The 57,076-nt window shown below is 70.8% G+C and carries 51 protein-coding genes (2 of these 51 cut by a window edge); 28 read left to right on the plus strand and 23 right to left on the minus strand.

All coding sequences use genetic code 11. The annotated features are described in order from the left end of the window. From AB0L00_RS23260 to AB0L00_RS23290, 7 genes are all read right to left on the minus strand, one after another. Positions 1–273, minus strand: the 5' portion of a protein-coding gene (locus tag AB0L00_RS23260; RefSeq protein WP_364437731.1) for a 2-hydroxyacid dehydrogenase. Its footprint begins 741 nt before the window's first position; only the first 273 of its 1,014 coding nucleotides appear in the window; its start codon is at positions 271–273; the stop codon falls past the left edge of the window. Further along, positions 270–902 carry a histidine phosphatase family protein gene (locus tag AB0L00_RS23265; protein ID WP_364437734.1) on the minus strand — a complete coding sequence of 211 codons (633 nt, stop codon included), beginning with the start codon at positions 900–902 and terminating at the stop codon, positions 270–272. The genes AB0L00_RS23260 and AB0L00_RS23265 overlap by 4 nt, the downstream gene beginning before the upstream one ends. After that, positions 899–2,401, minus strand: a complete 1,503-nt coding sequence (locus tag AB0L00_RS23270; protein ID WP_364437736.1) for an FGGY family carbohydrate kinase — start codon at positions 2,399–2,401, stop codon at positions 899–901. Before AB0L00_RS23270 ends, AB0L00_RS23265 begins: the two co-directional genes overlap by 4 nt. Further along, positions 2,398–3,888: an FGGY-family carbohydrate kinase gene (locus AB0L00_RS23275; protein ID WP_364437739.1), complete on the minus strand. Its 1,491-nt coding sequence runs from the start codon at positions 3,886–3,888 to the stop codon at positions 2,398–2,400. Before AB0L00_RS23275 ends, AB0L00_RS23270 begins: the two co-directional genes overlap by 4 nt. Before the next feature lie 30 nt (positions 3,889–3,918). Next, entirely contained in the window at positions 3,919–5,154 is a 1,236-nt protein-coding gene (locus AB0L00_RS23280) for a sugar ABC transporter permease (protein WP_364437741.1), read from the minus strand. Beyond that, positions 5,147–5,968 (minus strand): ATP-binding cassette domain-containing protein, encoded by an 822-nt coding sequence (locus AB0L00_RS23285; RefSeq protein ID WP_364437744.1) that lies wholly within the window; start codon positions 5,966–5,968, stop codon positions 5,147–5,149. The genes AB0L00_RS23280 and AB0L00_RS23285 overlap by 8 nt, the downstream gene beginning before the upstream one ends. Before the next feature lie 67 nt (positions 5,969–6,035). Next, positions 6,036–7,112: a substrate-binding domain-containing protein gene (locus AB0L00_RS23290; protein ID WP_364437747.1), complete on the minus strand. Its 1,077-nt coding sequence runs from the start codon at positions 7,110–7,112 to the stop codon at positions 6,036–6,038. Positions 7,113–7,390: 278 nt separating this feature from the next. Here AB0L00_RS23290 and AB0L00_RS23295 point away from each other — a divergent pair, with 278 nt between their 5' ends. Together AB0L00_RS23295 and AB0L00_RS23300 are read left to right on the plus strand one after the other, a co-directional pair. Further along, positions 7,391–8,212 (plus strand): DeoR/GlpR family DNA-binding transcription regulator, encoded by an 822-nt coding sequence (locus AB0L00_RS23295; RefSeq protein ID WP_364437750.1) that lies wholly within the window; start codon positions 7,391–7,393, stop codon positions 8,210–8,212. 128 nt (positions 8,213–8,340) lie between these two features. Next, positions 8,341–8,538, plus strand: a complete 198-nt coding sequence (locus AB0L00_RS23300) for a hypothetical protein (protein WP_364437752.1) — start codon at positions 8,341–8,343, stop codon at positions 8,536–8,538. 9 nt (positions 8,539–8,547) lie between these two features. Here the strand turns inward: AB0L00_RS23300 and AB0L00_RS23305 are convergent, their stop codons facing one another. Then, positions 8,548–9,210 (minus strand): hypothetical protein, encoded by a 663-nt coding sequence (locus AB0L00_RS23305; RefSeq protein WP_364437755.1) that lies wholly within the window; start codon positions 9,208–9,210, stop codon positions 8,548–8,550. An 81-nt stretch (positions 9,211–9,291) separates the two neighbouring features. After that, on the minus strand, positions 9,292–10,500 hold the full coding sequence (locus AB0L00_RS23310) for a sialidase family protein (RefSeq protein WP_364437757.1): 1,209 nt from the start codon (positions 10,498–10,500) through the stop codon (positions 9,292–9,294). A 258-nt stretch (positions 10,501–10,758) separates the two neighbouring features. On the opposite strand from AB0L00_RS23310, the gene AB0L00_RS23315 reads away from it, so the two are divergent. Further along, on the plus strand, positions 10,759–15,000 hold the full coding sequence (locus AB0L00_RS23315; protein ID WP_364437759.1) for an FtsK/SpoIIIE domain-containing protein: 4,242 nt from the start codon (positions 10,759–10,761) through the stop codon (positions 14,998–15,000). A 22-nt stretch (positions 15,001–15,022) separates the two neighbouring features. Here AB0L00_RS23315 and AB0L00_RS23320 read toward each other — a convergent pair whose 3' ends face one another. After that, complete coding sequence (locus tag AB0L00_RS23320) at positions 15,023–15,697, minus strand: helix-turn-helix transcriptional regulator (protein ID WP_364437762.1); 675 nt, start codon at positions 15,695–15,697, stop codon at positions 15,023–15,025. A 313-nt stretch (positions 15,698–16,010) separates the two neighbouring features. On the opposite strand from AB0L00_RS23320, the gene AB0L00_RS23325 reads away from it, so the two are divergent. From AB0L00_RS23325 to AB0L00_RS23335, 3 genes are all read left to right on the plus strand, one after another. After that, positions 16,011–17,987, plus strand: a complete 1,977-nt coding sequence (locus AB0L00_RS23325) for a hypothetical protein (RefSeq protein ID WP_364437765.1) — start codon at positions 16,011–16,013, stop codon at positions 17,985–17,987. A gap of 55 nt (positions 17,988–18,042) precedes the next feature. Then, positions 18,043–18,333: a hypothetical protein gene (locus tag AB0L00_RS23330; RefSeq protein ID WP_364437768.1), complete on the plus strand. Its 291-nt coding sequence runs from the start codon at positions 18,043–18,045 to the stop codon at positions 18,331–18,333. A gap of 69 nt (positions 18,334–18,402) precedes the next feature. Beyond that, entirely contained in the window at positions 18,403–20,007 is a 1,605-nt protein-coding gene (locus AB0L00_RS23335; RefSeq protein WP_364437771.1) for a serine/threonine-protein kinase, read from the plus strand. Between the two features lie 18 nt (positions 20,008–20,025). On the opposite strand, the gene AB0L00_RS23340 is transcribed toward AB0L00_RS23335, so the two are convergent. From AB0L00_RS23340 to AB0L00_RS23355, 4 genes are read right to left on the minus strand one after another with little or no spacing between them, the layout of a single operon-like run. Then, positions 20,026–21,471 (minus strand): DUF3488 and transglutaminase-like domain-containing protein, encoded by a 1,446-nt coding sequence (locus AB0L00_RS23340; RefSeq protein ID WP_364437773.1) that lies wholly within the window; start codon positions 21,469–21,471, stop codon positions 20,026–20,028. Next, positions 21,359–22,204 (minus strand): hypothetical protein, encoded by an 846-nt coding sequence (locus tag AB0L00_RS23345; RefSeq protein ID WP_364437776.1) that lies wholly within the window; start codon positions 22,202–22,204, stop codon positions 21,359–21,361. Before AB0L00_RS23345 ends, AB0L00_RS23340 begins: the two co-directional genes overlap by 113 nt. Next, positions 22,201–23,376 carry a DUF58 domain-containing protein gene (locus AB0L00_RS23350; RefSeq protein WP_364437779.1) on the minus strand — a complete coding sequence of 392 codons (1,176 nt, stop codon included), beginning with the start codon at positions 23,374–23,376 and terminating at the stop codon, positions 22,201–22,203. Before AB0L00_RS23350 ends, AB0L00_RS23345 begins: the two co-directional genes overlap by 4 nt. Further along, complete coding sequence (locus AB0L00_RS23355) at positions 23,364–25,406, minus strand: hypothetical protein (protein WP_364437781.1); 2,043 nt, start codon at positions 25,404–25,406, stop codon at positions 23,364–23,366. The genes AB0L00_RS23350 and AB0L00_RS23355 overlap by 13 nt, the downstream gene beginning before the upstream one ends. 364 nt (positions 25,407–25,770) lie before the next feature. Between AB0L00_RS23355 and AB0L00_RS23360 the strand changes: the two genes are divergently transcribed. Continuing rightward, positions 25,771–27,057, plus strand: coding sequence for a hydroxyacid-oxoacid transhydrogenase (locus AB0L00_RS23360; protein ID WP_364437784.1), 1,287 nt, complete (start codon positions 25,771–25,773; stop codon positions 27,055–27,057). On the opposite strand, the gene AB0L00_RS23365 is transcribed toward AB0L00_RS23360, so the two are convergent. Beyond that, positions 27,032–28,222 (minus strand): FAD-dependent monooxygenase, encoded by a 1,191-nt coding sequence (locus AB0L00_RS23365; protein WP_364437787.1) that lies wholly within the window; start codon positions 28,220–28,222, stop codon positions 27,032–27,034. The genes AB0L00_RS23360 and AB0L00_RS23365 overlap by 26 nt on opposite strands. A gap of 77 nt (positions 28,223–28,299) precedes the next feature. Here AB0L00_RS23365 and AB0L00_RS23370 point away from each other — a divergent pair, with 77 nt between their 5' ends. The 5 genes from AB0L00_RS23370 to AB0L00_RS23390 all read left to right on the plus strand — a co-directional run bounded on the left by AB0L00_RS23370 (position 28,300) and on the right by AB0L00_RS23390 (position 32,441). Then, complete coding sequence (locus AB0L00_RS23370) at positions 28,300–28,896, plus strand: TetR/AcrR family transcriptional regulator (protein ID WP_364437790.1); 597 nt, start codon at positions 28,300–28,302, stop codon at positions 28,894–28,896. A gap of 201 nt (positions 28,897–29,097) precedes the next feature. Beyond that, entirely contained in the window at positions 29,098–30,216 is a 1,119-nt protein-coding gene (locus AB0L00_RS23375; RefSeq protein ID WP_364437793.1) for a cytochrome P450, read from the plus strand. Positions 30,217–30,226: 10 nt separating this feature from the next. After that, complete coding sequence (locus AB0L00_RS23380) at positions 30,227–30,913, plus strand: TetR/AcrR family transcriptional regulator (protein ID WP_364437796.1); 687 nt, start codon at positions 30,227–30,229, stop codon at positions 30,911–30,913. Next, positions 30,897–31,097 (plus strand): ferredoxin, encoded by a 201-nt coding sequence (locus tag AB0L00_RS23385; protein WP_364437798.1) that lies wholly within the window; start codon positions 30,897–30,899, stop codon positions 31,095–31,097. Before AB0L00_RS23380 ends, AB0L00_RS23385 begins: the two co-directional genes overlap by 17 nt. Before the next feature lie 114 nt (positions 31,098–31,211). Then, the gene (locus tag AB0L00_RS23390; protein WP_364437801.1) at positions 31,212–32,441 is read left to right on the plus strand and encodes a cytochrome P450; all 1,230 of its coding nucleotides are present in this window, start codon (positions 31,212–31,214) and stop codon (positions 32,439–32,441) included. Positions 32,442–32,481: 40 nt separating this feature from the next. Here the strand turns inward: AB0L00_RS23390 and AB0L00_RS23395 are convergent, their stop codons facing one another. Beyond that, positions 32,482–32,640, minus strand: coding sequence for a hypothetical protein (locus AB0L00_RS23395; protein ID WP_364437803.1), 159 nt, complete (start codon positions 32,638–32,640; stop codon positions 32,482–32,484). A 122-nt stretch (positions 32,641–32,762) separates the two neighbouring features. Here AB0L00_RS23395 and AB0L00_RS23400 point away from each other — a divergent pair, with 122 nt between their 5' ends. The 6 genes from AB0L00_RS23400 to AB0L00_RS23425 all read left to right on the plus strand — a co-directional run bounded on the left by AB0L00_RS23400 (position 32,763) and on the right by AB0L00_RS23425 (position 40,543). After that, positions 32,763–34,370, plus strand: a complete 1,608-nt coding sequence (locus tag AB0L00_RS23400) for a TerD family protein (RefSeq protein WP_364437806.1) — start codon at positions 32,763–32,765, stop codon at positions 34,368–34,370. 208 nt (positions 34,371–34,578) lie between these two features. Beyond that, complete coding sequence (locus AB0L00_RS23405) at positions 34,579–34,947, plus strand: PT domain-containing protein (RefSeq protein WP_364437809.1); 369 nt, start codon at positions 34,579–34,581, stop codon at positions 34,945–34,947. Then, entirely contained in the window at positions 34,944–36,569 is a 1,626-nt protein-coding gene (locus AB0L00_RS23410; protein ID WP_364437811.1) for a PrsW family glutamic-type intramembrane protease, read from the plus strand. Before AB0L00_RS23405 ends, AB0L00_RS23410 begins: the two co-directional genes overlap by 4 nt. Then, a complete protein-coding gene (locus AB0L00_RS23415; RefSeq protein ID WP_364437813.1) occupies positions 36,566–37,183 on the plus strand; it encodes a hypothetical protein in 618 nt (205 codons plus the stop codon). The genes AB0L00_RS23410 and AB0L00_RS23415 overlap by 4 nt, the downstream gene beginning before the upstream one ends. Next, positions 37,180–39,291 carry a hypothetical protein gene (locus AB0L00_RS23420; protein ID WP_364437816.1) on the plus strand — a complete coding sequence of 704 codons (2,112 nt, stop codon included), beginning with the start codon at positions 37,180–37,182 and terminating at the stop codon, positions 39,289–39,291. The genes AB0L00_RS23415 and AB0L00_RS23420 overlap by 4 nt, the downstream gene beginning before the upstream one ends. A gap of 382 nt (positions 39,292–39,673) precedes the next feature. Further along, complete coding sequence (locus tag AB0L00_RS23425; RefSeq protein ID WP_364437819.1) at positions 39,674–40,543, plus strand: hypothetical protein; 870 nt, start codon at positions 39,674–39,676, stop codon at positions 40,541–40,543. A gap of 20 nt (positions 40,544–40,563) precedes the next feature. Here AB0L00_RS23425 and AB0L00_RS23430 read toward each other — a convergent pair whose 3' ends face one another. Next, the gene (locus AB0L00_RS23430; RefSeq protein WP_364437821.1) at positions 40,564–41,016 is read right to left on the minus strand and encodes an SRPBCC family protein; all 453 of its coding nucleotides are present in this window, start codon (positions 41,014–41,016) and stop codon (positions 40,564–40,566) included. A 9-nt stretch (positions 41,017–41,025) separates the two neighbouring features. Beyond that, a complete protein-coding gene (locus AB0L00_RS23435; RefSeq protein WP_364437824.1) occupies positions 41,026–41,955 on the minus strand; it encodes an AraC family transcriptional regulator in 930 nt (309 codons plus the stop codon). Positions 41,956–42,220: 265 nt separating this feature from the next. Between AB0L00_RS23435 and AB0L00_RS23440 the strand changes: the two genes are divergently transcribed. From AB0L00_RS23440 to AB0L00_RS23450, 3 genes are read left to right on the plus strand one after another with little or no spacing between them, the layout of a single operon-like run. Beyond that, entirely contained in the window at positions 42,221–42,835 is a 615-nt protein-coding gene (locus tag AB0L00_RS23440; protein WP_364437827.1) for a glyoxalase, read from the plus strand. Positions 42,836–42,885: 50 nt separating this feature from the next. Next, complete coding sequence (locus AB0L00_RS23445; protein ID WP_364437829.1) at positions 42,886–43,350, plus strand: helix-turn-helix transcriptional regulator; 465 nt, start codon at positions 42,886–42,888, stop codon at positions 43,348–43,350. A gap of 5 nt (positions 43,351–43,355) precedes the next feature. Then, on the plus strand, positions 43,356–43,766 hold the full coding sequence (locus tag AB0L00_RS23450) for a VOC family protein (protein ID WP_364437831.1): 411 nt from the start codon (positions 43,356–43,358) through the stop codon (positions 43,764–43,766). Between the two features lie 19 nt (positions 43,767–43,785). On the opposite strand, the gene AB0L00_RS23455 is transcribed toward AB0L00_RS23450, so the two are convergent. After that, complete coding sequence (locus AB0L00_RS23455) at positions 43,786–44,640, minus strand: LysR family transcriptional regulator (protein WP_364437834.1); 855 nt, start codon at positions 44,638–44,640, stop codon at positions 43,786–43,788. Between the two features lie 101 nt (positions 44,641–44,741). Between AB0L00_RS23455 and AB0L00_RS23460 the strand changes: the two genes are divergently transcribed. Beyond that, positions 44,742–45,035 (plus strand): YciI family protein, encoded by a 294-nt coding sequence (locus AB0L00_RS23460; RefSeq protein WP_364437837.1) that lies wholly within the window; start codon positions 44,742–44,744, stop codon positions 45,033–45,035. A 256-nt stretch (positions 45,036–45,291) separates the two neighbouring features. Then, complete coding sequence (locus AB0L00_RS23465) at positions 45,292–45,456, plus strand: hypothetical protein (RefSeq protein WP_364437839.1); 165 nt, start codon at positions 45,292–45,294, stop codon at positions 45,454–45,456. A gap of 135 nt (positions 45,457–45,591) precedes the next feature. On the opposite strand, the gene AB0L00_RS23470 is transcribed toward AB0L00_RS23465, so the two are convergent. Then, positions 45,592–46,149: a hypothetical protein gene (locus tag AB0L00_RS23470; protein ID WP_364437841.1), complete on the minus strand. Its 558-nt coding sequence runs from the start codon at positions 46,147–46,149 to the stop codon at positions 45,592–45,594. A 160-nt stretch (positions 46,150–46,309) separates the two neighbouring features. Between AB0L00_RS23470 and AB0L00_RS23475 the strand changes: the two genes are divergently transcribed. Together AB0L00_RS23475 and AB0L00_RS23480 are read left to right on the plus strand one after the other, a co-directional pair. Further along, positions 46,310–47,290: a pyridoxal-phosphate dependent enzyme gene (locus AB0L00_RS23475; RefSeq protein ID WP_364437912.1), complete on the plus strand. Its 981-nt coding sequence runs from the start codon at positions 46,310–46,312 to the stop codon at positions 47,288–47,290. A gap of 91 nt (positions 47,291–47,381) precedes the next feature. Beyond that, positions 47,382–47,954, plus strand: coding sequence for a nitroreductase family protein (locus AB0L00_RS23480; protein ID WP_364437844.1), 573 nt, complete (start codon positions 47,382–47,384; stop codon positions 47,952–47,954). Between the two features lie 154 nt (positions 47,955–48,108). Here AB0L00_RS23480 and AB0L00_RS23485 read toward each other — a convergent pair whose 3' ends face one another. The 3 genes from AB0L00_RS23485 to AB0L00_RS23495 all read right to left on the minus strand — a co-directional run bounded on the left by AB0L00_RS23485 (position 48,109) and on the right by AB0L00_RS23495 (position 53,787). Beyond that, a complete protein-coding gene (locus AB0L00_RS23485) occupies positions 48,109–50,670 on the minus strand; it encodes a glycosyl hydrolase family 18 protein (RefSeq protein WP_364437846.1) in 2,562 nt (853 codons plus the stop codon). A 38-nt stretch (positions 50,671–50,708) separates the two neighbouring features. Next, entirely contained in the window at positions 50,709–52,277 is a 1,569-nt protein-coding gene (locus AB0L00_RS23490; RefSeq protein WP_364437848.1) for a glycosyl hydrolase family 18 protein, read from the minus strand. A gap of 463 nt (positions 52,278–52,740) precedes the next feature. Then, complete coding sequence (locus AB0L00_RS23495) at positions 52,741–53,787, minus strand: S1 family peptidase (RefSeq protein ID WP_364437851.1); 1,047 nt, start codon at positions 53,785–53,787, stop codon at positions 52,741–52,743. 172 nt (positions 53,788–53,959) lie between these two features. Between AB0L00_RS23495 and AB0L00_RS23500 the strand changes: the two genes are divergently transcribed. From AB0L00_RS23500 to AB0L00_RS23510, 3 genes are all read left to right on the plus strand, one after another. Next, positions 53,960–54,313, plus strand: a complete 354-nt coding sequence (locus AB0L00_RS23500; protein ID WP_364437854.1) for a hypothetical protein — start codon at positions 53,960–53,962, stop codon at positions 54,311–54,313. A 5-nt stretch (positions 54,314–54,318) separates the two neighbouring features. Next, positions 54,319–54,549, plus strand: coding sequence for a hypothetical protein (locus tag AB0L00_RS23505; protein WP_364437857.1), 231 nt, complete (start codon positions 54,319–54,321; stop codon positions 54,547–54,549). Between the two features lie 229 nt (positions 54,550–54,778). Beyond that, positions 54,779–57,076: the 5' portion of a hypothetical protein gene (locus AB0L00_RS23510; protein WP_364437860.1), read on the plus strand. 165 nt of this gene lie beyond the right edge of the window; only the first 2,298 of its 2,463 coding nucleotides appear in the window; its start codon is at positions 54,779–54,781; its stop codon lies off the right edge, out of view.

Consider the following 57,076-nt stretch of genomic DNA (forward strand, 5'->3'; position numbering starts at 1 on the left):
GATCAGCTTCAGGTTCGGGCACGCCTCGATGACCCGGCGGGTCAGCGGTGCCATCTGGGTGAGGCAGATCTCCGCGTCGCCCAGCGCCTCGATCATCTGGTCCTCGGTGCCGGACGCCTCGTCGACCTCGGCGACCCGGCCGAACGGCACCAGTGGCCAGTCCAGCGTGATCTCGGCGAACTCCACTTCACGCGGGGCCTGCGCCCGTACGGCGTCGATGAGGAGTCGGTTGAGGACGAAGTGGTCTCCGGCCGCGAGCAGGCGGGTGGTCATGGGGTCTCCTGGACGGCGTTGATTCTCTCGATGGGGGTGTTGAACTCCAGCAGGGCGGCCTCCTCGCGGGTGAGGCGGATCTCGGTCAGCGCGCAGTTGCGCACCGACGGGAAGATCCGCCGGTAGTCGCGGAGGGGCACCCCGATCAGCTCGCACAGCGCGAGCCGGATCGCGGTGGTGTGCGCGACGACGAGGACCCGGTCGTCGGGGTGCCGGTCCACGAGGTCGTACAGGCAGCCGGTGAACCGGCGGACCGCGTCGGTCGGGTCCTCGCCGCCGGGCAGGTGGTCGGCGACCGGGTCGGCGCGGAACGCCCGCAGCGCCTCGGGAAACTGCTCGTGCATCTCGGCGCGGGTCATCCCCTCGGCGTGCCCGAAGTCCAGTTCGCGCAGCCGCTCGTCGACGTTCAGCGGTACGCCGATGGCCTCGGCGCAGGCGGTGGCGGTCAGCTGGGCCCGGGTGAGGGTGGAGGTCCAGACGGCGGCGAGCCCGGCGGTCCTGGCCCACGCGGCGAGCTGCTGTGCCTGTTCCAGGCCGCGTTCGGTCAGGGCGATGTCACTGATGCCCGCGTAGCGGTTCTCCGCGTGCCACTCGGTCTCTCCGTGGCGGACGAGGACGAAAAGGGTCATCGTGACGTTCCTTCCTGAGTCGGCGCCGCTCGATCGGACGCCGCGCCGGCGCGTGCGTGTGCGGCCGTGGGCGCGGGCAGCCAGCCGCGTCGCTCCAGCTCGCCCACCAGACGCAGGTACCCGTCGTCGAACCGGTCGGCACGCGGGCCCGGGTCGATCGTTTCGCGGACCGCGACCATCTCGGCGGCGACCTCGGCGACGCGGCGGCCCGGTGAGGCCGCCAGGACGGCGGCGCCGAGCGCGGCTTCGGGGTCGGCCGGGAGGATCACCGACCGGCCGAGCACGTCGGCGCGGAGCCGGCACCAGTACGGGCTGCGCGCCGCGCCGCCGGTGAAGGTGATGTCGCCGCCGGTGGGCGCGCCCAGCAGGTCGAGGTGGTCGAAGCAGAGGCGTTCGAGGTAGGCGACGCCCTGCAGGATCGCCGCGTAGTCGTCGGCCTCGTCGCCGGTGCTCCCGAGCAGGAAGCCGCGGGCGTCCGGCGCCGCGAACGGGAACCGCTCCCCCTCGGAGACCAGCGGGTACGCGAGGGCCCGCGAGGGCTCGTGCCGCTCCGCCAGCCGGTCCAGCTCGCGCAGGTCGCGGCCGGCGAAGTCGCGGGCGAGCACGCCGGCGCCGGTGCTCGACGCGCCGCCGGGCAGCCATTCGCCGTCCGGCGCCCGGTGCGAGTACACCGCGCCGTACGGATCGTGGACGAGCTCCTCGGAGACGCCCTTCAGCACGAGCGTCGTCCCCAGTACGGAGTTCCACGAGCCGACGGTCAACCGCCCCGCGCCGAGCTGCGCGGCGCAGCCGTCGGTCATCCCGGCGATGATCGGGGTGCCCCGCGGGATGCCGGTGGCCTCGGTCGCGGCCGCGCACACCGTGCCGATCGGGGTGCCCGGCCGTACGAGCTCCGGGAGCGTGCCGGCGGGTATCCCGAGCGCGTCCATGACCTGCGCCGGCCAGGTCTCCTCGATCAGGTGCGCCCCGGTCTTGAGCGCGTTGCTCAGGTCGGCGGGGACGGCGTGGCCGGCCAGCCGCCGATTGACGAAGTCGACCTGGTGGGCGAGGCGGGCCGGTCCCTCGTGCCGGTCCAGGAGCCACAGCAGCTTCGGCAGCGCCCAGGCGGGCTGCATCCGCCGGTACCCCAGCTCCGCCCACACCGCGGCGCCGGCCTCGTCGGCCCGGCGGGCCTCCTCGGTCGCGCGCGTGTCGTCGTACATGAGACCGGGGGTCAGCGGCGTCCCGTCGTCGCCGGTCAGCAGGATCGTCCCGGAGGTGCCGTCGACGGCGACGGCGCGCACCGCGCCGGGCGGTACGTCCCGCAGCGCCCGCCCGCAGGCCGCCGCGGTGGCCCGCCACCACTCCTCGGGGTCCTGCTCGTGGCGGCCCGCCTCGCGTCGTCCGGTCAGCGGCTCGGCGCCCGCCCCGGCGATCCGGCCGGTAGCCGTCACGGCGACGACTCGTACGCTCTGGGTGCCCAGGTCGACGCCCAGCCAGACCTCGTCGTGGCCGCTCACTCCGCCTCCCCGCGCAGGGTGGCGAGCGTCGGCCAGGCCGCCGCGGTGGCGCCGCGAATCTCGAGGAACGCCTCGTACAGGCCGGCGTAACGCTCGGCGTTCTCCGGGTCCGGCGCGAAGACGTCGCCGGGCCGGATGTAGGCGTCGGCGGCCTCGCGTTCGCCGGCGGCCCGGCCGGTGGCCACGGCGCCGACGATGAACGCGCCGCGCGCGCCCGCCTCGGCGTCCGCGGTCCGGACGACGGGGACGCCGGTCACGTCGGCCAGCATCCGCAGCCAGGCGGTGCTGGCCGATCCGCCGCCGCTGACCCGCAGCTCCACGGGCCGGGCCCCGGAGGCGGTCAGGCAGTCGCGGATCACCAGGCACAGCCCTTCGAGGACGGCGCGGGCCAGGTGCTCCCGGTCATGGTCGATGGACAGCCCGAGGAACGACCCCCGCGCGCGGGTGTCGAGGAACGGCGCCCGCTCCCCCGCCGGTGACAGGTACGGCAGGAAGACCAGGCCGCCCGCGCCCGGCGGGCACTGCTCGGCGAGCAGCGACAGCGCGGCCGGGTCACCGCCGAGGCCCAGCATGCGGCAGGCCCAGTCGATCACCTGGCCACCGGCGAGCGTCGGGAAGGCCCGCAGGTAGCGCTGGTCGAGCGCCACGGTGAGACCGGACGGGGCCGTGTCGAGCAGCGGCTCGTCCATGACGATCTCGGTGCACAGCGTGGTGCCCAGGATGGTGCACGCCTGACCGGCCTCGACCGCGCCGACACCGATCGCGGTGGACGCCACGTCGTACGGGGCGAGGACCACGGGCGTGCCCTCGGGCAGGCCCAGCTCGCGCGCGGCGGACGCGGTCAGGGGCGCGACGCGCCGGCCGTCGCCGCGCAGTTCCGGCAGCAGCGGCCGGGCCCACTCCATCCCGTACAGGGCGAGGAGCTCGTCGGAGTAGTCGCGCTCGCGGATGTCCATGAACGGCGCGGAACCGTCCGACAGGTCCGCGACCGGTTCCCCGGTGAGCCGCAGGAAGATCCAGCCGCCGCATGTCAGCGAGGCGGCCGAGCGGGCGAGCCGGTCCGGGTCGTGCTCGCGCAGCCAGCTGAGGATCGCGTTCGGCAGGCCGGCGAAGGTCAGCGACCCGTTGCGGCGGAACGCCCGCTCCAGGACGCCGTCGCGCGCCCAGCGCTCGACGATCGCCCCGGCCCGGCCGTCGTTCCACAGGATCGCCGGGCCGGTCGGCGCCCCCGAGGCGTCGACCAGCCAGGACCCGTCGCCCTGCGCGGTCAGCGCCAGGTGGCTCACCGGGGTGTCGAGGCGTTCGAGCACCCGCCGCACGCCGCGTACGACGGCCTGCCAGACCTCGGCCGGGTCCTGCTCGGCGTGGCCGGGCGCCGGGTGCCGCACGGTGGTGTTCTGGCGTTCGACCGCCAGCTCGGCGCCGTCGTCGCCGTAGCCGACCGCCTTGATCATCGTGGTGCCCGCGTCGACGCAGACGACCGCCATGGTCACTTCCTTCCTCGTGTCGTCATGTCCTCACGCGCGGCCGTGGGAGGCGCGCGAGCGCCGGGCCGCCGCGTCCAGCGCCACCGCGAGCAGCAGCACGGCCCCGGTGACCATGTACCGGAAGGACGAGTTGAGGTCGAGCAGGGTGAGCCCGCTGGAGATGGACTGGATGACCACGATGCCCAGGAGCGCGGCGAACGCGTTGCCGCGCCCGCCGAACAGGCTGGTGCCGCCGATCACCGCGGCGGCGATGGCGTTGAGGTTGACGTCACCGCCGCCGGTGCTCTGGTTCGCCGCGGCGAGGCGGGCCGCGGCCAGCACGCCGCCGATCGCCGCGAGCGAGGTGCACAGGACGAACACCGAGGTGTAGACGGCCTTGACGTTGATGCCGGCCCGGCGGGCCGCCTCGACGTTGCCGCCCACCGCGTAGATCGACTTGCCGAACCTCGTGCGCGCCAGCATGTAGTGCGTGGCCAGCACCAGCGCCAGGAACAGCACGAACATCCAGCCCACGCCACGGGCGCGGTCGAGGTACCAGACCGCCAGCCCGAGGCCGGCCAGCAGCACGACGCTGCGCAGCACCAGCCCGCGCAGCGACGCCGCGGGCAGCCCGGCGCCGCGCCGTGCCCGCGCCCGCAGGTATCCGGCCGCGAACAGCCAGCCCGCCGCGACGACCGCCAGGGTGTACGACAGCCAGGCGGGCAGGAAGTCGAGCTGGGCGAAGGTGACCAGACCGGAGTCGTACGGCAGGTTGATCGACCCCTTGCTGCCGAGCACCCACAGTTGTACGCCGAGGAAGCCGAGCAGGCCGGCGAGGGTGATGACGAAGCTGGGCACGCCGAGCCGGTTGAACACCAGCGCGTACAGCAGGCCGATGACGGCGGCGGACGCCACCGAGGCCGGTACGGCGAGCCAGGGCGACAGCCCGTGATCGACGAACAGGATGGCGGTGAGGGCCGCCGCCAGCCCGCTCAGCGAGCCGACCGACAGGTCGATCTGGCCGACCAGCAGCATGAGCCCGACGCCGAGCGCGATGACGCCGACCGGCGCGCACTCGAGGGTGAGGTTGACCAGGTTGACGCTGGACAGGAAGACCGAGTTGAGGATCTGCATCACGGTCCAGATCACGACCAGCCCCGCCACGACCGGGATGACGCCGAGGTCGCCGCCGCGGAGGCGCGCGACGACCGCGCGCAGCCCGGTGGGCTCCTCCGGCTCGTACTGCTCCTGCTCGGCGAGCGGCGGCGCGGTGCTCAGGTCACTCATGGTCGGCCCCTTCCTCGACGCCCGCCGACACCGTGCGGCGCGTCCGCCTCGCGCGCCGGGTCACCGCGTTGTCGGCGGCCCCGGTGATCGCGGTGACGATCTGCTCGGTGGTGGCCTCGACCGCGTCGAAGACCCCGTTGTTGCGGCCGAGGCGCAGCACGGCCACCGTGTCGGCGACCGAGAGCACGTCGTCCATGTTGTGGCTGATCATGATCACTCCGTGGCCGCCTTCACGCAGCCGGTCGATCAGGTTGAGGACCTCGGCGGTCTGGGCGACGCCGAGCGCCGCCGTGGGCTCGTCGAGGATGACGATCTTCGGGTCGCCGAGCAGCGAACGCGCGATCGCCACGGTCTGCCGCTGGCCGCCCGACAGTGCGGCGACCGGGACCGACAACTTCGGGATCTTCGCCGACAGCCGGCGGAGCAGCTCCCGCGAGCGGACCTCCATGGCGACGTCGTCCAGGCGCAGCCCGCGCAGCTCCCGGCCGAGGAAGAGGTTCTCGATCACGTTGAGGTTCTCGCAGAGCGCCAGGTCCTGGAAGACGGTGGCGATGCCGAGCTGCTGCGCCGCGGCCGGGCTCGGGATGGTGACCGGGCGCGAGTCGAACGTGATGGTTCCCGCGTCGGGCTGGTGGACCCCCGACAGCGTCTTGACCAGGGTGGACTTTCCGGCACCGTTGTCGCCGACGACCGCGACGACCTCACCGGCCGAGACGTCGAGGTCGACGTCGGTGAGCGCGGCGACGGCACCGAAGGTCTTGCTGATGCCCCGCAGTGACAGCAGCGGGCTCGGTTGGGAAGGCGATGAGGACATGCTGATCCTTCGTCGATACGGCCGAAGCCGCCGGCGCCCGGTCCGGTGAGCCGGGGCCGGCGGACCGCTACTTGATGCCGAGCTTGGTACAGGCCGCCGCGTACGTCGGGGTGCAGACGTCGGAGACCTTGAGAGCACCGCCGGGGCCGAGCAGCACCTTGCCGACGTTCTCCTGGGTCACCACGGTCGGCGTGAACAGCTGGGACGGCGTGTTGAACAGCGTGGTCTGTCCCGCGGGCGGCTTGCCCTGCACGAACTTGTACGCCACGTCCGCCGCGGCCTCCGCCACGATCTTGATCGGCTTGGAGATCGTGTTGTACTGGTCGCCGGCGATGATCCGCTGCGCGGCGGCCAGCTCGGCGTCGTTCCCGGTCACCGGGGGCACGGAGTCGCCCGCCGCCTTGAACGCCGCGATCGCCGCGCCACCGGTGCCGTCGTTGGCCGCGACGACGCCGGCGATCTGCCCGTTGAACTTGCTGATCTGGCCGCTCACCCAGTCCTGCGCCTTGGCCGGCTCCCAGCCGGGCGTGTCGTACTCGGCGAGCAGCTTGAGCCCGCTGCTGTCGACGGCGCTGTGGATGCCCTTCTTGATCAGGCCGGCCGCGGCGTCCGTCGGCGAACCGTTGACCTCGAGGATCCCGCCCTTGGCCTTCTGCTGCTTGAGGTGGTCGACCAGCGACTGGGCGATCAGCGCGCCGATCTTCTGGTTGTCGAACGACACGTAGTAGTCGGCTTTGATCGCCGGGATCGGCCGGTCGTAGGCGATCACCGCGACCTTCTGCGCCTGCGCGGTCCGCACGATCGAGGCGGCCGCCGCGGAGTCCACCGGGTCGATGACGATGGCCTTGACACCCTGGGCCAGCACCGAGCTGGCCTGTTGCTGCTGTTTGGAAGCGTCGGCGCCGGCGTTCTGGTACAGCACCGTGCAGTCCGGGCACAGCTGCTTCATCTTGGCCTTGAACAGCGGCGCGTCGTACAGCTCGTACCGGGTCGAGGCGATGTCCGGCATGAGGAAGGCGATCTTGGCCTTCTTGGCGTCACCGGATCCGCCGGAGCCGCCGGAGCCGTTCTGCGAGCAGGCCGTGGCGGCGGTGAGCGCGGCGACGGCGGCCGTCGCCGCGGCGACCGTTCTGAGACGAAGCATTGTCACGTTCTCCTCCGATGGTTCGGGGGTCGAGGAGGCACGGCGGCCAGCGAGAACCGCCTCTCGAGTGACGAACGAAACACCCGAGAGCAGAACTATGTCAAGCTTCTATGGGTTTTTAACATCGAATCGTGTTATCAGGTGTTACAAAACGCCGACCTCGTATGTCCGGTGACCCCGCCACGGCCACTGGATCCGGCGTTCCTCGCCATCGCGGGGTGTATGTTACGTTCCGCGCGGAACATCACATCCAGCTTCATCCGGGGGAAGGAACGCAGGTGGCAGAGGACGCGACGGGACCGGCCGCAAGCGACGCCGCAGGCGCGCGAGAGCGCCGGGAGAAGATCCGTCAGCGTGTCGTGGACGAAGGGTTCGTGCACGTCAAGAGCCTTGCCGAGACGTTCGACGTGAGCGTGATGACCATCCACCGCGATCTGGACGAACTGCAGAGCAACGGCTGGCTGCGCAAGGTACGCGGTGGCGCCACGGCGCAGCCGTCCGCGATCTACCACGGCGACGTGCGGCACCGCCTGCAGGCGATGGCCGAGGCCAAACGGCAGCTCGCCCAGGCCGCGATCGAGCTGGTCTCCCCCGGCGCCTCGATCATGATCGATGAGAGCACCACCGGCCTGGCCGTCGCGGAGCTGCTGCCGTCACTGGGACCGCTCACCGTGATCACCAACTTCCTGGCCGCGGTGAACCTGCTGGCCGGCAAGCCCGACATCGACCTGATCGCCCTCGGCGGCGCGTACTACCCGGCCTACGACGCCTTCCTCGGCCTGCGCACCAGCGAGACGATCCGGTCGCTGCACGCCGACCTGCTGTTCATGTCGACCACGGCGATCACCAACGGCCACTGCTACCACCAGTCGCAGGAGACGGTCGCGGTGAAGCGGGCGCTGATGGACTCCGCCGACCGTCGCGTCCTGCTCGTCGACCACAGCAAGTTCGCCAAGAACGGCCTGCACCAGCTCGCCGCGCTGACCGCCTTCGACCTCGTCATCGTCGACTCCGAGACGTCGGCCGACCAGGTCGCGGCGCTGCGCACGCGCGGCGTCCCCCTGCACGTCGCCGGCTCCGGCTCGCCGACCCTGCCCTGAGGCCGGTCGCCCCGTACCCGGCCTTCCGCGGGCGAGGTGACACTGCACCGCGGGACTTGCTTAACTATGGGCGATCTTTGGTGACCGTCGTACCTCCGGAGTCGACGGCGAGGTCAGCGGAGGTGGCGATGCGGGTCGGACGGTGGATGGTCGTCGTCTGGCTGGTCATCGGGGGGCTCGCCGCCGGGCAGCGCCACTATTACGCCCACTTCGACGGGAGCTGCACCAAGTTCGCCACGATCGGCCTCACGATGATCTCCGGTCCGCTCAACTACATCGGGCTGAACCCGACCGCGAACTGCAAGGCTCCCCAGCCCAGCAGGTGACGGCCGCCGTCAGCCGCGCTGTTCCCCGGAGGCGCGGGCGGCACGGGAGCGATACACCCGCAGCCTTCGCAGGATCCGCGACATCGCCTCGGCGCGCCGCTGACGGCGGTACTCGACGCGCCCGGCGATCCACAGGAAGAAGGCGGCCAGCGGCAGCTCACCGCAGAACGCCAGGACGAGCGCGAGCGTCAACTCGCCGCGGCTGTCGGCGGTCACCACGTCGAACCACGCGTCGACCAGCAGCAGGGTGCCCGTCATCGCCGCGCTCAGCTCGATGTGCTCCCGGCCCTTCTGCGCCAGCCAGCCGGTGCGCAGGAGCATCGCGCACAGCCCGAGGTCGAAGCCGATCCAGGACGCGTTGTAGTGGGCCGCCTCATGGCTGGTGGGCAGGACGAAACTCAGTCCGGTGATCCACGGCAGCATGGCGACACCGGCGACGATGATCAGCCAGCCGGCCCAGCGCGGCACCACTCGGGCCGGCCGGAGCTCACGCGTAAGCGTCGCCTCGAGCTCTTCGGTGCGGGGCGTCTCGGGAGGCTTGATGGCCTTGGCGGTCTCCGCGGTGTGCGTCAGGGCCAGGTCCGGGCCGTCCGGGGGCGAGGTCGGCGCGTCCGCGACCGGGGCGGGGACGGCCGCCGCCTGGCCTTCGTCGAATCGGGGGTCTTGGGCCATGCCCCCATGATCCGACTCTTCCGGGCCCTGCCGCACCGATACGGGCCGATGCGGCAGGAGTCGCCGGCGGACGATCGGGGCTCAGGACAGGTCGCGCAGGTCGATGCGGCGGAAGGTGATGGTCTCGTTGGCGCCCGCGGTGCCGGTCTCGTAGAGCAGGCCGACCGTGCGGGCGTCGATCTGGACGAGGTCGGAGTAGGACGCCGGCAGCTGCGACAGCGTCAGCGCGGACCGCCAGGTGGCGCCGCCGTCCCGGCTGGCGCGCACCGTCATCACCGCCCGCTTGCTCGGATCGGCCGGGCCGGCGAAGAGCAGCGGCGCCTTGCGCCCGCGCACCTGCAGGACGCTGCCCTCCACGACCGGTCCGGCGAGCGCCGGCTGCGGGCGGAACGGCTGCTGCAGCGTCCGGCCACCGTCCACGCTGTAGGCGTCGGCCCGGTTTCCGGGCGCCGTGCCGTTCTGGTCGCGCGTGTTGAAGTAGACGCGCCCGTCCGGCAGCTCCGTGGCGGTCGTCTCGTTCACGTTCACCTGGCCGTCGGGCACGTCGTCGACGTAGCCGATGTGCCAGGTCCGGCCATTGTCGTCGCTGTAGAGGTCGTGCCCGCCGTAGTACTTGGCCTCCGAACCGAGGTCGGAGGAGCCCGCGGGCGGTGCGATGGAATGGTTCGCCGGGACGACGAGCCGCCCGCGGTGCGGACCGTGGGTCAGCCGCGTCGCGTGGCCGGGCCCCGTCGCGTACCAGCGCCAGTTCGGCGGCTTGGCAGCGGCGGTGATCTCCCGTGGCGCGGACCAGGTCGCGCCGTCGTCGTCGCTGTACTGCACGAACACACGCCGGCCGTCCTCGGGCGGCACCTGTCCGCGCAGAATCTGCGTCTCCGTGGCGCTGCCGGCGTTGTAGGTGGTCAGCAGCACGATGCGGCCGCTCGCCGTGACGACGGGCGCGGGATTGCCGGAGGTGTTCGGGCCGCTGTCCTGGACGACCCGCAGCGGCGACCACGTGCAGCCGCCGTCGGTCGACCGCTTCACGACGGTGTCGATGTTCCCGGCGTCACCGAGCCCGTCCGACCGGCCCTCGGCGAACGCCAGCAGGTCGCCCGACCTGGTCTCGACGACCGCGGGTATGCGGAACGCGCTGTACCCCTCGGTCTTCGCCGTGTACGGCACGGACACCTCGCACCGGCCGGCCGCTGCGGCCTGAGCCGGTGCCACGCCGGCGGCCGTGGCCGCGACCAGCGCGGCGGCACCGGCGGCGAGCGCCGTGCCTCCGCGTTTCTGCAGACGCATGAGCATCCCCAATCCTGGACATAGGACGTCCGATGGTAGGACGTCCCATGTCGCGGAAAGCTAACGGGACCCGCCCAGGTCGTCAAGGGAGGTCTCGGCACGTACCCGAAAGGGGAATACCGGCGCGTGCCTTTCAGCCCTAGGATCTGCCCCGTCCTTCCAGGGAACGATCGGACGAGTCGGCCGGCATGCGTGCGTCGGCACCGATCGTTCAGATCCCCCACCGTGCGCTGAGACCGCACATCGACGGGAGAGCAGCGGCGAATGGTGCAGCTTCGCTACGAGGACGGAGACGGCGCGCGGGAGATCGACGTGGTGATCGAGCGGCCGAACGCGTCGGTGGCGGACCTCGCCCTCGTGCTGGGCGCGCCGTCCCCGAGGCTCTCCATCGACGGCCGGCCGGTTCCCGGGGACGAGAGACTCGGCGAGTCGGGCCTGGTCGGCGGGTCGACCGTGCGACCGGCCGACCACCGGTCGCCATCGGCCGCACCGGCGCTGGTCTGGCTGCGCGTCGTCGGTGGACCGGCCGCGGGCGGCTCGTTCCCGCTCGGCCCCGGGTCCGCGATCATCGGGCGGCGCAGCGACGCCGCCGTGCGGATCGATGATCCGGCCATCTCGCGAGAGCACTGCCGCCTGGACATCAACCCGGCCGGGCTGGTGTCGGTCACCGATCTGGGCTCGCGCAACGGCACGGACGTGAACGGCGAGGCGCTGGTCGGGACGGTCGCTCTCGGCCCCGACGACGTGGTGGCGCTCGGTGGCGCGATCCTGATCCGGGTCGTGCCGGCGACCGCGCTCGGCCCGGTCGTGTCCGTTGACCCGGTACGTGAGGCCTCACCGGCGGGCACGTTGCCGTTCACCCGTGCGCCCCGCGCCGCCGGCACCGTGGACACCGAGCCGATCTCGTTGCCCGTCAAGCCGACGACGAGGTCCGGGGTCACGTTCAGCGTCGCGACGCTGGTCGGCCCGCTGGTCATGGCCGGGGCGTTCGTCGTCATCTCCAAAGACGTCCGGTACGCGGCGATCGCCGCGCTGACACCGTTGATGTTCCTCGCCAACTTCGTGGAGGACCGTACGAAGGGTCGGCGCAGCATGCGCCGCGGAGTCCGCGAGTTCACGGCGCGGCTGGAACGCCTGCGCGAGACGCTGCGCGTGCGCCGCGCGGTGGAGATCGCACATCGGCGCGCCGTGTCGCCCGATCCGGCCGAGGCCCTGTTCCGCGCGCAGGCTCCGAGCGTACGGCTGTGGGAACGCCGCCCGAGCGCCCCGGACTTCGGTGACGTCGCCATCGGTACGGCGACCGTGCCGTGGACGCCGCCGTTGTCGCTCGGCCAGGGCGGGGACGCGGCGCCCGAGGTCGCCGCGGTGCTCCGGCAGATGGCGCGGCTGAGCGACGTCCCCGTGGAGGTCGGCCTGTCCGCCGGAGGTGTCGTCGGCCTGCGCGGCCGGCGAACGTCGACCACGGCCGTGGCGCGCTCCCTCCTGTGCCAGGCGACGGTGTCGGCCGGTCCCGCGGACCTCGTGGTGGCCGTGTTCGCCGACACCGACCGGGTCACGGACTGGGACTGGGCGAAATGGCTGCCGCACACCGTGGACCGGCGCAGCGGCGGCTCGGCGCGGCTGCTCGCGGCGGGCGCGGAGGAGGCCGACAGGCTGGCCGGGTTCCTCCTGTCGGCGGGTGCGGAGGCCGTGGGTCGGGAGGACGCGGCCGAGCACGCCGCGCCGCTGATCCTGGTGGTCGTCGACGGGCGTTCCCTGCTCGAGGGCCGTCCCTGCCCGTTGCGCGAGCTCCTCGCCGGCCGCGGCGGGCCCGTGGCGGGCATCGTCATCACCGACCGGCTTCCGGCGGTCTGCTCCAGCACCTTGGAGATCGCCGAGGACGGCATGGCGGTGCTCGAGCGGTTCACCCTTCGTGACACGGTGACCGGGGTGCTTCCGACGGGCATGCCGGAGCGGTTCGCCCGTGACTGCGCCCGGGCGATGGCCCGGTTCGAGGACCCTGAGCTGCACGCCCGCGGTGCCGGGCTGCCCGACGCGGTGACGCTGCTGCCGCTGCTCGGAATGGAACAGGTCGGCGGTGACGCGGTGGTCGGCCGGTGGCGGGCCGGCGCGGCGGACCTGCGCGCCACCGCCGTGCTGGGGGTCAGTGAGAAGGACGTGTTCGGGATCGACCTGGACGACGACGGTCCGCACGGGCTGATCGCGGGTACCACCGGCTCGGGCAAGAGCGAGCTGCTGCGGACGCTCGTCGCGAGTCTGGCGATGAACAACGATCCCGAACACCTGACCTTCGCGCTGGTCGACTACAAGGGCGGCGGCGCGCTGGACGAATGCGCGCGGCTGCCCCACTCGGTGGGCCTGGTCACCGACCTGGACGAGCAGCTCGGCGCCCGCGCGCTGCGCTGCCTGCAGGCGGAGCTGCGGCACCGCGAACATCTGCTCCGTCAGGCCGGGTTGTCGCACGTACGGGACTACCAGCGGCTGCGCGACACCGAACGGCCCGAGCTGGAGCCGATGCCCCGGCTGGTCGTCGTGATCGACGAGTTCGCCACGCTGGTCAAGGCGCTGCCGGACTTCGTCGACAACCTGGTCGGAATCGCCCAGCTCGGCCGCAGCCTGGGCATGCATCTGATCATGGCGACTCAACGGCCCGCCGGTTCCGTCAACGACGCGATCAAGAACAACGTGAAGCTGCGGATCGCGCTGCGGCTGGAGAGCGCCTCGGACTCCCAGGACGTGATCGACGACGCCGCGGCCGCGGGCATCGGCGGAAGGCAGTGGGGCCGGGCGTTCTACCGCGTCAGCACCCAGGAGGTGCTGCCGGTGCAGACCGCCCTGTCGACGGGCGTCAGCGCGGCCCGCGACGCGGCCGGACCGGTGACCGTCACGCCCTTCCGCTTCGAGCGGGAACACGCCGCGAACCCCGGTGGGCCGGCCCCGGACGGCCCGACCGATCTGCAGCGCCTGGTCGCCGCCGCGAACGAGGCGTTCGCCTCGCTCGGCGCACGCCCGCCGCGGCAGCCCTGGCCGGAGCCGCTGCCCACCGTCGTGGCGGCCGGTGACCTGGCCGACCCGGCGGCGCGGGGGTTGCAGGGCGAGGCCGCCGGCCTACCGGCCCTCGCGCTCGCCGACGATCCCGACCGGCAGACGCAGTACGCGGTGGGGTGGGATCCGGGCGCGGGCAACCTGTTGCTGTACGGCGTGGTCGGCGCGGGCACCACCAGCGCCCTGGCGGCACTGGCTCTGGCGACCGCACGCCGCCACGCGCCGGACGAGCTTCACCTGTACGTCCTGGACATGGACGCGGGAGACCTGTCCCCCCTGGCCGGGCTGCCGCACACCGGCGCGTACGTCGGCGTCGCCGAGCGAGAACGCCGGCTCCGCCTGGTCCGTCTGCTGCGGGACGAGCTCGACCGGCGCAAGGCCTCCGGCGGCGCCGGCCGTCCGACCTGGCTGGTTCTGATCGACAATCTCGGCGCCTTCATCGCCGACCACGACAAGGACCTCACCGGTATGCGCCTGATCGAGGACCTGCAGCGGGTCTACGCGGACGGCCCGGCCGTCGGGATCCTCATCGCGGCGACCGCCGACCGGGCGGGCTCGGTTCCCGGGCCGTGGGCCGCCCTCACGCAGCAGAAGCTGGTGTTCCGCCTCGCCGACGCCGGGGAGTACGGCTACTTCGACGTGCCGCGCGGCGGTGTTCCGGCATTCGTGCCCGGCCGGGCCGTGGTCGCGGCGAGCGGCCAGGTCATCCAGCTCGCCTGGCCGGGAGAGGACCTGACCGCGGCCGTCGCCGAGGTCGGCGCGCTGCGCCCGCACGCACGCCGCGTGGCCCCTCGCGTCGGCGTACTGCCCGCCGGCGTCCAACTGTCCGAGCTGACCGCCGTACCCCGGGTCACGGGCGATCCCTGGTGGCTCCCGCTCGGCGTCGGCGACACGACGTTGGAGCCCGCCGGCCTGACCCTGTACGAAGGCGAGCACGCGCTGATCGCCGGGCCGGCGCGGTCCGGCCGGAGCACCGCGCTGTGCGCGATCGCCGCCGTTCTCACCGGTCGCGCCGGCGCACCGGCCGTGCTCGGGTACGCGCCGCGCCGCTCCCCCCTGCGCGACGCCCCGGGCCTCGCGCGACTCGTCACGGACTACGAAGCGCTGGATCCGGCGCTGGAGGAGCTGAGCGGCCGGCCGCTCGTCGTTCTCGTCGACGACGCCGACTCCGTCGACGACCCGCACGGAGTGCTGAACCGCCTCGTCTCCTCGAACGTCGCGGACATGCACGTGGTGGCGGCCGGCCGCGCCGACGCGTTGCGCCGGGCGTACGGTCACTGGACCCATTCCGTCCGCGACAGCCACTGCGGGGTTCTCCTGATCCCCGACCACGATCTCGACGGTGACCTGCTCGGCGTCGGACTGCCCCGCACCAACCGGATGGCCGCGACGCCGGGCCGCGGCTACCTCGTGTCCGACGGCACCCTCGACGGCGTGCAGGTGGCCCAGGCGTCCAGGTGAGCAGAGCGACGCTTCCAGGTGTTCATCCGCTCACGCGCGGCCCCGCCCCGTACTTGATGGCGAGTTCGGTCCGGTTGGAACAGCCGGTCAGCCTGAGCACCTGGGTCAGGTGCTTCTTCACCGTGTCGACGCCGACGTAGAGGACCTGTGCGATCTCTTTGTTGGACTTCCCCTGGGCCACCAGCTCCGCGACGTCCCGCTGTCGCGGTGACAGGGTGGGCATGATCAGTGGTCCGGTCACCTCGGCCGTGTGGTGCCGGAACAGGTTGGTCAGATGCCGGTGAAGTTCCCGGGCGATCGCGAGGTCGCGCGGCCCGAAGGCGCCGGGCTCCTCGGCCAGCAGCCCGATGCCGGCACAGCCGCCGGCGGCGGTCATTCCGCCGGGCACCAGCGGAATCACGACTTTCGCGTGAATGCGATTACGGAAGAGGAAGGTCTCGAGGTAGCGGCGATGTGACGGGCCCATCGCTCCCGTGAGCTCATCGAGTGACATCGGACGCGGCCGGCTTTGCCGCACCCAGAAGTTGACGTCGACCAGCGGATCGTTGCGATGGAACTCTTCGACGTACGACGGCACCATCCGCGTGGCCCGGCCCGTAGTGACCGGAGCCTGGTCGGCGGTCAGCCCGGCGAAAGTCGGCGCGACGAAGAACGTCGTGGTGCGGTAGCCGAGGCGCCGGGCGAGCGACTCGGTCACGGCCTGCCGGAAATCCACAAGATTCCGCAGCCCTTCACAGTCACCGAGAAAGTCGAGGATTCGTCTCAGGTCGGAGCCGTCCAGCAATGATCCGGGATGACCGAACGACGCCGAAGCCAACGGCTCAGCGGACATACTCCGATTCTCGCATGCCTCCGAGACGAAGCGACTTCCACTTTTGGGCCATGGTCGGCCGGCGGATCGATCCGTAAGCTCCTTGCGACATCCGAGGTCACGCGTCCGATCACCGGCACGCGACAGGCCATCGGGTGATGGAAGAGCCGAAGCCGATGATCGAGCACAGGACGTAAAGGTGCCGCAGGACCCGTCTGCTTGGTATGACTTCACCGCCGCCGAGACCCTGGCGGCCGCCCTCCGAAAGGCGGCCGGCAACGTCACGGGTCTGGCCGGAACACGAGGTGCCAAGCTCATCTCAGAGCTCGGCTGCTGGGTCGGCACAGGGTACGAGCGCTGGAAGGACGACTTCAACAAACAGCAGTCGCAACTGTGCGACGACGCGAATCAACTCAACGCGTACGCCGCTCAGATAGACAATGCCAGCGCGCAGGCACGTGAGGTCAAGAACGGCACTCCCGCGCAGACGACCTCCCCGGGACCACCCGCCGACGCACCGCGCGCGAACAGCCACCCCGGCCAACCGGGCCAGCAGTCGGCCGTCCCCGAGAACCTCTACGCGTACGCCAAGGCGACGACGGACGAGAACGACAAGGTCAAGCCACAGATCAACGGCGCGCTGCTGAACGCCGTCAACGGGTACTTCACGATCCCGGCGGGTGCCTACCATCCGTTGACGGCGACCATTCCCGACCTGTACACCGGCGGCTCATCGCCGTTCATCACGCGGTTGTCCGGGCTGCTCACGACGGTCCGCACGACCGACGCGCACGTGCACGACGTCGGGAAGACCTTCGAGGACGCGAGCACGGGCTCGAACAGCACCTGGCCTCCGGGCGTCCTCGACGAGTTCCACCGGCGAGGCATCGATCCGCGCAGCGTCGCGACCGTGACGCTCGACGACGCGAGTTTCGACAAGGATCTCGCCGCGACGATCTCCGAAGAGGCCGGCACGGATCTGGCAACGAAGTTCAACAAGGAGGGCGCGACCTCCGAGCTACTCGAGGAACTGGCCAAGCACGTCAACGACCCGGCGTTCATGGCGGCCTTCCTGAACGGCCTCGACGAGGTGACCCTGAAGACATTGTTGGTCAAGCCATATCCGAAGGGTACGGCGCCGGGAACGACAGGCTTCAAGTCCTACGAGCAGCAACTGTTGCAGGGCATACTTGCCGCCGTCTCAAGCGGTGACCTAAGCCCTCAAGCGTGCAACTGGATCGTCGACGAGATGGGACTCGTCGACCTCAGCTACTTCAACGAGCATTTCTTCGACGGCCTCCAGAAGGATCCGAAGTCAGCGGTCACCTTCTTCGAGAGTCTCGACTCCGAGCATCTCCAGAAGCTGCTGAACGGCGGCTTCAGCCTCCGCAACTCCAACCGCGACCAGCGCCAGGAGTTGATCTTCGATATCCTGCTCAAGGGGGTCCAGACGCTGCATACCCCTGCCGAGGTCGCCGGCCTGCTGGACAAAGTCGGAACGGCGATGGACGGCGTCACCTCGGATCACCCGCAGGATGTGCAGAAGGCCGTCTCGGACTTCGTCTCGCAGTGCGTAATACAGATCATCACCGCTCCCTCCTCTTCGGCCGACATGGACTATCTCACCCTCTGGGGCGAGGGCTACGGTTCCGAATTCGGTGAGATGCTGCAGCCATTCTTGAAGTGGATGAAGAGCAGCGACCAGAAGATCGCGGACAATCAGGCGCTGGTCCAGAGCATCATCGAGAACATCGTGATCGGCGTTACGACGTCTCTCCTTCCTTCCCCGTCGACGCCGGTTCTGGCCAAGGTCTCCTATGCCGCGATATCGAGCGCCTTGGCAGCGTGGCTCCAGTCGGCCGCCCACCCGAATATTCCCTACGACCAGATTCCGATCATCGGCGGTCTGTTCACGGCGCCGAACGCGAACGCCGATGCCGTCGCTCTCGCCTACGTGGCGGAGCAGACCGCCGAGTTCCAGATGGTCGTCAGCCTCATACAGACCGGCCAAGTCGTCGGACCGAACGGGCCCGTCGACCTTTCGAGCAGCCAGAACATCATCGATGTGCTCAACAATCCGCTCAAGTATCACCTCAACGGACAATCCATCGAGGACGTACTGAACGGGTTCCGGTCGCGATACAAGGACCAAGTGCTCAACACCGTGACCCAATAGGAGATCACCGCTCTCGCGGACTCCCATCTCACCAACCTCACGAAGGGATTCGACAATGGCAGCAGGTACCGGTCGCGTCACCGTCGACGATGTCGCGGTCAACGCGAGCAAGACGCTGCTCAACATCTTGAACAGTCAGCTTCCGAACACCATCACCGCGCTGAACCGGGCGGGGACCGACCTGAGCAACCCGCAGCACTGGGACGGCGGCGACGCCATCAAGTTCCGCGGCGACATCTGGCCCAAGGTCCAGAACGACCTGAAGCAGATCCAGAGCGCGCTGACGGATCTGCAGCAGAGCGTGGACAAGGTGCTTGGCAACATCCTCACCGCCGGTGGCAGCTGACCTCCGTACCGGACCGGGTGCCGGCGACGCCGGGGCGCGCCGGCACCCTCACACGTTCGAAGGCTCCTGATGGCATGGCGAAAGAACCGCGCCGACCGCGGGCTCGGCGAGGACGTCGCGGGCTACCGTGACCTGGCCCCGGTGGGGCACGGTGGGTTCGGTGTGGTCTACCGGGCCTGGCAGGTCACCATGGGACGGCACGTCGCGCTCAAGGTCCTGTCGGTGCCGGCCGTCGACGACCGGATCCAACGCCGGGTCCTGCGCGAGTGCCGGCTCACCGGACTCCTCGCCGGTCACCCGAACGTCGTCACCGTGTACGACGCCGGTACGACCCGGTCCGGCCGTCCGTACATCGCGATGGAGTATTTCGAGAGGGGGTCGCTGAAGCAACGCCTCGACGCCGCCGGCCCGCTGCCGGTGGAGGAGGTGCTGCGGATCGGCGTGAAGATCGCGGGCGCCCTGGCCGCCGCCCACGAGTCCGGCGTACTGCACCGCGACGTCAAGCCGCAGAACATCCTCATCTCCCGCTACGGGGAGCCGGCGCTGGCCGACTTCGGCGTGGCCCGGCTCAGGAGCCGGTTGGACTCCTCCTCCGTGACGGACGCGTTGACGCCGCACCACACGGCCCCCGAAGTGCTGCACGGGGGACAGTCCACCGAATCGTCCGACGTGTACTCACTGGGATCGACCCTCTATGAAGTGCTCGCCGGCCGGCCGGCGTACCGGCGAAGCGGTGACGAGGGCATCGCGCCCGTACTGCTGCGCATGCTGAGTGAGGACCCGCCCGCCATCCCGCGTCCGGACGTTCCGACGGCGGTGCTCGACGCGATCCGCCAGGCGATGGCCAGGCAACCGCCGGACCGCTTTCCCACCTCGTCGGCGTTCGCGGCCGAGCTGCGGCGGATCCAGGCCGACCTGGCGCTGCCGGTCACCGACCTGCCGAATCGCTCCTTCGCGCCGGTGACCGACCCGCCGCGTGGCCCTCTCGGGCCGGTCCCGGACCCGCCTCATCGAACCCTCGACGAGGACGCGTCCGCGACCACCGGTCCGCCGACTCACCCGCGACCGGACCCGCCCGGAGACCGCGGCGGACCGGACACCGGTCCGCCCGGCGAAGTGACGCCGCAGGATCCCGACCTGTCCGAGACGATGCTGCGGCCCGGACGTGGCGCGTCCCGGGACGCCCCGGCCGGACCGAGGCGACGGCGGCGTGGGCGGTGGCTGGTCGCCGGGGCGGCCGCCCTGGCGCTCGGCTGCGCCGGCACGGTCCTGTACGTCGGCGGCCATACCGGCGAGGCACGACCATCGACGCCCGGCCCGTCACCACGGTCGTTGCGGACGGCGCCGTCCGCCAGTGCCCCGGCGGCCGTCGTCCAGGCCGCCCGCCCGACCAGGCTCACGGCGGTCGCCAATGACACCAGCGTGACGCTGCACTGGCGGCTCGGGTCGGCCGACGGGTTCCCGCTGTTCCTCCAGCAGGTGCCGGCCGGGAGCACCGGGCCACGGCCGCTGCGCGCCGGCACGACGACCACGACCGTGGTCCAACTGGATCCGAAGACCGGTTACTGCTTCCGAGTGGGCGCCGTGGTGGTGTTCGGGCAGCCGTCCGTCGTCGCCTGGTCGAAACCGGCCTGTATCCGCGGTGCCATACCGGTTCCCGAACCGACGAGGTGACGAACGGCCCCAAGCCGGTCATCGGCGCAGCACCCGTGGATGCAGGCGCCGGCCGAGCCGGCGGGCGGGACCGAGCGACGAGGCGATCATCTGCGCCACCGCGTCGCAGTGCTCCCATGCCTCGCGGGCCGCGACCTCCTCCGTGGGAGCCGGGCCGAAGCACGCCCGGTTCACGAGCGCGGCCAAGGGCAGCAGGTGCTCGGCGGCGGGCGGCCCGACCAGGTCGGCACCGGACCGCGCCACCTCCTCGGCGGTCAGGTTCGTGGCGTGAGCGAGCCCTACGGCGCCGAGCCGGTGCAACGTCTCCCGCCAGGCACCGACCACGCGTACGGCGGGTCGCGCCGCGCGTCGCCGGCGCCGCGAGCGCCAGTAGGGCGTGATGGTGACGAGCAGCAGGTAGCTCAGAGCGGCCAGGGCCGCGACGACCAGGATGGCTCTCGCGACGGCGGCCCACGGCCGGCCCCTGATGGTCCGTCCGCGCGTGGGGCCCGTGGCCTTCGGGACGGCCGGTGTCGTACGCCTGGGCGGGGCCGGCCGGGCGGCGGCGGCCTTCAGGTCCGCCGCGCGCCGCGCCGCCGACTCCCCCGCGGGCACGGCCGGGGCCCCGGCCTGGCCGGACGCCCGGTCGGGGGTCGGGTAGAACGGCACCCAGCCCAGATCCTTGAAGCCGACCTCCGGCCACACGAGCACGTCGCCCGCCCGCACCTGCCAGGTGCCGCCGCTTCCGGCGCCGGGGCGGAACCCGACGACCACCCGGCTGGGGAGCCCGAGCGTGCGGGCCATCACCGCGAACGCCGCGGCGAACTGCTCGGAGGTGCCCCGATGGCTCGTGGTGAGGAAGAACTCCAGGTTGCGGTAGGCGTGTCCGGGCGTGGCCTCGGCGTCGTAGACCTCGTTCGTACGCAGGTAGTCGGCCAGCCGCAGCGCCTGCTGGAACGGGAAGGTGCTGCCGGCCGTGGCCTGCCGGGCGAGCCGGCCCAGCGACTGCCGCTGCGGGATCGGCCGCCCCCGCGCGTCCCGCTCGGGCAGCGCGAGGTCCGCCGCCGCTCTGTCGTCGGCGACGGCCGCCCCCAGCCGGCGCTGAGCGTACTCCGGCACCTGCGAGACGACCCGGTAGCGAAGGCCCGGGTGCAGCGGCGCCCGCGCGAGGAGCGTGCCACTGGCCGCGTCCGCGTAGACCGCCGGGCCGCCGACCGACGCGGGCCGGTCCGCGGCGGGCAGCCAAAGGCCGCTCAGGCCTCCGATGGTGATGTCCTGGACTACCCGCCGTCGCACCGCCGGGCCGGATACGGGCGGTGGCACGCGGCCGCCGGTGGGGACCATGCGCTGCGACGGCGCCCAGACACGACCGTCATAACGGTCCAGAATCGCCAGCCGCCAGTTCTCCGGACTCGCCGCCCGCACGGTGAACAGCGGCGTCTCGGGGTTCTGCAGCCATGCCGAGACCTCGTCGAGCGGGTTCACGCCCACCCGTTCGTCCGGCGGCGGTACGGAGATGTGGCCGGCGTGGATCGTACGGCGCCCGGTGGGCGACCAGCGGCAGGTTCGGGCCGATCGCACCGGCGAGGAGGGCGAGCCCGACCAGTGCCGGCGCCCCGATGGCGAGGCTCGGCACGCGGGCGGACGCGCGAGCCCAGGCGGCCAGCGCCGCCAGGGCGACCACCCCGGAGGCGACGACGCGGTTGGAACCCGGACCGTCCGCCCCGAGCAGGAGCGCGACCGCGAGCACGCCGAGCGCCGGCACGATCGGGGCGGTCACCAGCCGGGTGCGCAGGGCGGTCTCGGCGGCGGCGAGGGCGCCGAGCCACACCACCGCGGACGCGAGAACGAGCACGTCCGGACGATCGGCCACCGGCAGGAGGGTCGTCAGCGTCACCTTCCACGAGTCGCGCAGCCCGCCGGCCATCTCCCGCAACGTCGCGGCGCTCGGCAGGAACCCGAACGCCGCGTGCGCCCGGAACAGCGTCGCGGACACGACGGGCGGGAAGCACCCCACGGCAAGGAGCAGAGAGGTCCACAAAGGCCAGGGCCGGCGCCGGGCGGCCAGGAGCAGGACGATGACGCTCGGCACCAGCACGGCGACGGCGACGACCGGGAGCAGCGCCCGCCAGCCGAAGACCCGGTGGAAGGCCAGGCCGGCCACGGCGACCGTGAGCGCGGACGGCAGCGCCGAGACGACCTGACGGCGCCGGGTCACCGCGCCGCCTCACGCTGCCAGGCCGCGATCACCGACGCGGCGTCCACCGCGTCCACGCAGGTCGCACCGGGGATGAGGGCGGTGCCCGGCGCGGCACCGAGCCGGACGACCACCGCCCGGTCGAAACGCCCGCGCAGACCGGCCAGCCCGACGAACTCGGCCGGCTCCGGCATACCGGTCACGACGATCAGCACGCCGCCCGCCGGCCCCCCGCGCAGCGCGTCGAGCGCCTCGGGGAGTGCCTCGACGGGGTCCGGCCGTACGAGGGCCAGCGCGTCGAGCAGCGTGGTCACGTCGTTCCGGCCGCCTCGGGTCCGCACCAGGGACCTCGAGCCGGCGAGGATCCGGACCGGGAAGCCGTGGCGGCCCGCGGCGACGGCGACCGACGCGGCCACGTCGACGGCGAGTTCGGCCAGGTCGTCCCCGCCCGAGTACACGTCCGGCCGGACGTCGAGGACGATGGTGGTGTGCGGCAGCCCGGCGTCGACGAACCGGCGGACCATCAGCCGCCCCGTACGCGCGCTGGACCGCCAGTGGACGTGACGCAGATCGTCGCCCCTGGCGTACTCGCGGAGCGCGTGGAACGTGACCGTGCCGCCGACCGCGTTGTCCGCGGTCGGCCCTTCGAGGTGACGGGACCGGCCCGACGGCAGCATGGGCAGCGGAAAGGTCCTCGGGCGAACGAGCAGCGTCCGGCCGTCGCCGTACACCGCGACCCGCCGGACCAGGCCCAGCGGATCGGAGCGGAGAAGCCGCAACGGCCCGACCGTCACCTCACCTCGCCGCCGGGTGGGGATCGCGTAGCTGACCGTCCGCCGTCCGCCGCGCGGCAGGGACGGAACGTCCACCGAGACGGTCCCGGCGCCGCAGACCTCGTCGGCGCGCAGTCCCCCCAGCTCGCGGCGGCCCACGTTGACCAGGGTGACCACGCCCACGGCGGGATCGCCGCGGGCCACCTTGAGCGGTGCGATCTCACGGTCCACCCGGAGCCGTGGCCGCGGTACCCCCCAGACCACGCAGGCGACGAGCAGGACCGCGCCCCCGGCGGCGACGATCCCGAGCTCGGCGTAACCGAGACCGCTCGCACACGCGTACGTGACGACGACGGCGGCCAGCGTGCCCCAGCCCCTCGGTGTCAGCATGACGACGGCCCGGCGGGTCAGCAGTGCCACAGCGGCGGGTCGGAGAACGCGCCGTAGTCACCGGCCGCCGACCGAGGCGTGTGGACGTAGAGGTCGCTGAGGTAGGCCGTCCCGCCGTTCCAGGTGATGCGGTCCCAGATGCGTCCGTGCACCGTCGAGTCGACCGGGTCGGTGACGCTCCCGCCGGTGACCTGGCAGATCACCGGGACGGTGGGCTGCCCGCCGGCCGTGATGGTGCCCACCGACGCCGAGCCCTGGTCGGGAGCGGCGCGGACGTTCAGCGGGAGCTTGGAGTTGTTGTAGACCTGGTACTGGCGAGTCGGATAGGCCAACGTCGTCGTCACCGACGCCGACCTCCCCGCGCCCGCCGCGTTCGAAGCGGTCAGCGTGAAGTCGTAGTCGCCGCCGGACGCGAGCCCGGTGACCGCGCGGGAGGTGCCCGTGAGCCCGCCGGCCGAACCGGAGCGCGCGCCGTTCCACGACAGGTCGTACGCCACGTCGGTGCCGGCCGCGTTGGCCGGCGGCTGCCACGCGAGATCCACCTCGCCTTCCTTCCGGCCGCGGACCGCGAGGCTTCGTGGCGCGCCCGGGGCGACGCACGGCCGTACCGCCTGGCTCGGCCGCGACGACACCCGCCGACCCGCGTACAGCGCCACGACGGTGAACCTGTACTCCGTGGCGCACCGTCCGCCGGTCACGTGGAAGGAGAACGGTCCGCCCGCCGGAGTCCGCGCCGGTTGCGCCGACCCGCCCGCCGGTGAACCGCGCAACTCGTACCCGACAGGGGTGCCGCTGCCGGCCGGGCTGAACGTGACGTCGACGTAGCCCGGTCCGGAGGTCGCCGTGACGGTGCCGGGTGGGCCGGCCGGCGCCTGCGCCGGAGGCGCGGGAGAGGGCGGAGAGACGGTCGGCGGCGCGGTGGCGGGCGGCGACCCGGTGGCGGGCTGGGACGCGGTGGCGGGCGGCGATCCACGACCGGCGGAGGGGCGGTCGGACGGCGCGCCCGGGTCGTACTTGCCGACGTGGTGCACCGCGCCGGACGAGCTCACGCTGACGGCCGTGGCACTGTTCTGGTCGTTGACCCACAGGAGACCGTCCCGTACGAAGGACTCCAGCGGGCCGCGACGGCCGCTGACCGGGATGCGGTCCTCGAACCGGGCCGCCGCCGCGTCGTAGACGATGAGGTCGCCCTTGGCCTGGTCCGGGATGTAGACCTTCTGGCCGAGTGCCTGGGGTACGCCGAGGTCGTCACCGCGGGTGTCGAGTCCCACGGTCGTGAGGGCACCGGTTCCCGTGTCCACCACCACGAGCGAGCCCTGCGAGCGCGCCACCATGGGGACGAGCACGCCATCGGTGTGAGCGGGCGCCAGCAGACCCCCGGGCGTCGTGTCCCGGCTGATCGGGGACGGCAGGTTCACCCGCAGTCCGCCACCGGAGGTCCCGATCACCGTCGTCGTCGCGGTGTGCGCGTCGGTCACCACCGGGACGCCCGCGGCGATGGTGAGCGTGAGCGGATCCTGCGGGTTCCCGGCCTTGGCCGGCGTACCCGGCCGATCACCCCGGATCGGCACGAGTTCTCCCCGCGCCGGAACGGGAACCCACAGGGTCCCCTGCCCGTCGATGGCGGCCTCGCCCAGCGGCGCCGTCAGGGTCAGCGGCCGTCCGATCGTGGACAGCGTCACCGGGTCGATGCGCTGCACGGTGCCCTGGACCGGGTCGACGACGTAGGAGGTCCGCGCGTCGGCCACGACCCGGATGCCCGCCGCTCCGAACGATCGCGACTGCGTGACGCTCAGCTGACCGGGATCGATGCGGCTCACGAGACCGGTGACCTCGTCCACCACGAGCACCGTCGGACCGTCCTGGATGACGCGCATCGGATGGCCGTTCGACGCGGTGAGCCGGACCCGGCCGTCCACCTTTCCGGACAGGCCGTTCGCGTGGACGACCTCGCCCTTTTTCGAACTCCCCAGCCAGGCGCCGACGTCGGACAGGCGTGGCACGGCACCGCGCATTCCGGCGCCCCACGCGATCGACGCCGCCCCAAGGACACCGATCACCGTGACCGCGACATAACCGGTCAGTCGCCCCCCGCGGAGACGCGGCCTCCGGAACACGCGAGAGACGGCATCGCGGCACCGTCGCTCGAACGACCTCGCGGATGCCGCGGCCTCGTCGTCCCGATGCCCGCGATTCCAGAATTCGAGTCGGCGGATCCTTGGCACCGTTGCTCTTTCCTGCTTAGGAACAGGGCGGTGAGAAGCGCTGTCAGTGAGCGCAGCAGGATCCTACGAAGGAGCCTCCGAAAAGTCCCTTCCACTTTGGTGGAAACCTTCCGGACCCGACAGTGGCGGCGGTGCCCCCCGGTAGCGCAGGCCGGCGACGATCGACGAGCTTCTACGCTGGCCGGGAGGAGGCGATTCCATGGCATCCATTCCGAGCAACCCCGAATCGGTGTTCACCTACGGCGCGCCACTGCTGAAGTTCGGCCCCGGCGCGTCCGCCGAGATCGGATTCGATCTGACCCAGTACGGCGCGCGCCGGGTCCTGCTCGTCACCGATCCGGGCGTCGCCGCCACCGGCGCCCCGCAGCGGATCGCCGACCAGATGAAGGCGTACGGGATCGAGGCGCAGGTGTTCGACGGCGTGCGCGTCGAACCCACCGACGCCGGTCTGCGCCAGGCCGTCGAGCGGGCCCGCGACTCCGGCCCCTGGGACGCCTACGTCGCGGTCGGCGGCGGATCCAGCATCGACACCGCGAAGGCGATCAACCTGCTGACGACCAACGAGGGCGAACTGGCGGACTACCTGAACCCGCCGATCGGCGCCGGACGGGCTCCGGCCAGGCCGTTGCTGCCCCTGATCGCCGTGCCCACGACGACCGGTACCGGCGCCGAGAGCACGACGGTCTGCGTGCTCGACGTGCTCGAGCTGAAGGTCAAGACCGGGATCAGCCATCCCCGGCTGCGGCCTGCCCTCGCGGTGGTCGATCCCGATCTGACGACGACCCAGCCGGCGGGCGTCACCGCGTCGGCGGGCATGGACATCGTCTGTCACGCCCTGGAGAGCTACACCGCCAAGCCGTACACCTCCTTCGAGCGGAAGTCCCCCGAGCAGCGGGTGCCGTACTGCGGCGCCAACCCGGTCGCCGACATGTGGTCCGAACGCGCGCTGACCCTGATCGCCCGGTCGTTCCGGACCGCCGTACAGGACGGTGACGACGCCCAGGCCCGGGGCGACATGGCGCTGGCCGCGACGTTCGCCGGGCTCGGGTTCGGCGACGCCGGCGTTCACATCCCGCACGCCGGCGCCTATCCGATCGCCGGGCGGGTCCGGGAGTTCCGGCCCGCCGGTTACCCGGACGGACAGCCGTTGATCCCGCACGGCATGGCGGTGGCGCTGACGGCGCCGGAGGCGTTCCGGTTCACCTTCGAGGCCTGCCCGGAGCGGCACGTACGCGCGGCGGAGCTGCTCGCCCCGGAGATGGAACGGCCCGCCGACGCGGCCGAGCACCTTCCGAGGGCGCTGCTGAGCCTCATGCGGGACATCGGGATGCCCGACGGGATCGGCGGGGCCGGTTACACCGAGGCCGACGTTCCGGCCCTCGTCGAGGGGGCCGCGAAACAGCGCCGCCTGCTGGACATGGCGCCCCGGCCGGTGACGGACGAGGACCTCGCGCAGATCTTCACCCGTTCCCTGACCCTGTGGTGACGTGGGGAGGCTGCCAGCACAGCACCGGGGCGAGGCCGCGGAGCATGGCGGAGGCCGGGATCAGCCGCATCAGGCGGTCGCGCAGCGCCCGGCCGGGCGCCGAGGTGGACTGTGCCAGGACGCCGATGCGGCGGGACCGTTCGGCGATCATCTGGGTGCGCGGCCGGCGATCCCGGTCGTAGGCGGCCAGCGCCGCGGGAACCGTGGGGTGGGCGTCCAGCAGCGCGGCCAGGGTCACGGCGTCTTCCAGAGCCTGGTTGGCTCCTTGGCCCAGGTTCGGGGTCATCGCGTGCGCGGCGTCGCCGAGCAGCGCGACCCGCCCTGTGGCGTAGGACCGCAGCGGCGGCAGTTCGTAGATGTCGTGGCGTGTCACCGCGTCCTCGGCGGCGGCCTCCAGCAGGGCCGGGATCGGGTCGTGCCAGTGTGCGAACCGACGGCGCAGCTCCGCGAGTTCCCCATCGGCGCCGCGCTGCCCGGCGGGAACGCTCGCGACACCGAACAGATAGGTCCGCCCGCCCGGGAGCGGACTGATCCCGACGCGTTCGCCGCGTCCCCAGGTCTCGCCGCCGGCCGACGGCGGGCCGGTCTCCACCACCAGCCGCCACGCGGTGTATCCCGCGTAGCGGGGCGCGGCGGCCTGTGGCCAGATCGACCGCCGCACGGTGCTGTTGATGCCGTCGGCGCCGATCAGCAGGTCGGCGTGGGACACGCCTTGAGTGTGCTCGACCCGCACCCGTGGCCCGTCGGTGTCGACGGCCGTCACCGTGGCTCCGGTGCGCAGGGCGGCCGCGGGGACGGCTCGGCGCAGGGTGTCCAGCAGGTCCGCACGGTGGATCATCACCACGGGCCCGTAGCGACGCTCCAGTTCGGCGGTGTCGGTGCGCGACAGCCAGCGCCCCGAGACATCGCGGATGCCGGCCTGGGTCTCGGGCAGCGCGTACTCGCGCACTGAGGCTCCCACTCCCAGCGCCTCCAGCGCCCGTACGCCGTTGGGCCACAGCGACAGGCCGGCCCCCACCTCACCGAACTCGGCCGCCCGCTCCAGCACCTGCACCCGCCAACCACGCCCGATCAGGGCCAGGGCGGCCGCGAGTCCACCGATTCCGCCACCGGCCACGATCGCGCTGCGCACCGCCGTGCTCGGATCCGGCATCTCGTTCTCCATTCCCTCTCCTCTACATCTGTAGTGGACGACGCACACTCTACACTTGTAGAGACCGATGAACTCAGGCGGAGCGAGACGTGACCGACACCACGACACGACGGCAGCAGATGGCGGACGCGGCGATCACGACCCTGGCCCAGGCAGGTATGCGCGGGCTGACCCATCGCGCGGTGGACCAGACGGCCGACCTTCCGGAGGGGTCCTGTTCGTACTACTTCCGCACGCGTCAGGCGCTGCTGCAGGCGACGGTCGAACGCCTCGTCGAGGTGGACACCGCCGACCTCGCCGCGCGGCCCGCGGTCCTGGGGCAGAGCGCGGTCCCGGCCGAAATCGCCGAAGCCGCCGCCGACGTCGTCCGCCACTGGACGACCTCCGCGGGCGAACGCATGCGGGCCCGCTACGAACTCATGCTGGAGGCCGGACGCCGACCCGAACTCCAGGCCGCCCTGGACCGGGCCCGTGACCATTACCACCGGCTGGCGGAGAACACCCTCGCCGCCGCGGGCGCCACCGATCCGGCGACCCAGGCCCCGTTGTTCATCGCCTGCCTGGACGGACTGGTGTTCCGCCATTTGACCGGCGCGGACCGCCTCCCCGCCTCACCCGAAACGCTGAACCGGACCCTTCTCGACCTGCTCCACGGCTTCACCCGCCGGCCCGGCTCGGCGACGTGACTGCCGGCGCCACCACTACCGAAATTTAAATCAAACGATTGACTTACCGTCTTACGGGGGGTTCACTGGCGACATCAACCGACTCCGACAGAAGGGTTCACTGTGAGTCAGGTCGATGAGCAAAGGCCGAGCTATCCGCTGCCTCGTCCGACGGCCCTGGAGCCCCCGGTGGAATGGGCGACCTTGCGACGGGAGTGCCCGGTGGCGCGCGTCACGATGCCCAGCGGAGACGAGATGTCGCTGCTCACCCGGTACGCGGACGTCAAGCAGGTGCTGTCCGATCCGCGGTTCGGCCGTCGGCTCAACGCGCCCGGCGCCGCCCGGATCACCGACACCGAGTCCGGCGGACTCTTCAACAACGAGATGGCCAACACGCTCCCGCAGGGAGGGCAAGAGCACCTGAGATGGCGGCGGCTGGTGAGCCGGTGGTTCACCGCCAAGCGGATGACGGCGACGCGACCGCGGATCGAGGCCATGGCCGGCCGGCTCGTCGACGCGATGGTGGAGGAGGGACAGCCGGCGGATCTCAAGGCGGGCCTGGCGTTCCCGCTGCCGGTGTGGGTGATCTGCGACCTCCTCGGTGTCCCCGAGTCGGACCGGGACCGATTCGCCCGCTGGTCGGACACCATGCTCAACCTGACCCGCTACACCGACGACCAGATGAGGGTCGCGCAAGCGGAGTTCAACGAGTACATGGCGGGCCACATCACCGCGCGCCGGGCCGAGCCCGGCGATGACCTGCTCAGCCGGCTCATCGTCGCGACCGACGCCGAGGGCCGCGGGCTCACCGAGGCGGAACTGGTGGCCACCGGCCAGGGCCTGCTGGTCGCCGGGCACGAGACCACCGCGAACATGATCGCCAAGATGGTGGCCATGCTGCTCGCCGACCGACGGCGCTGGGAGCGGCTGCTGGCCGACCGGTCCCTGATCCGTACCGCGGTCGAGGAGGCGCTGCGGTTCGACAGCAATCTCGGACTCGGCATGGTCCGCTACATCGACCAGGACGTCGAGATCGGCGACACGCTCGTCACCGACGGCACCACCGTTTTGTGCGACATGGCCGCGGCCAACCGGGATGAGACCGCCTTCGAGCGGGCCGACGAGATGGACCTGGCCCGCAGCCCGAACCCGCACCTGGCCTTCGGCAGCGGGGCGCACTCCTGCCTCGGGCAGGCGCTGGCCCGCACCGAACTGCAGATCGTGCTCGGCGTGCTGCTCGACCGCCTGCCGTCCCTGGACCTCGCCGTCGAGGCCGAGAATCTCCAGCGAATCGAGGGGCTGGTCGTCGGCGGGCTGCGCGGCCTGCCGGTCCGATGGTGAGGAGCCGACCATGGCGGGCGGAACGGTACGGGCCGAACGGGTGCTCGCGACGCGCGAGGCGATCCTGGCCGCGGCGGAGCGGCTGTTCGCCGAGCACGGGCTGATCGCCGTGTCCAACCGCCAGATCAGCGAGGCCGCCGGCCAGGGCAACACGGCCGCGGTCGGCTATCACTTCGGCACCAAGACCGAGCTGATCCGCGCGATCGTCCGCAGGCACACCGACGACATCGAGCGGATCCGCTCCCGGATGGTGGCCGAGGCCGTCGGCTCCACGAACGCACGAGATTGGGTCGATTGCCTGGTACGTCCGAACATCGAACATCTGGCCTCGCTGGGCAGCCCCAGCTGGTTCGCGCGGTTCGGGGCGCAGGTGATGACCGACCCCGAACTGCGCGCCGTCATGGCCGAGGACTCGCTCAGCCGGCCGATGCTGCGCCAGGCCGTGGACGGGCTGAACCGGTGCATTCCCGAACTGCCGCCCGAGGTGCGCGCCGAGCGCGACGAGATGATCCGCCAGCTGCTCGTGCACATGACCGCCGAACGCGAACGCGCACTCGCGGACGGCACGCCCACCGCCCGGTCGAGCTGGCAGGACGCGGCGACCGGGCTGACCGACGCGATCGTCGGGCTGCTGCTCGCCCCGGTCACGCCGGCCCGCGACGACTCGAAGGAGAACGACGATGAGAGTGTCCGTTGACCAGGACAAGTGCTGCAGCGCCGGCAACTGCGTCCTGCTCGCGCCGGAGGTGTTCGACCAGCGGGACGAGGACGGGATCGTCGTCCTGCTCGACGAGCGGCCCGCCGAGCGCATGCACGCCGCGGTCCGTGAGGCCGCCGACATCTGCCCCGCCGGCGCGATCCTGCTGAGCGAGCCGCGATGACCGCGCCGCGATGAGCGATCCGCGATGAGCGATCCGGCTGAGCGAGCCGACTGAGCGAGCCGCGACGACCGGGCCGCGACGACCGAGCGACCAGAGAACCGGAAGGGAGAAGCGATGACCAGCGCATTGCAGCAGTCCGGCCCGGAGTCGGCCGAGATCCCCGAGTACCCGATGGCCCGGGCGGCGGGCTGCCCGTTCGATCCGCCCCCGGACCTGATGGCCCAACAGCGGCGGGGCCCGCTGACCAGGGTCCGGTTGGAGGACGGCAGCACCTCGTGGCTCGTGACCCGCTACGCCGACCAGCGGACGCTGCTGGCCGACCCGCGGATCAGCTCCGACGCCGAACGCCCCGGCTATCCGCGATCGGCGCCGATCCAACCGGGCGGTCCGAAGATCGGCTTCATCCTGATGGACGATCCCGAGCACGCCCGCCTGCGCCGGATGGTGACCGCCCCGTTCGCCATCAAGCGGGTCGAGGCCATGCGTCCGATGGTGCAGAGGATCGTGGACGACCTGATCGACGAGATGCTGGCCGGCCCGAAGCCGGTGGACCTGGTGGAGGCGTTCGCCCTGCCCGTGCCCTCCCTGGTCATCTGCCGGCTGCTCGGCGTACCGTACGCCGACCACGACTTCTTCCAGGCCAACAGCAAGACCATCATCAAGCGGACCGCGACGCCGGAGCATCGAGCGGCGGCGAGCAAGAACCTCCGCGACTACCTGGACCGCCTGGTGGGCGAGAAGATCGACGACCCCGGCGACGACCTGCTGTCCCGGCTGACCGAGCGGATCACGTCCGGCGAGCTGACCCGGCAGGACGCCTCGGCGATCGGCGTGCTCCTGCTGATCGCCGGACACGAGACCACCGCGAACATGATCGCCTTGGGCACCCTCGCGCTGCTGGAGCACCCCGACCAGCTCGCCCTGCTGCGCGACACCGACGACCCGAAGCTCGTCGCCTCGGCGGTCGAGGAACTGCTGCGCTACCTCCACATCACGCACAACGGACGGCGTCGGGTCGCGTTGGAGGACATCGAGATCGCCGGGCAGACCATCCGCGCCGGCGAGGGCGTCATCCTGCCCAACGACATCGGCAACCGCGACCCCGACGTCTTCGAGGACCCCGACCGGCTGGACCTCCGGCGTGGCGCACGCCACCACGTCGCGTTCGGCTTCGGCGTGCACCAGTGCCTCGGCCAGCCGCTGGCCCGGATGGAGCTTCAGGTCGTCTACGGCACCCTCTACAAGCGCATCCCGACTCTCCGGCTCGCCGCCGGCCTGGAGCAGATCCCGTTCAAGCACGACGGATCCGTCTACGGCGTCTACGAACTCCCCGTCTCCTGGTGATCCACGACGCCCCCGCTCACGGCGTCGGGCGGACGGGCCGTCATCGCGGGGCCTGACGCACGACGATGCCGCCGGCGCCCGGGCGGACGCCGAACAGGTCGGTGAGCCGGTCGACGTCGCGCTGTCGCCGGTCCGCCTCGGCGTGGTCGCCGGCGCGGACGAGCCGGACCAGATGGGTGCAGAGGGCCGGCGCGAGCATGCCGACGCCTGGGCGTTCTCGGTTCCGCCGGGGACGCCCAGTGTCTGTTTTGGGGCGGTTCGGCGATCCCCGTCGTTCGGTGGGTCTCTGGGTAACGGGCGTCTCGCCTTCGCGATCGCGTCATGATTCTCATCGCGCTGGTTCGCGGGCAGGCGGGTCAGGAATGTGTGAAACGGGGGGTGGCAGTGCGGGATCGGCTTCTCGGGGGTCGTTACCGGTTGGTGCGGCAGCTCGGTGAGGGCGGCATGGGGCAGGTATGGGAGGCGCAGGACGAAACGCTGGGCCGGCGCGTCGCGGTCAAGGTGATCTCCCTGCTCGCCGGTGGCGGAGGCCGCGGCGACGAGGCACGCGCCAGGTTCCTGCGCGAGGCACGGATCACCGCCCGGCTGCAGCACCCCAACATCGTGACCGTCCACGACCTCGGCGAGACCGGCACCGAGGGCGACAGGGTTCCGTTCCTGGTGATGGAACTGGTCCGAGGCGAAGGCCTGGACGCGATCCGGCGCCGAGGCGCCGTCACCCTGCCGGAGGCCGCCCGCTGGGGCGCGCAGATCTGCGACGCGCTCGCTGACGCGCACAACGCCGGAATCATGCACCGGGACATCAAGCCGTCCAACATCCTCATCACGCCTTCGGGCATCGTGAAGGTCCTCGACTTCGGCGTCGCGCGGGCGGCCGACCCCTACGCGACTGCGGACCGCATCACCCAGACCGGCTTCATCGTGGGCACGCCCCCGTACATGGCCCCCGAACAGGCACGTGGCCTCCCGGAACCGCGCAGCGACCTGTACGCACTCGGCTGCCTGCTCTTCGAGCTGATCACCGGCCGGCTGCCCTTCCAGGCCCCCGACACCGTGGGCTACCTCTCGGCCCACCTCACCCAGGAACCCCCCGCCCCCAGCTCGGTCGCCCCGGACACCCCACCCGCCTGGAACGACCTCGTCCTCACCCTGCTGCACAAGGACCCCACCCAGCGGTACCCGAACGCCACCGACCTCGCCCAGGCACTACGCCGACTCGACCACGCACCCGAGCCCCGACCCCCGGCACACGACGGAACCCGGCCCTTCACAACCCCAGGCACGACGCCGCTCCCACCCGTGGTCTCCGCCCCCGGGCCCAACAGCGTCCCCCCGGCATCCATGACCACCCCGGCACGCCTTGGCGGCACGGTCGACCTGTCCAAGAGACAGGCCATCAGCCTGCAGAAGGGCGACGGGGGCACGCTGACCGCGGTGCGGATGGTGCTCGGCTGGCAGGCGGCTCCTCGCCGCGGGCTGTTCGGTTCCCGCACAGGGGCGATCGACCTCGACGCCTCGGCTGTCCTGTTCGCCGACGAGCAGCCGGTGGACGTCGTCTTCTTCCACCACCTGGTCAGCGACGACGGCTCGGTGCGCCACACGGGCGACGACCTGGTGGGCGGCGACGACGAGGCCATCCTGGTCGACCTACAGCGGGTGCCGGCGCACATCAACCAGATCATCTTCACGGTGAGCTCCTTCACCGGCCAGACCTTCGCCGAGGTACAGAACACGTTCTGTCGGCTGGTGGACGAGACCAACGGCCAGGAGCTGGCGCGCTACACCCTCACCGGCGGCGGGCAGCACACCGGGCAGATCATGGCCAAGGTGCAGCGCGCCGGCTCCGGCTGGCAGATGAAGGCCGTGGGCGAGCCGGCCAACGGCCGCACCTTCCAGGACCTGATGCCGCACATCCTGCCGCACCTGTGAGCAGCTGAACCCGTCGGCCTGGTAGGCGCACTCGCGCCGACCCGGCGAACGGGGGAGGCTCCGGCCGGGGCCTCCGGGGGCATCGTGATCGGGCTGTAGCGGCGGGGCGATGAGGAAGAGGCCGCCGAGTGCTGTCCTTCCGGGTCATAGAGACACTAGTGTCTTTCTAGTATCCGGAAGCGACGATGGGCTCGAGGACATGAATGGCGTGACCGATGCGGCCGAGGCGGGCCCGCGCTCGCAGGTCTTCCTGCTGACCGCCGGCTCGGTGATCGGCGTGATGGTGCTGGGGATGGCCCTGGTGGTCGGGCTGGGCGGGCTCAACGATCCGAGCACACCCAAGATGCCGAAGCTGCCGGCGATACCGACGCTTCCCTCCGGCTACCCCACGACCCTGCCGTCCAACTTCCCTACGAACTTTCCCACGAACTTGCCGACCGGCCTCCCCACGAACTTCCCGACCAACTACCCCACGAACTTGCCGACCAACTTCCCCACGAGCTTCCCGACCGCCGCGTCGGCCAAGATTCCGCACGCCGAGCCGGGCTCGGCCGTGGTCCCCGGCGGTGTCCGGTGATCGCCGCGCCACCCGCGACGGCGCGGGCCCCCAAGGTCGTCCTGCTGGCGCGCATCCGCGACGACGTGCAGGCGCGGGCGAGGGCGCTGCTGGTCGCCCGGCTGATGATCGCCGTGTACCTGCTCGAGCTGCTGCTCAACCTCACGCGGCCGCACGTGATGCCCGGCGAGCCGGCGCTCTCGATCTTCATGGAGATGCCGAAGACCACCGGACGGATACTCAAGGAGAGTCTCAACAACAACGGGCTGTACGACGGTTACAACCGGATGATGGCCACGCCGCGCCTGATCTTCTGGGCCGTGCTCGCGGGCATCGTGATCGGCGTCCTGGTCCAGGTGTTCGGGACGATCACCCGAGCCGAGGGGCGTCGCGCGGTCGCCCTGACCTGGGTGACCCTGACGGCCGTGATCGGCCCGTTCTCCCTGCTCACTTTCTCGACGCTGCTGAGCTACCCGCTGGTCGCGCTGGCCTGCGTGCCCGCCACCGCCGCCGCGCTGACACTGCTGCACTTCTGCCAGCGCTTCGCCAGGCTGCCGTTGTCCACGCTGCTGGCAGCGTTCGGCTGGGGCGCACTGATCGTGTACGGGGCCGGCCGCGTCTACACCGGGCTGGGGATCACGACCGTCTACGGCTACATGTTCAAGGGATACCTCAACGCCGACGGCACCATCGCAGATCAGCGCTCTCTCACCGACCTCAATGCCGTCTGGGGGTCGATCGCGAAGTTCTACCGGATCACGGACCTGATGGCGGTGCACTGGGGTGTGGCGAACGCGCTGGTGGTGGCGGCCGGTGTCGTCCTGGCGCTGCTGCTCCTGCGGCACAGGGTCACCGACGCCCTGACCGGCCTGATCATCGGCGCCGCCATCGGGCTCGGCGACAACTTCGTCGAGAGCACCGTCTTCATCAAGGTCTACGGCTCGTTCGGCTCGTCCCTCGGCTCCACGTTCGGCTTCGAGTTCTGGCTCCGGCAGGTCGTCACGCTCTTCGGCGGGACCGTCGCGTGGGGCGCGCTGCTCGGCGCGGGGTTCGGCCTCGCCGCCCAGATGCGGCGCGGCGGCCTGCCCGGTCCGCCGGCGGCGCGTCGCAGGCTCGTCGTCGCGACGTCCTTCGCGACCGCGATCGGCGGCGCGGCGTCCTACGAGATCCTCGCGTCCTGGCTCTCACATCTGACCGCCGACAGCGTTGACGCCGGAACCACCTTCGACACGCTGGTGGTCTCCCCGGGGCTCTGGCTGCTCCCGCAGTCGCCGTTCATCTTCCTCGCCGTGCTGATGCTGATCGCCGGGCGGCGTGCGCGGGCCTCGGCCGCGTACGCCGCAGTGTCCGCCGAGGCCGCGGCCGGCGGGGCGATCTCCCCGCCGGAGGTGCCCTTCCTGGCTGATCCGGCCCTGCGCTGGTGGGCGGTGGTGAACACCTGGAGGTGGTACGGCCGCGCGGCGGCGGTGGCGCTGCTCCGCCTTCAGTCGGCCCAGCTCGACCTGGCGGGATGGCGGTTCGAACGGCAACAGGCCGATCCAGGCGAGACCCCGGCCGATCGCGAGGAGGGTGATCGTTTGCGCGCGAAGGTGTTGCGACTCAAGGCGGGCGCCGCACCGATCCGGACGGCGGCCGCGTCATGACCTCCCGCCGGCTCGGCCGTACGGCCCTTCTCGTCCTGGCGGCGGCCTTCCTGGCCGCGCTCACGCCGCCGCTGACGGCACGGCCCGCCTCGGCCTGCATCGTCAGCTACGACTACCGTCCGAACATCAAGGTCGACTACAAGAATCCGGGCTCGGGCCTCGGAAAGCCTTGCAGAGACGACACCTCGTACGCCGGCGTCACCTTCGTCGTCGCCCTGGCCATCGCCGCCCTCGGCATCGCCGGAGTGCGCACCGTACGGCGCGGCACGGCGCTCACCGCCACGCCCGCCCCGGACCAGGCCGGCGCCCGGCGCGCGATCCTCACCGGCTACCTCCGAGCCGCCGTCGTCTGGCCGCCCTCGCCGAACCCCGCCGCCCCGCCGTATCCCGGCCCCGGCGGCCCCGGCCCGGCCGGTCAGCACCCCGCCCCTGGCGCCGTGCCCTACTCAGGTCTCGGCGCGCCGTACCGGGGCCCCGACATGCTGCCTCCGGCCGTGCCACCCCCGCCCCCCATGCCCGGCTACGTCAACCCGCCGCCTCCCGGTCCGGGCGGCCGGCACCAGGGCGGCCCTGCCGCACCACCTTCCAACAGCGAACGGACCGAAGACCGATGACCAGCCGCCCCGTTCGATGGCGACACCTCGCCGCGGTCGCGGCGGTCGCCGCCGCCTTCGTCTCGGCAGCGCCCGGGGCGCTCGCGTCATCGGCCACCGCCGGTACGGTCGCGCTGGGGGAGCGTGCCGATCAGGACGCCGGCGAGATCGTGCAGCGGATCGACGCGGACCTCAAGAACAACGATTTCGATGCGGCCGGCAAGGAGATCGCCGCTCTGCGACAGCTGGCGTTCAACGCGCGCACCGCCGTGGAGCACGACCCCTCGGCCACGAACCGGAACGCCGCGAGCGCCCTGCAGAACCTGGCCGACCAGCAAAGCCGCCGGGTGATAGATGCGAAGATCGACAATGCGCTCCAGCAGCCGACCGGTAGCAAGCAACAGGGCGAACGCTACTGGGAAGCCGTCGTCGCGAACTGGATCCGCCCCCAGGTCACCGCGTTCAACGAGAAGTTCCGCGAGTCGCCGCTGGACAGGTATCACCGACAGCAGCAGGGCGACGGAAAGAACCGTGACGCCGAGATCGACATCGAGACCGCGACGGCCGTCATCGAGGTGACCGCCGGCGAGGGCTCCGGCAAATCCACCCAGATCCTGGGCACGGACAAGCGCGAGGGTCTGGTGAGAAACCCGCTGGCCAATCCGAGCGGGAAGCCCGTCATCGTGTTCGCCCCCAAAGGTCTGAAGGACCAACTGGCCGCCAAATTCCAGAAGGCCGGCATCAAGGTCGTCAGTGACCGGCTCGCGCTCCTTGACGAGCTGGCCGCCGTGAACACGGCGGCGGAAGACGCCAAAAAGAAGAAACAGCAAGAGCGCCGCGCCAACCTGGGACTGAAGTGCCCTCCAGGACACGCCGGCATCCTGGACGGTGTAGCGGGCGTGGCACCGGCGGCGGTGTCGGCCGCCGGCCCGTGCGGCGGCAACGACGGACTCTCCAGCGCCCTCGAGTCCAAGGACCTGGGCGGCGTCGACTTCTCCACCCTGCAGATGCAGTACCTGTCCGACCCTGGGTCCGGTGGCGTGAAGTACTCCTTCTCCGCGCGCCCGGCGGCACCCGGCCTCGAACAGAGCCCTCTCACCGGCCTGGACATCGCCGCGACCAGCACCGCGGACCTGCGGACCTGGCTGGTTCTGGACCCGAGCAAGTTCTGGGTCAACCTCAACCCCACGCAGCCGGACAAGATCGTTGACCCCCAGCTCGGCCAGACCAACGCGGGCCGTGCGCTGCTCGAGGCCGACTTCGCGATGAAGCGCACGTCGAGCAGGCTGCTCGACCCGAACACCGCCTTCGGCGCGCGCTATTGGCGGGCCTTCGGGAAGTCCGGCAGCTCCTGCTACACCTCGCGCTTCTGGATCGTCCCGGGCGACGTCCAGGTCCGCGAGGCCGGCTCGTCCCTCTACATCCTCAAGGCGACGCTCGCGGTCAAGGCCCAGTCCATGCACATCGACGGCCTGTCGCGACCCTGCCACTCCAGCCCGGAGAGCGACGCCCGCAACGAACGCCTCGAACAGACGATGGTGGTGCCGAAGGTCGCGGAGGCCCTCAACACCCTGCCGGAGTACGCGCCCATCCGCCGCGCCTTCCTCGCCCGGGTCATCGCGCAGTGGATCCGAAAGCGGCACCAGGAGGGGCATCCCACCTCCTTCGACAAGCTGGTCGACTCCGGGGACCTCGGTCCCGCCAAGCTCCAGGGCGGCTGGCGGCCCAAGCAGGTGTTCGACAGCTACGTCCACTCGATCCAGGACGGCGAGTTCACCTACCACCAGACCGGCAAGGGCGGCTCCATTACGGAGATCAAGCTCGGCGGCGTCGACTTCAAGAACGTCGGCTCCACGGCGATCAGCGCCGCACAGATGGACCGGGAGCATCCCCGGCTGACGCAGACCGTGCGGGCGTCCGGCGCCCGTCCGGCCGCCGCACCGGACGGCACCATCTGGCTGGGTCAGTCGGACCCCGCGCCGGATCCCGGTCCGCTGGCCCGCTTGAGCAACGCGATGCGGTCCCTCGTCAGCAGCCGCACGGCGATCGCGGTCGTCCTGGTCGTCGCGTTGATCGTGGCCACCTTCGGAATCCGTACCGGAGCGGGTCGCAGGCGCCCGCAGGCATGAGCCCGGACCATGCCCGCCGACGCGACCACGCCTACCGGCGGGTGCGACGCCCTCATCGCACCGTGGACGAGCGGCGGGCCGGCCCCTCGTACGGCCCGCTCCGATCGGACAACACGCCAGATCGTTTCCAGGCATCACTACTACCCGTGTAGTAGGTTGTCTGACAGTAGGCGAGCGGATGCGGAGAGGTGCGGTTTCCCGCGCAGTGGTGTGACCACTGACCGGTAGCTCCGGCTCCGGCCACCGCAGTTCGCCGCCTCCTGCGTTCGGAACCGGCCACAGGGGCCTGATCCGGCGCAGATCACGACAACGCCACCGATCGGCAGCCGTTGTCCGGCCAAGCCGTACGCACCTGCCGACCCGTTGAGCTCTGGGGGAACGGATGACGAGGCCGGAGACCTTGATCGAAGCCGGCATCGCCGCTACCGGCCGATACGCGGTGAAGAAATTGCCAGAGGTCACTCTGGCCTTCTGGACAATGAAGATCGCTGCGACGACGCTCGGCGAGACGGCGGGCGACCTGTTTGCCCAGACGCTGAAGCTGGGCTACTTCCTCACGACGACCGCCCTGTTCCTCATCTTCGTCGTCACGCTGATCATCCAGCTCGCTTCAAAGCGGTACAACCCGCTGTTCTACTGGACGGTGATCCTGTCCACGAGCATGGTCGGCACCACGACATCGGACTTCATGAACCGCGACGCAAGCACCAAATACCTTCCCGAAGGAGCAAAATCGCTCGGCTGGGGACCACAAGGTCTCGGCCTGGATTACCCGGTCGGCGCCGCGATTCTGATCTCGATCCTCATCGCCGTCTTCGTGGCCTGGAAATTCACGGGGCTGACCTTTGCGATTCGCGACATCGACACCTTCCGCGGCGAAACGCTGTTCTGGTCGGCGATCCTCGTCTCCAACACGCTCGGCACCTCGATGGGCGACTTCCTGTCGGACAGCTCAGGCCTCGGCTACGGCGGCGCCGCCCTGCTCATCACCGGGCTGCTCGCCGCGCTTCTCGCACTCAGATACGTGCCCGCGGTGCCGAACGTACTGCTGTTCTGGGTCGCCTTCGTCCTGACCCGCCCGTTCGGCGCCACGGCCGGCGATCTCCTCACTAAACCGACGGCGAAAGGCGGCCTCGCCCTCGGCACCGCCGGCTCATCCGCTGTGCTGCTCGCCGTCCTTTTCACCCTCATGGGCTGGGCCCACATCCGGAACAACCGGCGGCCGGTCACGGCGATCACCCAGATCTCCTGAGCCTCTGGACGGGGGTCGGTTCAGGCCGGGTTGCGGTCCGTCGCCGCGCCGGCGTATTCGGCCAGGCCATCGGCCATCCGCTGCATGAAGCGGGTCAGGTACCACCGCCAGAAGGGCCCGGAGAGGCGCAGCTTCGGCTCGAAGGCCGCCGACCAGGTGATGTCGGTGCCACCCCGCGGTGCCTCGGCGAGTTCGACGGTGCCTCGATAAGACCGGAACGGGCCGCTCACGTTCTCGTAGCCGAACCGCCGGTCGGCGACCAGTTCGACGATGCGTTCCCGGGAGACCGCCCGGCCGGTGCGGAAGACCCGGGTGTCGCCGACCTGCTGCGGGCCTTCGGGGTCGCCGCCGCCCTCGATCTGAACGGCGTCGATCGGCGACCACGACGGCCAGGTGGCCCCATGGACGAGCACCGTGAAGACGGCGCCGGGGTTCGCCGGCGAATGCGAGGTCACAGCGTAGGTGTACGGCACGCCTTGACGTTAGGACGGCGCGGCCGGCTCGGGACATGCGCGGGATTGCCCACCTGTCGATGAGATCTTGCGGTACGCCGACGGCCGTACGCCGACGTGCGCCAGGAAGGCCGAGGACAGGCTGCCGGGGCTGGAGAAGCCGCAGCGTTCGGCGATCTGCCCGATGGTGAGATCCGTGCCGGCGAGCAACCGCCGCGCCTGCTCGATCCGCAGCCGGGTGAGAAATCGATGCGGCGTCTCGCCGGTGGCTTCCCGGAACACGCGGATGAAGTGGTACACGCTCAGATGCACTTCGGCGGCGATGTCGGCGAGCGTCAGCGGGTGGGCCAGACGCTCTCGCATGACCGCGATGCCGTTGCGGACGGCCGTGTGCTCGGGACCCGGTACGCGGTGGTCTCTGCCTTGAGTCAGCAGATGTGTCGCGAGGAAGGCCGCGGCCGATTCCGCGTACAGGTCATTCGCGCCCCCGGCGGCCGGCAGCGCGCGTATGACGTGTTCGACGACCGCGTCGCCCGCGCTCAGGACGGCGGACAGCGCTTCGAAGTCCGGTCCCGGACCTCCCAGCTCGGCCGCGGCCCGATCGACGGTCGCCCGCGGAATGTGCACCTGGACGCTGTGCATCGCCGACGCCGCGCGGTAACTGCGAACGGTCGAGTGGCCGGGGACCACGAGTTCCAGGCGGCCGGACGCCCAGCGTCGCCGGCTCGCCTTCCCGCCGTCGCGTATCCGCATCATCGCGTCCCCGCTCGTGCAGAGCACGAGATGCAGATCGGACACCCCGGGCAGTGGAAGGTGCTCCGCCTCCCGCGCGTGGGTGAAGCGCTGGACGAGCAGCGACCGCCAGCCGGCGTCCTGCCAACTGCAATAGGTGCGCCGTACGAACCTTGCCATGTCGAACCCGGCGTACGGCGCCAGATCGAAGTCAGGCGAGTCGAACACCCCCGCGAGTCTACGGTCGGCGCTCGGCGAGCACACCGACCGCCGGGTGGGCGCTCACCGGCGGCTACGACCAGAAGGGGATCACTGCGGCCATCCAGGGCCTCCACGCCCACGCATGACCCAGCCGTACTGCCCGGGCAGGTGGGGTCAGGTCGCGTGACGGAAGGTACGTGATGGCGAAGGCCTCCGGCTGGGGAGCGGAACCGGCCGGACCGGTCAGGAATCAAGAAGCGCGCGTCACGGAGCCGCTCCTAGCCTGATCGTCATGACCTCGATCGAATCCGTCACCCTTGAGGTGACCGACCCCACCGCCGTCAACGGCTTCTACGGCGAAGCCTTCGGTTTGGACACTGAAATACGCCTGCGGGCCTCGGAAGCGGCGACGACCGGCTTCCGTGGGTTCACGCTGTCGCTCACGGTCTCCCAGCCGGCCGACGTCGACGGCCTCATCGGCGCCGCACTCGACGCCGGCGCCTCGGCGCTGAAGCCGGCCACGAAGTCGCTGTGGGGTTACGGCGGCGTCGTACAGGCCCCGGACGGAGCGATCTGGAAGGTCGCGACCTCGGCGAAGAAGGACACCGGCCCGGCCACTCGGCAGATCGACCAGATGGTGCTCCTGCTGGGAGTCGCGGACGTGGCCGCGAGCAAGCGGTTCTACCTCGACCGCGGCCTCACCGTGGCGAAGAGCTTCGGCCGCAAGTACGTCGAGTTCGCCACCGAGTCCAGTCCGGTCAAGCTGGCGCTCTACGGACGCCGAGCCCTTGCCAAGGACGCCGGTGTCTCTCCCGACGGCACCGGATCGCACCGGATCGTGATCGGCGGCGACGCCGGGCCGTTCACCGACCCGGACGGGTTCGCGTGGGAGGCGGCGTCGCTGTGAACCGGCGTCCGACGGAAATGCTCGCGGACATCGATGAAAGGAGTTCTCTCATGTGTCACCCGTCGTGGGGGCGCGCACTCACCGCGGCGCAGCACCTGAACGACCTCGCGCGGCTGCGCCGTGTCCGCGACCGGATCGACCGGGAGTACGCACAGCCACTGGACGTCGAGGCACTCGCCCGTGGCGTGAACATGTCGGCCGGGCACCTCAGCCGCGAGTTCAAGCGCGCTTACGGCGAGCCGCCGTACGCCTATCTCATGACACGGCGTATCGAACGCGCGATGGCACTGCTGCGCCGTGGCGACCTGAGCGTCACCGAGATCTGCTTCGCGGTCGGCTGCTCGTCGCTGGGCACCTTCAGCACCCGCTTCACCGAACTCGTCGGAATGCCACCCAGCGTCTACCGACGCCAGGCCGCGGGCTCGATCGTAGGGATCCCGTCATGCGTGGCCAAACAGGTGACCAGACCGATCAGGCACCGCGAAGCGCGGGCCCCTGAACTGCAGCTAGCGTGAAAGCCATGGACCTCACCATTCACACGACCTTCCTCCCGCACGACGACCCGGACGCCTCGCTGGCCTTCTACCGCGACATTCTCGGCTTCGAGGTCCGCAGCGACGTCGGGAGCGGCAAGATGCGCTGGATCACGGTCGGCCCCGCAGACCAGCCCGGCACTTCCATCCTCCTGGCGCCACCGGCCGCCGACCCCGGCGTCACCGACGACGAGCGCCGCACCATCGCCGAGATGATGGCCAAGGGCACCTACGGCTGGATCCTGCTGGCCACCCACGACCTCGACGGCACCTTCGAGCGGGTGCAGGCGGGCGACGCCGAGGTCGTCCAGGAGCCGATCAAGCAGCCGTACGGGGTACGCGACTGCGCCTTCCGGGATCCCGCGGGCAACCTGGTCCGCATCCAGGAACTGCGCTGAGACGTCGTACTGGAGCGTGTCACACCTGTCGGGACCAGGCGGTGCCGGCGGCCGCGGCCAGGACGAGCCGTTCGTGGGGCGGTTTCGGCCCGACCGGGCGCCAGACGACATCAGGGTCGCCGGCCAGGCTGGTCCGTGTCCGTAGCGCGACGAGGTCGTCGTTGCCGAGGAGGGCGTGGCGGAACAGGGTGTGGCTGCCGTGGTCCTCGGTGCGGGTCTCGGGTGTCCAACCGCGTTCGCGTAGCCGGGCGAGAACGTCGGCCGCGTAGCCGCGGGCGCGCCCGGCGGGGAACCACAGCAGCCGCTGACCCGACAGGTCGGACCAGGTCAGTTCCGTTCGACCGGCGAGTGGGTGGCGCCGGTGCAGCAGGACGCCGAGCGGCTCGTCGCTGATCGTGCTCAGCGTCAGTCCCGTCTCGTCCACGGGCGTACGGAGGATGCCGAACGCGAGCGTGCCGGCCCGCAGTAGGTCGCCTTGACGCTCGGAGTCGACCGGCTCGTAGGCGAGCCGTAGTCGGCGGCCACGCGTCATGATCTCCTCCGCCCGCGCGAGAACCGGCTGGGCCACGCCTCGACACACCCCGACGCGCGCCGTCTCCGGTACGGCGCGCGCGGCTGCGACCGAGGACCGCAGCTCGTCGAAGGCACGGTGTACGCCGTCGAGTAGCAGGCGACCGGCCTCGGTCGGCTCCATTCCTTGACGCGTACGCCGGAACAGCGGCGTGCCGATGCGCCGTTCCAGCAGCCGGATCTGCTGGCTGAGGCTGGGTTGGGCGATGCGCAGGCGCCGCGCGGCCTCGGTGACGGTACCGGCATCCGCGACGACGGCGAAGTAGCGAAGGTGCCGCAGCTCCACGCCCGGAAACTCCTCCATGCACCACCGTTCCCGTCACCTGCTGTTATAGGCGTCATCCTATGGCGACGTCGCTGGATCGGTCTTGGCGCTACGGGCATGGCGTGCGCTTGCCTGGGGTCATGTACGTGATCGTGCTGAACTACCGCGCTCCATTGGAGAAGATCGACGCGCTCAAGGAGGCGCACTACGCCAACCCCGACGGCGTGTTCGCCACGGGTATGGCCCGGCTCGCCGGCCCGCTGCGCCCCCGTACGGGCGGCGTGATCATCGCCGACGGCGACCGGTCTGCGATCGAGGCCGCCGTCGCCTGCGATCCGTTCGTCACCAGTGGCGCCGCCACCGCCGAGATCCTGCGGTTCGACCCCACCTGGACGGCCCCGCGCCTCCCCACGGGCCGAGCACCCGAGGCATGATCGGATGCGTGGAGCGCGACGAAGGGGTCGCGGCGTCGACCTGGCCTACGGACGCAGGCTCCCGCGGTTGCTCCGGGACGCGGGCCTGCGTGACGTGCGGGCCGACGCCTTCTTCCCGTTGACCTCGCCGGCCTGCGGCCTGCACAACCACCTTGCGGAGTACGCCCGGCCACGGAGAGTCCCCCTCAGGCCGTTCCATCCAGGACTGCCCCGGGCGCCTAAAGGCGACCGATCATCGGCAAAGAAGGAGTGGACAATGACGAAGTCCAGCGAAGCGAAGAACACCGGTCGTACGGAGAACACCAGCGGCACGCCGCGGAACACGACCGTCGACCGGAAGCTGGAGGAGCTGGAGCGGACGGGGCGCACCTCCGCCTCGGACGGCGGCGTCTTCCTCATCGACCTGTCGTCGAAGTCCTGACCTCTGACAAGGTCCGGATGACGAAGTGATGTGTCCTGGCGTGGAGTCGGCGGCTGACCTGAGCCGCCGCTCCCGCCAGGACACCTTCTCGTCGATGGCCCCTGCTGAGGCCTGTCCGTGACAGACCCAGGTAAGTCAGCGCTCGTTTCCGACTGCGCGACTGGCGGCACGATTTCTTGCGACGTTCCGTATCTTTTTTGTGCTGCCCATTTCGGCGAGCACGGCGAGTACCGACGGAGATGTCGACTGAGTGGCGATACGGCGTTGCATCCAATCGGTGACGCTCACCATCTCACCAGCAGCCGGAGTACGGCCGGTCATGACGGTCAGGTAGATCGTCCAATCATGGATGCGACCGTGCAGGAACCTGCGGTGCCCGTCCGCCTTCAGCTGATCTATTTCGGGCATGAGTTCGACCGCCCACTGCCGGAAAACGGTCGGGCCATCGGCATTCATCGCTATCCTGTCCACGAAGTCGACGAGTGCCGTTTTGGACACCAATTCCTCGGGGTCACGCAGGATCACCGAAACGACTGCGCGGTCATTGTCACGGCGCTGTGCGCCGGCGATCACCGCAACCACCTTGCGGTATGCGGACGAGCGCACGTGCTCGTCCTCGACGGCCTCGTCGATATCCACGTCAACGATGCCGGCATCGGCGAGCAATGCGATCAGATCAGCGCGCAGTGTCATCGTCCTCAACCTTGCCCACATGGCCTCCGGGCGCGCCTATAGATATCTGCGAGCCTGTCCCGAACCATTGTCGACCTCGAGACGGCCCGGCACTCCCACCACGACGCACCTCCAGACTGCCAGACCGGGAACTGCGCCGGCGGCGCTACGCTGCTGTGCCGTGCAGGAGACGCGCCTCGACACTGCTCGGATCCGGGCGGCCCGCCAGGTCATCGATCCGATTTTCCGCGACACTCCGCTGTACCGCTGCGAGGCACTGGAGCCCGCCCTCGGGTGCACGGTGAGCATCAAGCTGGAAACGGCGAACCCGGTCCGCAGCTTCAAAGGCCGCGGCACCGAGCTGGTCGCGAGCCTGCTCGCCGACAATGGCCCGCGAGCGGTGGTGTGCGCCAGCGCGGGCAACCTTGGCCAAGCCCTCGCGTGGTCCGGTCGCGGCCGGGGGCTCGACGTCACCGTCGTGGCATCCCGCTTTGCGACGGTGGCCAAGCTTGATCGCATCCGGGCCCTGGGCGCCAGGTTGGAGCTGGTGGACGGTGACCACGAGCTGGCTCGCGAACGGGCGGCGGCCATCGCGCGGCACGACGGCATCCGGCTGCTCGAAGACAGCCTGGACATCGAGACCTGCGAGGGTGCGGCGACCATCGGCCTGGAACTGGTGGACACCCCGCCGTCGTTCGACACCGTCCTGATCGCGCTCGGCGGCGGGGCGCTGGCCACCGGCGTGGGTCATGTGGTGAAGGCCTTGGCGCCCGAAGTCGAGGTGATCTGCATCCAGCCGCTGGGCGCCCCGGCGATGACGCACTCGTGGCGCAGGCGGCGCGTCGTCACCACCGACTCGACCAACACCATCGCTGACGGAGTCGCCGGCCGGCGACCCATCCCGGCCGTCCTGGACGACCTCCTCCTGGTCGCTGACGACGCCGTCCTGGTCCAGGAGGCGTCGATCATCGCCGGTATGCGGATGCTCCTGGACCACGCCGGCCTCGTCGTCGAACCGTCGGCCGCGCTCGGTATCGCGGCGATCCTCGAAGACCCCGACCGCTTCGCCGGCCGACACGTGGTCACCATCGTGTGCGGCAGCAACGTCGACGTAGACGCCTACCGCCGCTGGGTCGGCGCGGCTCCCGCCCACCGGTCTTGACGGTCGTCTCGCGCGCGGAGTTCACCGCCGACGAGGGCCTCTTCACCGACCTCGGCACCGTACCGCTGAAATACCACCGTACGGTGGTCGGTTGCACCGGGACGTGCAACGTGATCCAGAACCGCCCGGCGGCATCCATCCTCTGCTGGCGGAACGGTTCAGCCCCTACGAGTTCGACCCGTCGGCCGCCGTCGACGACCACTCGCTCGGCTTGCTGTTGGAGGCCGCGCGGTGGGCGCCGTCCGCCGGCAACTCCCAGCCCTGGGGATTCTTCGCCGGCCGACCAGGTGAGCGGGAGCACGAGCGGATAGTGCGCCACCTCGCGCCCAGCTCAGCCCGGTGGGCGACGGACGCGGGCCTGCTCGTCGTCACGCTGGCACGCCGCTACGTGGACGACACGCAGCTCCTCTACTCCGAGTTCGCGGACTACGACCTCGGCCAGGCCGTCGCCCACCTGACCATCCAGGCCCAGGCGATGGGACTGGCCTCCCACCAGTTCCGAGCCTTCGACCTGGAAGGCCTCACCGAAGAACTGCGGCCCGACCCGGGGTGGACGATCGTCTCCATGATCGCGATCGGGAGGGCCGCCGGAGGGCCGCCGGCGAACCGCGAACGGCGTGGCGCCGCCGACCTGCGTTCCGCTCCCTGGTCGCTGTCGACGTAGCGCTGCGCCGGGGCGGGTTCGCCGGGTGAGCGGTGATGACGACTGAACCGGCCGGGGTGGGGGCCGAAGGTCGCCCGGACCCACCGGCGGGCCCCACGGGCGGTGAGCCGATGCCGCCGTACGGGTGGGCGGCACCGGCCCTGCGCCCGGATGCCTACTTCAGACCGTCGTCCAGCGCCTTGGTGAGGACGCCGGGGTCGCCGGACATCTCCCAGATCATGGCGCCGAGCAGGTTCTTGCTCCGCAGCCACGCGGCCTTCTTTCCGATCGACCACGCGTCGTCGAAGGTCCACCACTGCCCGTTGGCGCCGGTGTAACAGAACGTGGCGACCGCCTGCTCGTCATGCGTGACGGCGCAGTTGGGCACGCTGGAGATCAGATTGCCGTAGCCGCGCGTCCCGGCCTCCTCCGGGAACTGCCCGGGAGCCGCCCCTTGGGCGGCCTGCCACTCCCCGTGCTTGCCACCGTCGGTCACGTTCTGCCAGCCCCGCCCGTAGTAGGCCAGGCCGATGGTCAGCTTGCGCGGATTGACCCCGGCGTCCAGATACGCGTTCACCGCGTTCTCGACACTGAAGTGGAAGGGATACGGGTCGTCGGTGTCGGTGTACAGGTTGCCGGCGTGCCCGGTGCGGTTGGGCTCCCAGGAGTTGTCGCTGCCCGCACCGTGGAAGTCGTAGCCCTGGATGTTGAAGATGTCCAGGCTCTTGGCGACCTCGGGCAGGTCCCAGCCGGAGGCGATCTTCGCCGGGTCGGCCGGGGTGAACGCGGTGAGCTGGTAGCGCTTGCCGGTCTCCTTCGTCAGCGCGTCGAGCTGACGCCGGAACTCGGCGATCAGCAGGGTGTTGTTCGCCTTGTCGTTCGGGCTGACATGGTTGCCGGGGTGCCCCTCGGACCCTGGCCACTCCCAGTCCAGGTCGATGCCGTCGAAGATGCCGGCGGCCGCGCCCGGGCCGCCCGCCGCCTCGTAGTCCGGCAGGTTGCCCTTGATGTAGGTGTCGATACAGGAGCTGACGAACTTCTTGCGGGAGGCGTCGGTGGCGGCGACATCGGAGAAGTACTTGGAGTACGTCCAGCCGCCGATCGAGATCAGCACTTTCAGGTTCGGGTACTTGGCCTTGAGCTTCTTGAGCTGGTTGAAGTTGCCGCGCAGCTTCTCCCAGCCGGTGTCGGCCTGCCCGTCCACCGACTGCGCCGCGCTGAACGACCGGCCGTAGTCGGCGTCGGCGTCGCCCGCGCCGTCGCCCTGGCTCGGGTCCTCCGGGTCGGAGGTGGTGCCCTTGGTGACGCCCTGCAGGCAGGTGAGGTTCTTCGGGTCGATGTTGGCGAACGCGTAGTTCAGGTGGGTCAGCTTGGCGGCGTTACCGGTCGTGTCAAGGTTGCGAACGAAGTACTGGCGGCCGTAGATGCCCCACTGGACGAAATAGCCGATGCGCGCGTAGCCGCCCGCGACGATGTCGTCGGTGGTCACCTTGACCGGCGCGCTGACGTTCGAGACGTTGTCGTACAGGTCGCGGGCCTGGACGGTGAAGGAGTACGTCGTGGACGAGGACAGCCCCGCGACGGTCGCCGTCGTCCCGGTGACCGTCGTGGCGACCGTCCCGTCCACCAGGACGTCGTAATTCGCCACACCGGAGTTGTCGGTCGACGCGGTCCACGCGAGATCGACGCTGGAGGAGCCCTTGCCGGTGCTGTGCAGGCCGGCCGGGACGGAGGGGGCCTGGGTGTCGTCGGCCGGGTCGTTGGTCGTGACCTTCAGCGGTTCGCTGGCGGGCGAGAGCGTGCCCTTGCGGTCCCTGGCCTTCACCGTGAAGGTGTACTCGGTCTTGGGAGTCAGGCCCGTGACCGTGGCGCTGGTCTCCGACACGGTGGTCGCCAGGGTGGAGCCGTTGTACACCACGTACGCGGTGACGGGGAGGCTGCCGGGCGTGGCGGCGGTCCAGGCGAGCGAGACCGTCTTGGTCGTCTTCACCGGCGAGCGCAGGCCGCCGGGCGCGCCGGGCGGCACGTCGGCGGAGCCATCGCAGTTGGCGTCGTTGATGCGGCAGTTCGCGGGCTCCGCGCCGGACCGGCTGACGGTGAAGGTCGGGCTGTAGGGCTCGGTGGTCCGGCCCGCTCCGACGGTGGCGTTGTAGTAGGCGGCGGTGAGCGTGACCGTGTGTCCGCTCTGGCTGAGCGAGCCGTTGTCGGCCGCACTGGCGGTGACGCCGTCGGGCAGGTCGAACACGATCGACCAGTTGTTGATCGTGGCGGCGGTGTTGTTCGCGACGACGAACTTGGCCTGCGTGCCGTTGACGGAATAGGTGGCGGTGACCGCCGTCGGGGTGGGCGGCACATCACCCGTGCCGTCGCAGTTTGCGCCGTTCACCGTGCATTTGGTGGGCTGCGCGGCGGAGCTGAGCGTGAAGGTTGGGCTGTAGGGCTCGGTGTTCGCGCCCGCGCCGATGGTGTTGATGTAGAACGCGGGCGTGAGCGTCACCTTCGTCCCGCTCTGAGTGAGGGTGGCGTTCTGGGGGTTGCTCGCGGTCACGCCGGCGGGGAGTTCGAAGACCAGCGTCCAGCCGCTGACGGCGGACGTGCCGGGGTTGGCGACCACGTACTTGCCGGTGGTGCCGGAGAGGCTGAAGGTCGCCGACAGCCGCCCGGCCGCCCATGTTGGGGCCACGGCGAACGCGGTGACGACGATGATGGTGAGCAGGATGCCGAGCGATCGGCGCATACCGAACACCTACTTCCTAGGGGTCTTGCGGGAATTGCCTACGGCAGGGTGTTCAGGTGCGGGCGGACCGTGCCGGCGAAGCCGCCGCCGTCGGTGACGTCCCAGTTGATCGACCAGGTCATCGCGCCGCGAATGTCGGGATAGGTGCGCGGCGGCTTGAACGAGCCGCACCCGGTTCCCTTGGCCAGGCAGTCCAGGGCGTCGTCGACCACGGTCGGCGAGACGACTCCGCCGCCTGCGGCGCCCGGGCCGGCGGGCAGGCCCAGCGACACCTGGTCGGGCCGCAGGCCGTTCTCAAGCTGAATGCAGGCCAGTGCGGTCATGAAGTCGACCGTGCCCTGCCCGTAGACCTTCTGGTCGCAGCCGAGCATCGCGCCGGAGTTGTAGTACTGCATGTGCACCACGGTGAGGATGTCCTTGATCTTCAGCGCGAGCTGGAAGTAGGACCCACCCGTGGACTGCATGTCCACGGTCTGCGGCGCCAGGGTGATGATCAGATCGGCGCCCGCCTCGGCTCGCAGCCGGCGCAGCGCCTGCTCCATGTAGGTCGGCTGGAGCCCGTTCTCCAAGTCGAGATCGACCCCGTCGAACCCGTACCGGTTCATCAGGGCGTAGACGCTGTCGGCGAATGTCGTCGCGGCGGCCGCACTGTCCACCCGGATGGCGCCCTTCTCGCCCCCGATCGACAGGATGACCCGCTTGCCCTTCGCCTTGAGCGTCGCCACATCGGCGGTGAACTGCGCGTCGGTGTAACCGCCCAGCGCCGTCGACAGCCCCGGATCCACCCCGAAGGCGACCTCGCCCGCGCGGGAGGTCGCCTCACCGAACGCGACCGCGATGAGGTCGTAGTCCGCCGGCACCTCGGAGAGCCTCAGCGCGCGGGCCGAGTTCGCGAAGTCGTGCCAGTAGCCGGTCAGGAAGTGCCTGGGCAGCGGTCCGGTCGCGCAGCCGGTGGTCGTGCCGGTGACGGTCTCGCTGGCGGGCGACTCGCCGTCGGCGTCGTACGCCTTGACCGTGTAGCTGTGCGTCGAACACACCCCGAGGCCGGAGAGCGTGGCGCTGGTGCCGCTCACGGTCGTCCTCAGGCCGGAGCCTTCGTAGACGTGGTAGCCGGTCGGTGTCCCGCTGCCCGCGGTCCACGACAGCGTCAGCGACGAATCGGTCCGGCCGGTAACGGTCGGTGTGCCGGGGGCGCCGAGGCCGCCCGGGGCCTCACCCGTACAGGACGCGCCGTTGAACGTGCAGTTCAGCGGGCTCCCGGGGCCGGTCCCGAGGAACCCGAACGTGACCGATCCGCCGGGCGGGATCACCGCGTTGTAGTCGCGGTTGCGGAAGGTCTGATGCGGCGGGGACGTGGTCAGCAGGGCGTCCCAGTAGGACCCGATCGTCGTCCCCGCGGGAAGATCGAACTCGACCCGCCAACCGTTGATCGCGGTATCGGATCCGTTGGTGAGGGTGAACCGCCCCTCCCATCCCGAACCCCAGTCGGAGGGCTTGGTGAACGTCGCGGTTCCGGCGGCCGCCTCGGCGCCGGCGCGGGCGCCGAGGGGTACGAGCAACGCGATCAGGAGGGCGGCGAGGACGCTGAGAACTAAACGGGGGCGCATGGCTCACTCCATCGGCACCGTAGGAAGTCCGGCGGGCATCCCCCGAGACCCGGGTCAGTACCTGCTGGAAATAAACAGGAAAGTCTCCTATTAATTTGAACAGCACGTTAACCAGCGACCCGACCTCCGGCAAGCCCCAATCACCGTGGTGCGGACGACGTGCGCGGACCAGCCCAGGTTGCCCACCGGACCAGTGCGAGCCCCCGGCGAACTTTGGCACTAATCACCGAGATTCCGGCCTTACGGTGGCAACTCTGCCCGATCGGGCCACCTGGACGACGGCGAACCGTTCAGCCGCGAGGTGCGAGGTGGTCGTCAGGGACGGACGACGCCCGTACGTGGACATGGGAGGGCGCACCGGCCTTGGTGAGCGGCCGGTGCGCCTCCCGACGGTTCATCCCGTGATCTGCCGCCTGCCGCTTCGGTACTCGAGGCTGCCGGGCTCAGATCGCGCGTCGCCGCGTCAGCCTATGGACACGCCGTACGCGTCAAGTGCTGCGGTGACGGGTTGGAAGAAGGTCTCACCACCGGACGAACAGTCGCCGCTGCCGCCGGAAGTGAGGCCGACCGCGGTGCTGCCGTCGAACAGCGATCCGCCGCTGTCGCCGGGTTCGGCGCACACATCCGTGTCGATCAGACCGTATACGGTGCCCTCGGAGTAGTTGACGGTGGCGTCCAGGCCGTTGACCGTGCCGTCGTGCACCCCGCTCGTACTACCGCTGCGCTGCACCCATTCACCGACGTAGGCATCACCGGCCTGCGTGATCGGCTGTGTGCTCCCGTCGTACAGGTCGACGTCGCTGGAATGGTCCGCCCAGCCGGTGTACTGGACGATGGCGTAGTCGGTACCGGGGAAACGGCTGTCGATCGTGTCACCGAGCGGCTGACCCGAATCATCAGTCCAGCTCGACGCGTCGTTTCCGCAGTGCCCGGCGGTGAGGAAGTACGCGTTGCCGGAGCCGTCCTGCACATTGAACCCGACGGAGCAGCGGTAACCACCGCCGTAGATCGCGTCGCCGCCGCTGATCAGCGGGCGGAAGCGGCCTGCGACGTGTCGCACGGCGACCGCGTCGCCGAGTCCCGCGATCGCTTTGTTGATCTTGGCGAGTCCTGCTCCGGCGACCGACTGGTCGATCGAGACGACGATCCGGTCGGTTCGCGGGTCGACGAACCACGCGGTGCCCGGTACCCGCGCCGTCCGGTCGAGCGTGCTGGTGTCGTGCCGGAGCTGAGCACCGTCACGGATGACGGTGAGCGGGACGGCGCCGGCCGCGCGTACCGTACGAGCATCGGCTTCACTGGTGACGGTGACGACCAACCGGTGCGTCGCACGGTCGAGGTAAGCGCCCGCGCTGCGTGATCCGAGCGTGCGCCCCAGCTTCGCGGCGGTCGCGGCGGGATCGGGTGTCCGGGCAGCCTGCGCGGCCGGGACGGCGAGGGCGGTGGTGACCAGAGCGGTGCCCAGCGCGGCGGCTAAACCGGCGCAGCGAGGGATGGAGCGGAGATTCATGGTTCCTCCATGGCGGGTCACGGGCGCGGGCGGGATTACTGGCGCCCTGTGAACGGCCTGGCATCCGTGGCTCGCCCCCGTCGTCTCCCCCGTCCGCGACCGATCATGAAATGACCGATCACCGACACCGAGACGGAATGTCGGACCACCTCGAATCCTGACGACACCCCGAATGCGCAGCAATGAGATCCGGAGAACCCTAGGGCAATCCCTAATCGAAGCGCTTGGTGCTGCACCGGGATTCTGGATCGACCGCGGCGGCCACTGGCTGGCGACCTCGATCACGTACCACGGCGGCCGCCTGGGCGGGCAGGACGTGATGGCACGGCTGCCGTGGACCGAGTGGCTCTCCCTGCCGTTCCACGTGATGCCGATCTTCTTCCTGGCGGGAGGCTTCGCCAACGCGGCGTCCTGGACATCTCACCGTGCCCGCGGCGAGGGTTGGGCAGCGCCTGATCTGGGTGGTCACGCTCACGATCCTGTTCGTTCCGATCGCCTTGGCGCTGCGGCCCGGAGAAACGCCTGACCCCCGTGCGGCGACGCACGAGCACCGGGCGGCTCCGCCGGAAGTCCTGGCCCCTGCTCGCGGCCGGGGTCGCGGCGGCCGGCATCGCCCTGGCCAGGATCTCGGCACAGGGGTTCGGCCCGAGCGGTCGGCTTCCCCTTCCCGTTCTCGCCGTCTACACCGCAGGGGTGCTCCTGCTCATCACGGCAGGAGCAATGCGCACCCGGCCGGACCGGAGAACGCAGATCAGCCGGTGACCCCTTCTGACCGCGGCCGGCTTCACCCTCGAACCCGGCCACACCTGTAGTCGACCCATGCGCCGTGCGGGCCGGACGTCTCCCGGCCCGCACGGCCCGGTCCAGGACCATTGCCGCCCGGTCCGAAACGATCTACGATCACGCGGGCCCGGTTGCGACGAATGTCCCGTTTCGTCGCCCGTCGGACGCCTTTGTCGGGCATGCCACGCCCGAGGTGAGGAGAGGGGTCATGACCGAAAACCACCCCGACAAGACCGGACGTTCCGCCTCGGATCCGCCCCCTGAGGTCTTGCCGCGAAAACGCCGTACGGTGCCACTGCTCATCGTCGCGAGCGTAGTCGTCCTCGCGGTCGCGGCCCTGGTCGTGCGGGGACTCGTCCCCGCCGGCCATGAGATCCGCGCCGGCGAGGCCGGTTCCGCAGAACGGTCGCACCACGACAAGGACGGGGAAGAGGGAGAGGAAGCGGACGAGGAGGACGGCGGCCCCACGGGACCGGCCGAGTACCTCACGCGGAAGTTCACCTCGGGCCACAACGTCAAACCGGCCCAGATCAGGCACGCCATCGCACAGGCCAAGGCGCTGAAGAACGGCGGCGGCGCCTGGTCGCAGCTCGGTCCCACGAACGTCGGCGGCCGGGTCACCGACCTCGTCGTCGACCCGAACCACCCCGACACCGCGTACGTGGCGGTGTCGGGTGGCGGCATCTGGAAGAGTACGGACGCCGGGAAGACCTTCGCCCCCGCCTGGCCGGTGGACCAGACGCAGACGATGGGCGCCATCGCGCTCGGCTCCGACGGAGCGTTGTGGGCCGGCACCGGCGAGGCGAACCCGTCCGGCGGGGGGCTGACGTTCTTCGGCGACGGCGTCTACCGGTCGGCCGACGGCGGCGCGCACTGGCAGCGGTGGGGCCTCGCGGACAGCGGCGCGATCGGCAAGATCGTCGTCGACCCGTCGGACCCGCGGCGCGTCTTCGTGGCCGCCGCCGGGAACCTGTCCGGTACGGCCGGCGAGCGCGGCATCTACCGTCTGAACCCCGACGGCCGGACGTGGAAGCTCGTCCTGCCGACGCCGAACAACACGACCGGCGGCATCGACCTGGCGATCGACCCGGCCAACACCGAACGCGTGTACGCCGCGTTGTGGGATCACAAGCGCAACAACGGCGCGCGCGTGTACGGCGGCGTCGGTTCCGGCCTGTTCCGCTCCGACGACGGCGGCGACCATTGGAAGCGGCTGGAGAATGTCATCGGGACCCACCCGGCCGACACGACCGGCACCGGCCTGAAGAGCGACGCCAGCCTCGGCCGGATCGGCGTCGCGGTCGCGCCGAACGACCCGAACCGCGTGTACGTGGTCAGCGGCACCCCATACGGCCCGGACAAGGGCTTCTACGTTTCGAACGACGGCGGTGACAGCTTCGTCCCGGGCGGGCGCCCGGGTTCGTCCGGCGGCTACCAGTGGTGGTTCGGCCGCATGTGGGTGGATCCGAAGGACGCGAACCACTTGTTCAGCGCGGACGTCAGCCTTCGCGAGTCCAAGGACGGCGGCGCGACGTGGTCCGACTCGAACGGCGTGCACTCCGACCAGCACGCGATGCAGTGGGACCCGAAGGTCGCCGGCCGGATCTACCTCGGCAACGACGGCGGCATCTACCGCTCGGACGGCAACGGCGCGAGCGGTTCGTGGGTACACGCGACATACGCGCCATGGAACCAGTCGTACCACCTCGCCGTGGCGGCCGACGCTCCCGACCGGCTCGCCTCCGGGCTGCAGGACAACGGCAGCGTCCGCACATGGACGAACACCTCCGAGCCCACGGACCTGTCGCAGTGGAACGCCTACGGCGGCGGGGACGGCCACAACGTGCTGATCGACCCTGGCGACCACAGCATCTACTACGAGTGCTCCCAGGTCGGCGTCTGCACACGCCATCAGGACAGCGGCGGCACGTCGCGCGCCTTCCGATTCGGCACCCGGCACTCCGCCCGCATCACCACGGACGCCCCGATCGTGCTCGACCCGAGCAACCCGTCGGTACTGTACTTCGGCGGCAACGTCCTGGACCGCTCGACCGATCGGGGCGCGACGTTCACGCAGATCAGCCCGCCGGGTGACTACCTGACCGGTCCGGTGCCCCCGGACGAGAACGACCAAGGGCCGTTCTATTCCAATCAGTACGCCACGATCACCTCGATCGCCCCGGCCAAGACGGACGGCAACACGATCTACGTGGGCACCGACACCGGCCGCCTGTGGAAGACGACCGACCTCGGCGCGCACTGGACGGAGTTCACCGGTAAGGGTCTGCCGACCCGCTGGGTCAACTCGATCGTCGTCGACCCCGCCAACGCCGACCACGTGTTCGTCGCCTACTCCGGCTACCGGGAAGGCGACACCGCGGCCAACGTCTGGGAGACGACGGACGGCGGCGGCAACTGGCGGAACATCAGCGGCAAGCTGCCGAACGCGCCGGTCGAGATGCTCACGTACGACCCGGTGGGCAGCCTGCTGTACGCCTCGACCGAC

This window comes from Actinoallomurus sp. NPDC052308, from assembly GCF_040679195.1.
GTDB classification, from domain to species: domain Bacteria; phylum Actinomycetota; class Actinomycetes; order Streptosporangiales; family Streptosporangiaceae; genus Actinoallomurus; species Actinoallomurus liliacearum.

Bases quoted from the DNA above. Each gene is read 5' to 3' on its own strand.
- AB0L00_RS23290 (WP_364437747.1), bottom strand. From the start codon at position 7,112: ATGCTTCGTCTCAGAACGGTCGCCGCGGCGACGGCCGCCGTCGCCGCG.
- AB0L00_RS23300 (WP_364437752.1), top strand. From the start codon at position 8,341: ATGCGGGTCGGACGGTGGATGGTCGTCGTCTGGCTGGTCATCGGGGGG.
- AB0L00_RS23335 (WP_364437771.1), top strand. From the start codon at position 18,403: ATGGCATGGCGAAAGAACCGCGCCGACCGCGGGCTCGGCGAGGACGTC.
- AB0L00_RS23495 (WP_364437851.1), bottom strand. From the start codon at position 53,787: ATGAATCTCCGCTCCATCCCTCGCTGCGCCGGTTTAGCCGCCGCGCTG.
- AB0L00_RS23445 (WP_364437829.1), top strand. From the start codon at position 42,886: ATGTGTCACCCGTCGTGGGGGCGCGCACTCACCGCGGCGCAGCACCTG.
- AB0L00_RS23280 (WP_364437741.1), bottom strand. From the start codon at position 5,154: ATGAGTGACCTGAGCACCGCGCCGCCGCTCGCCGAGCAGGAGCAGTAC.
- AB0L00_RS23315 (WP_364437759.1), top strand. From the start codon at position 10,759: ATGGTGCAGCTTCGCTACGAGGACGGAGACGGCGCGCGGGAGATCGAC.
- AB0L00_RS23395 (WP_364437803.1), bottom strand. From the start codon at position 32,640: ATGCTCGCGCCGGCCCTCTGCACCCATCTGGTCCGGCTCGTCCGCGCC.
- AB0L00_RS23490 (WP_364437848.1), bottom strand. From the start codon at position 52,277: ATGCGCCCCCGTTTAGTTCTCAGCGTCCTCGCCGCCCTCCTGATCGCG.
- AB0L00_RS23365 (WP_364437787.1), bottom strand. From the start codon at position 28,222: ATGGAGAACGAGATGCCGGATCCGAGCACGGCGGTGCGCAGCGCGATC.
- AB0L00_RS23500 (WP_364437854.1), top strand. From the start codon at position 53,960: ATGCGCAGCAATGAGATCCGGAGAACCCTAGGGCAATCCCTAATCGAA.
- AB0L00_RS23450 (WP_364437831.1), top strand. From the start codon at position 43,356: ATGGACCTCACCATTCACACGACCTTCCTCCCGCACGACGACCCGGAC.
- AB0L00_RS23460 (WP_364437837.1), top strand. From the start codon at position 44,742: ATGTACGTGATCGTGCTGAACTACCGCGCTCCATTGGAGAAGATCGAC.
- AB0L00_RS23440 (WP_364437827.1), top strand. From the start codon at position 42,221: ATGACCTCGATCGAATCCGTCACCCTTGAGGTGACCGACCCCACCGCC.
- AB0L00_RS23275 (WP_364437739.1), bottom strand. From the start codon at position 3,888: ATGGCGGTCGTCTGCGTCGACGCGGGCACCACGATGATCAAGGCGGTC.
- AB0L00_RS23380 (WP_364437796.1), top strand. From the start codon at position 30,227: ATGGCGGGCGGAACGGTACGGGCCGAACGGGTGCTCGCGACGCGCGAG.
- AB0L00_RS23305 (WP_364437755.1), bottom strand. From the start codon at position 9,210: ATGGCCCAAGACCCCCGATTCGACGAAGGCCAGGCGGCGGCCGTCCCC.
- AB0L00_RS23415 (WP_364437813.1), top strand. From the start codon at position 36,566: ATGACCTCCCGCCGGCTCGGCCGTACGGCCCTTCTCGTCCTGGCGGCG.
- AB0L00_RS23390 (WP_364437801.1), top strand. From the start codon at position 31,212: ATGACCAGCGCATTGCAGCAGTCCGGCCCGGAGTCGGCCGAGATCCCC.
- AB0L00_RS23485 (WP_364437846.1), bottom strand. From the start codon at position 50,670: ATGCGCCGATCGCTCGGCATCCTGCTCACCATCATCGTCGTCACCGCG.
- AB0L00_RS23310 (WP_364437757.1), bottom strand. From the start codon at position 10,500: ATGCTCATGCGTCTGCAGAAACGCGGAGGCACGGCGCTCGCCGCCGGT.
- AB0L00_RS23265 (WP_364437734.1), bottom strand. From the start codon at position 902: ATGACCCTTTTCGTCCTCGTCCGCCACGGAGAGACCGAGTGGCACGCG.
- AB0L00_RS23285 (WP_364437744.1), bottom strand. From the start codon at position 5,968: ATGTCCTCATCGCCTTCCCAACCGAGCCCGCTGCTGTCACTGCGGGGC.
- AB0L00_RS23470 (WP_364437841.1), bottom strand. From the start codon at position 46,149: ATGACACTGCGCGCTGATCTGATCGCATTGCTCGCCGATGCCGGCATC.
- AB0L00_RS23455 (WP_364437834.1), bottom strand. From the start codon at position 44,640: ATGGAGGAGTTTCCGGGCGTGGAGCTGCGGCACCTTCGCTACTTCGCC.
- AB0L00_RS23330 (WP_364437768.1), top strand. From the start codon at position 18,043: ATGGCAGCAGGTACCGGTCGCGTCACCGTCGACGATGTCGCGGTCAAC.
- AB0L00_RS23360 (WP_364437784.1), top strand. From the start codon at position 25,771: ATGGCATCCATTCCGAGCAACCCCGAATCGGTGTTCACCTACGGCGCG.
- AB0L00_RS23425 (WP_364437819.1), top strand. From the start codon at position 39,674: ATGACGAGGCCGGAGACCTTGATCGAAGCCGGCATCGCCGCTACCGGC.
- AB0L00_RS23465 (WP_364437839.1), top strand. From the start codon at position 45,292: ATGACGAAGTCCAGCGAAGCGAAGAACACCGGTCGTACGGAGAACACC.
- AB0L00_RS23385 (WP_364437798.1), top strand. From the start codon at position 30,897: ATGAGAGTGTCCGTTGACCAGGACAAGTGCTGCAGCGCCGGCAACTGC.
- AB0L00_RS23400 (WP_364437806.1), top strand. From the start codon at position 32,763: ATGATTCTCATCGCGCTGGTTCGCGGGCAGGCGGGTCAGGAATGTGTG.
- AB0L00_RS23420 (WP_364437816.1), top strand. From the start codon at position 37,180: ATGACCAGCCGCCCCGTTCGATGGCGACACCTCGCCGCGGTCGCGGCG.